We start from the raw sequence: 56,959 nt of genomic DNA on the forward strand, positions 1-56,959 counted from the left end.
TGCCGAAGATAGTTCGCTGGAAACGGCGCGTGAAAATAGGTAGTCGCCGACTTAAACAGAAAGCTCTGAGAGAAATCTCAGGGCTTTTTTGTTGCACAAAAATATGGAGCGGATTTTGGTCGAAATGATAACAGGACAGGACTTGACAAAAATACTACTATGCAATACAATATAGATAAGCTACTATGTATTACATAATAGGCAAAAGGAGGTATCCAGTGGAAAACAACACACAATTGCTCAAGGGCGTTTTGGAATTCTGTGTTCTGAAATTCATTAGCAGAGAGCCGACCTATGGCTATGAGATCGTGATGCATCTAAAACAGGTCGGGTTTTCTGACTTGAGTGAAAGCACGCTTTATCCGCTGCTGCTGCGGCTGGAGCAGCAAGGAAAGGTTACAGTAGAACGCAGACCTTCCCCTAAGGGGCCGAGCCGGAAATATTATATTGTAACTGAAGAAGGTCGAAAGGCACTTCTTGAGTTTCGGCAGGATTGGTATCAGCTCTGCCAGCTGGTGGAGAAAATTTTTAAGGAGGAGCCATATGAATAAGTATTTTGCGTTGCGAAAGGCAAATCGGATGCGTACAAAGCTGCTGAACGAAAAAAGCCAGGAGCAGCTGAAAGAAGTGATCCGGTATCTTCGCCGGGTCAGCTGGGATTTCTGCGGCATTGAACTTGTGTGCAGCGATCTGCTTGATATTTCCATCCAAGCCAATGCAGAAAATCAGGAACTGTTCGATTCGATTTCGGATGCAAAAACCTTTGTAGAGGAGGTCAAGCCATGTTTGAAAACACTGAGAGCTGCGGATTACTTCTGGTTTGTTGCACCGCTGTATTTCTTCTTTGAGTGGGGCGTGGAAGAGCTGCTGCTTTACCCGGTAATTGGTGATTGGGTTTTTGAACTTTCTGTAGGCTATCTGATGCAGCTTGTTGTTGCAGTGACGGTTTTTTGCGCACTGTTCCGCCGGATGATGGAGCAGGTAGGCTTTCCGCCACGAGAGCATTGGCTGAAATATGCTACATGGCTGGTGCTTTATATCGTGACTCTGTATGGAACGGGCTGGTTCTTTACCCAGATCGCGGGTAAGATCGTACTGCTGCGGCTTCCGATCCTTAGCTATTCGATTTTTTGCCTGCTTCTGGGTGCAGGACTGTATGCAATACATTTTTGGAGATATGGAAAAGACCCGCGTCTGAGTGCTCGCATATAAAGTAAAAAGCGCCCCCGCTGCACTGTGCATAACGGTGCAGCGGGGGCGCATACTTTATTGGGTGGTGTACCGGTCAGGATACGAGCTTCCGCTTAGCCCTTGCCTGCGCAGCCGAACAGCTCGATCTTCTCCTTGCACTTGGCCTCGATGGCCTTTGCGCCGGGAGCCAGCAGCTTGCGGGGGTCGAAGCCCTTGCCCTGCTGATCCTTGCCCTCTTCGATGTACTTGCGGGTGGCCTCAGCAAACACCAGCTGGCACTCGGTGTTGATGTTGATCTTGGAAACGCCCAGGCTGATTGCCTTTGCGATCATCTCGTCGGGGATGCCGGTGCCGCCGTGCAGAACCAGAGGAATGTTATTGGTGGCCTTGTGGATGCGGTCCAGAGCCTCGAAGTCCAGACCCTTCCAGTTTGCGGGGTAGACACCATGGATGTTGCCGATGCCGGCAGCCAGGAAGTCAATGCCCAGAGCAGTGATCTTTGCGCACTCTTCGGGGTCTGCAATCTCGCCGGCACCCACGACGCCGTCCTCGACACCGCCGATGGAACCGACCTCGGCCTCGATGCTCAGGCCCTTAGCGTGTGCCAGAGCAACCAGCTCCTTGGTCTTTTCCACATTCTCCTCGATGGAGTAGTGGCTGCCATCGAACATGATGGAAGAGAAGCCGGCCTCGATGCAGGCCTTGCAGCCCTCATAGGTGCCGTGATCCAGATGCAGGGCAACGGGAACGGTGATGCCCATGGAATCGACCATTGCGCTGACCATGGCAGCGACGGTCTTGAAACCGGTCATGTACTTGCCGGCACCCTCGGAAACACCCAGAATCACAGGGCTCTTCATTTCCTCGCAGGCGGTCAGAACGGACTTGGTCCACTCCAGATTGTTGATGTTGAACTGAGGCACACCGTAGTGGCCATCACGTGCTTTGATCAGCATTTCGGTTGCATTTACCAACATTATTCATTACCTCCACAAAATCATTGGGGTCTTGCTCGTTTCATATCCGCTTTGTGCACGGTTTAACGAACCTACAGAATTAGTATACCCCAAACAGCGGCCAAAATCAATCCAAACCGGTGTTTTTCCTGTAACAATGCGGGGATTCTGTTTCTGGCAGGGTGCAGGGGGTTACTGCCAGAAGCGCGTATATTCGATAGAATGCAACAAATTTCCATATAATGTGCAATAAGCGGCCGAAAGACAGAAAGCTTGATGAAGGACGGATTTTCAACACAGATCCACATTCGTCAAAATGATATTGGGCAATTTGGCAAAAGCGGACAGGATGCAGTTCAAAAAATTGTCATATTTCCGACTTGTATTCTACAAATTGTACGCAGGAAATCAAAAAAGGTCGAACCAAAAAGTGGAAAACCTTGTGGAAAGTGTGGAATTCCACAGGCAAAACAGGCTTTAAAGCTGGACTTTTGAACTTTCTCCACAGGGTTTTCAACATGTGGAAAAATAATCGCTCTTCTACGGATTGTATACCGCGTTTTTGTGGAAAACTTTTTTCTCCGGCAAAACAGAGGGATATCTACCCAGCAGCCGGGTAAAGCTGATGCAGGGCGGCAGAACATTTCTGCAAAAAAGCGGAAACGGTCTCCGGCACCACGAACAGAAAAACTTTTGCAGGACGCGGATAAAAAACGGTAATTTGCTGGCAAACAAGGTCGGCTTATGCTATACTTCAAGATGAGTTATCATCTTCAGATTATACCGGTGCGCGGCCCAGAGTGCGGCGCGCCTTTTGGAGGGTGTGCACAGCACCTTCCGGTGATACAACGGAAGGAGAAAATCATCATGGAAGAAAAGAACCAGCCGCGCCGTCCGCGCCGCAGCCCGGAAGAGCCGCTGCAGAAGAACGAGAGCCTTGTTTATGGCAAAAATCCGGTGACCGAACTGCTGAAAAGCGGTTCCGGCGTGGACACCGTGCTCATTGCTGAGGGCATGGCTCCGGCCGTGGCGGCTTACTATACCGCATTGGCAAAGGAAGCGGGTGCCACGGTGAAGCGGGTGCACCCCAACAAGCTGCGCCTGATGACCGGCACCGAGAGCCATCAGGGTGTGGCGGCATTTGCCAGCGAGATCGAATACGTGACGGTAGACGACCTGATGGCAGCAGCCAAGGACAAGGGCGAGGCACCTTTTCTGGTGCTGAGCGATGGCATTGAAGACCCGCACAATCTGGGTGCCGTGATGCGCAGTGCTCTGCTGTGCGGTGCGCATGGCATCGTGATTCCAAAGCGCGGCGGCGCATCGGTCACGCCTACCGTCATCAAGTCCAGCGCAGGTGCCGCAGAACGCCTGCCGGTGGCTCGTGTGGCCAACATCGGCGAGACCATCCGCCGCCTGAAGGAGCAGGGTGTGTTCGTCTACTGCGCCGATATGGACGGCGTGTCTCTGCGCAGGAACAACCTGACCGGCCCCATTGCACTGGTGCTGGGCAGCGAGGGCAGCGGTGTTTCGCAGCTGGTGAAAAAGCTGTGCGACGGCGTGGTGCGGCTGGATATGGCAGCACCGGGCACCGGTGTGGACAGCTACAACGTGTCGGTGGCTGCGGGCATTATTCTGTACGAGATCCAGTCCCAGCGCGCAGCACAGCAGGCATGATCCGGCATTCGGGCCGGAACCTCAATTTGAATTACAGGAGGGACTAGAATGCCGAAAGATAAAAATAATGGCCGGGAAATGACCCCGGATGAAAAGTTCCGCTCCTTTTTCAGCACCACGGCGGTGGATATCCCGGAGGAGATGACCCGGAGGGACGAAAACCAGCCGGAGGAAAAGCCGCAGAAACGGTTTGGCCTGTTTGGCCGTGGTAAGGAAAAGCAGGAGACTGACGAAGCTGCAGCAGAGCAGCCGCAGGAAATGCCCACCGGTGAGGTGCGGCTGGGTGAAGATGCGCAGCCGGAACCGGAAGCGGATCTGGAACTGATGCTGAAGCCGGAGGCAGACCCGGAACAGGAACTGGCCCCGTGGCCTTTTCTGGAAAAGGAAGCAGAGGATGCACAGCCGGAAGCACCCGCCAAAAAGCCGGAGGAAAAATCTGCACCGCAAACGGCGGAACCCCCGGCGGCAGTGAAGCCGGAAACACCCCGGCAGAGCGCTGTCCCGGCGGCAAGACCCGCAGAGCAGCACAGCACGGCAAAGCCTCTCCGGCACCCCAAGAATGCGCCGGAGGTGCTGCTGCCGCAGGAAGAGCAGGAGCAGCAGGAGATGGCACAGCTCAAGGCGATGATCAACGGCCTGAGCGACCAGAAGCCGGAAAAGCCTGCACCGAGAGCCGAAGCAGCCCCGGCAGCAGAAACTGAACCGGCTGAAAGCAAAAAGAAACCGTCCGGTGCACCGCTGCCCGCGGCTGTGTTTGCAGCGGTAAAGGAGACGGCACCGGAGCTGCAGCCGGAACCTGTGCCGCAGCCGGAAAAAACGGAGCAGCCGGAAAAGCAGCCGGTGGCCGATTTCTTTGGCAAGGCGCAGAGCGAGGACGCACCGCAGGCACCTTTGGCCCCGGCAGAGGAGCCTGCCGCAAAAGAGGACACCATGAGCCTGCCGCTGCTGCCGCTGGACGGTGAAGAGCCGCAGCAGGCACCGGAGAAGGCACCCGCTGCGCCACAGCCGGAACTGAAAGCTGAGGCGGAGGACGCGGTGTCTCCGGAGGAACATGCTGAAACGGAGCTGCCCGAGCCGGAGGCCACGGCGGATAAGCTGCACCGCATGAGCGCAGAGCTGACGCTGCGCTGCGTGCTGGGCGGCATTCTGACTGTGGTGCTGCTGCATTTTGGTTTGGTGTCGGATGGGCTGCTGCCCGCCATGGCGGCGCTGGACCCGGATGCTGCCCCGGCGGCATTCTATGCTGCAAACCTGCTGCTGCTGGCAGCAAGCCTGTGCGTGGGCTTCCCGGTGCTGCGCGACGGCCTGAACGGCCTGCGCGGACGGTCTTCTTCCGAGACGATGCCGGCGCTGGCCGCAGTGGCAGCGCTGGTGCAGGCGGTCACAGCCATGCTGAACGCAAATGTTTACCGCGGCACCACCGGCATCTCGCTGCTCAGCGGCATGGCCGCGCTGGGGCTGTTCCTTGCGCTGCTGGGCAGCCGGGTGATGCTGGCTGCTGTCAAGGGCGGCTATGAGCTGGTGACCAATGGTGTGGAGTTCGAGGGCGCTTACCGCGCCAAGGACAAAGACCTACTGCGCGCCCTTGCACGGGATCTGGAACAGAAGGACCCCTGGGTGCTGCTGAGCCGCCCGATGAAGGAAGCTGACGGCTTTGTGGAGCAGAGCTTGAGTGAACGCGCAAGCGAGCGCCGTGCCCGCAAAGTTTCGTACATCCTGCTGGGCGTTGCCCTGCTCAGCGGCGTGCTGTTCCTGCTGGCAGGTGCCGGCTGGAACAAAGCGGCGGCTGCCATGGCCGCTGTGCTGTGCATGGGCGCACCGCTTTCTTCTACCCTGATCGCGGGCGTTGCCTCGCTACGGCTGCAGCGTGCGGCTGCGGCTGTGGGCGCAGTCGTGCCCGGTTGGCAGGCCATTGAGCAGCTGGGCGGCATTGATACGCTGCAGATCGATGCAGACGACCTGTTCACCGCCGACAGCGCACAGCTGGAGGATATCCGCATCTTCAAGGGCGGCCGCATCGACCGCGCCATCCTGTACGCGGCCAGCGTGTTGAACGAGAGCCACGGCACCCTGAAGGGGCTGTTCCGCCAGATCGTTGAGGAACGCACAGACATCCTGTTCCCGGTCAAGGATCTGGAGCAGCACCATGGGCTGGGCTTTTCCGCCTGGTGCGATAACAACCGCATCCACATTGGTACCCGCCGCTATCTGGAGCAGGAGGGCGTGCCACTGCCGGACGAGGAATACGAGATGCAGCACTCGAAGAACGGCGAGCTGCAAATTTTGTATCTGGCTGTGTCCGGCAACCTGCACGCTATGTTCGTGCTGAAATATGTGGGCGGGCGCAATGTGGCCCGCGGCCTTGCCGTGCTGCAAAAGGAGAACATCCGCCTGCTGGTCACATGCCAGGACCCCAGTCTGACTGCACACCACATTACCGAAGCATACCGCCTGCCGGAAGGCATGATCACCGTGCTGGATCAGGAGCAGTGCAACGCCATCAAGGCCGCACCGGAAGACCCGGAGGACACCTGCTGCATGATCCATCTCAAGGCGTTTGCCAGCCTGACCGGCGGCCTGCAGGCTGCGGATCAGGCCCAGAATGCCGAGAGCAGCGCCACCACGGTACAGATGGTCTCGGTGCTATTCTCCATTATCATTGCAGCGCTGCTCACCAGTGCAGGCAGCATCTGGGAGCTTTCGGTGGCAACGGTGCTGATGTATCAGGCAGCGTGGAGCGCCCTGAGCATTGCTGTGTGTGCACTGAAACAGCATAACTGAGAAAAATTCTCATAATAAATAGGAATTATTCTTGATTTCCATCAAATAATATGGTATACTCTGTTCAGAACCTGAGCCGCAGGCGAAAAAATTACCGCCGGGCTGGATGATAGAGCCGGGATCGGTCGATCCTGACAGAAGATCCGTTTTTGAAAGGAGAGCATCATGGAACTGAAGGGTACCAAAACCGAGAAAAATCTGATGGAAGCGTTTGCAGGCGAGAGCCAGGCACGCAACAAGTACACCTTCTTTGCCAGCATGGCAAAAAAAGAAGGCTACGAGCAGCTGGCCGCGATCTTTGAGGAGACCGCCGGCAATGAGAAGGAGCACGCAAAGATCTGGTTCAAGCTGCTGTGCGGCGGCGCGATCCCCGATACCCTGACTTGTCTGGACATGGCAGCAGGCGGTGAGCACGATGAGTGGACCGAGATGTACCCCCGCATGGCCAAGGAGGCCAAAGAAGAGGGCTTCCCTCAGATCGCAGCACTGTTCACCATGGTGGCACAGATCGAGAAGGAGCACGAGGAGCGCTACCGTGCGCTGGCCGAAAACCTGAAAAACAACAAGGTCTTTGCCCGCGAGGAGCAGCAGGTATGGCAGTGCCGGAACTGCGGCTACACCTATATCGGCAAGTCCGCACCGCTCAAGTGCCCGGTGTGCGCACATCCGCAGAGCTACTTTGAGCTGAAAAAGATCAACTACTAAGCTGAAAATTCAAAAGCAGAACAGCGCCGCCGCATCCGGTTTGCCGGGTGCGGCGGCGTTTTGTACAAAATTGAAAAGCGGATTTTATTATTCTCCACAAAATAAGGCTCAGCTGCCCGGCAGAATGGGCAAAAAACTTGACCCGGTTTTGCACTGCGTGTAAAATAATACGGAGACAGGAATATTTAAAGGATCTTGCAGCAAAGCAGGCGGGGAGGGCAAAGCCCATGAAGCAGGGGTTCAAAGCGTGTGTTTGTGCAGTGGTGCTGTGCGCAGAACTGTTTGCAGCCGGGGCCTTGTCGGCCTATGCTGCGCAGGAGCAGCCGCTGCCGGACAGCGGCATGACATTGGACACTGCCGAACTGACGCTGGATATCACCGAAGGAGACCCGGCCCCGGTGGCCTACCTGAATGTGCAGGCACCCAACGACTACTTCTTTCTGATCTGGACTTCCAGTGATCCGGCAGTGGCATCGGTGGACGGCACTGGCAAGGTGACCGGCCATGCCGAGGGCACTGCGGCCGTCACGGCCCGCAATGAGCGCGGCGAAAAGACCACCTGTACCATCACGGTGCGCAAAAGCACAGCCAGCCGCCTGGTGCTGAACACCAGCGATCTGACGCTTACCATTACAGAGCAGGAGCCTGTCCCGACGAAACAGCTGAAGCTGGAACAGAACAAAGGCGGGTTTACCTATGTGCGGCAGTGGGTCAGCAGCAACCCGGCGGTGGCATCGGTAAGCACAAACGGTACCGTAAAGGCGCAGGGGTCCGGCAAGGCCGTCATCAGCGCACTGACCACAGCCGGGCAGGTGCTGCGCTGCACGGTAACGGTCACATCGGAGATCGGACGGGTGCAGATGAGCAAAAACGCCATGCTGCTGCAGGCAGTGGGAGCCAGTCAGAAGCTGACCGCGCAGGCTGCAGGCGCCAAAAACGGAACGATGACATGGATCAGCAGCAATCCGGGCGTGGCAACTGTGAGTGCGGATGGCATGGTAACGGCGGTGGGCGACGGTGAAACGATGATCCTTGCCGTTACACCGGAGGGTCGTGCCGATGCCTGCTATGTGGCCGTGGGAGCGGCGGCGTGGCGGTTCCGCTCGGAGGACGAACTTACCGAAACGCTGACCCTGACCGGCCAGCTGCCCTATTCGGATGGAAAGTAAAAAGAAAAATGGGAGCGTTCTGTGCAGCAGGATGCTCCCATTTTTTCAAAACCCGCTGGGCAGAAAGATCATCGTTCCCCGGGCAGACCACGCCATCCGCTGGGCCATGCAGCCGGGCGCACCGGCCAGCAGAAACAGGGCTAGTGCGGCGAGCAGCAGCACCCATCCAAGGCCGCTGTGCGGCCTGCCGGAAAAAGGATCCCCTTTTTTGCGTCTCATCCCGCTGCCCCCTTTTTGCTGTGCTGGGCCATCCTATGCGCCGCAGGCACTGATTGTGCAACCGGCCCGGCTGTGGTACAATAAAACCTTAAGAGATACATTGTACAGGGAGAACGATCTTTATGCTTACCATCACACTGCTGGGCACCGCTGCTACCATGCCGCTGCCGGACCGGGCACTCTCGGCGGCGTTTGCTGCCTGCGGCGGCCACGGCCTGCTGTGGGACTGCGGCGAGGGCACGCAGGCGGCAGCGCGCCGTGCGGGCGTGAACCTGATGCGGGCAGATGCCATCTGCCTGACCCACTACCATGGCGACCACATCTTTGGTCTGCCGGGCCTTTTGCAGACTCTGGGGGCGCAGGGCCGCACAAGGCCGCTTGCGCTGCTGGGTCCGGAGGGCCTGCCGGATATCTGGGCGGCGGTGCGGGCACTGACCGGCCCGCTGCCCTATCCGGTGAAGCCGCAGGTGCTTATGCCGGGCCAGCCGCTGGCGCTGGATGCGCTGAGCGAGGGCTGGCCTGCCGGTGCGCGGCTGGTGCCGTTTGCCACAAAGCACCGGGTAAAAAGCTTTGGCTACCGGCTGGAGCTGCCCCGTGCAGGCAAATTTTCGCCGGAGCAGGCCCAGGCGTTGGGGGTGCCGGTGCAGCAATGGAAGCTGCTGCAGAAAGGGCAGAGCGTTGCCGTGGAGGGCAGAACGGTGCAGCCTGCGCAGGTGCTGGGCACCCCGCGCAAGGGGTTGAGCGTGGTATTTTCCGGCGATACGGCCCCCTGCCCGTATTATTTGCAGGCGGCGCATGACGCAGACCTGCTGATATGCGATGCCACCTATGCCCTTCCGGAGCAGGAAGACCAGGCCCGTCAGTGGGGGCACAGCACCTTTGGGCAGAGCGCATCCCTTGCCGCGCAGGCGAGGGCAAAGCGGCTTTGGCTGACCCATTATTCCCCCATGATCACCGACCCGGAGGAGTATGCCGCGCAGGCACAGAGCATCTTCCCGGCGGCGGAGTGCGGCTTTGACGGCAAAAGCATCACCCTGCAGTACGAGGAGGCACAGCCATGACCATCCGGATGGACGAGGGTGCGGCAGAGCTGCTGGACACCCTGCACAGGGCGGGCTATGCAGCCTACGTGGTGGGCGGCTGCGTGCGGGACAGTCTGCTGGGCCTTACACCGCACGACTGGGACCTGTGCACCGGTGCTCTGCCGCAGCAGGTGATGGAGCTGTTCGGCGCGCAGCGGTGCATCCCCACCGGCCTGCAGCACGGCACGGTAACGGTGAAGCAGAGCGGTGCCCTTTACGAGATCACCACCTTCCGTACAGAAGGCACCTACACAGATGGCCGCCACCCGGACGAGGTGCACTTTGTACCGGATGTGCGGGAGGATCTGGCCCGGCGGGATCTTACCATCAACGCCATGGCCTACAATGAAAAAGAGGGCCTTGTGGACCCCTTTGGCGGGCAGGCCGACCTGCAAAGCGGCATCGTACGGGCGGTGGGTGTGCCCCGCCAGCGGTTTACCGAGGACGCGCTGCGCATCCTGCGGCTATACCGCTTCGCAGCCCGGTTTGGCTTTGCCATCGACCCGCCCACAGCGCAGGCGGCACAGGAGCTGTGTGCCCATCTGGACTGCGTATCGGTGGAGCGCATCGAGGAAGAGCTTGCAAAACTGCTGAGCGCACCCGCCCCTGCGGCATATCTTGACGAAAAAATACTCGGTGTTGTTTTGCCTGAGCTTTCACCGGAGGCACTGGCGGCGGCAAAGCCGGTGGTGGATGCCTGCCCGGCGGGTGCAGAAAACCTGCCCATCCGGCTGGCGGCGCTGCTGCTGAGCCTTGGCGAGGACGGCACCCGCCGCACCCTCAGGCGCCTGCGCTGCTCCAATGCCTGTATTGAGGAAACGGCGGTGCTGGTGCGGGAAGCCAGAAGGCGTGACGGTAGCTTTCTCTTCGGACACGAGTACGGGTTGCGGCACCCAGCGGATGCTTCGTGCTTTGAGCAGCACTCGCATCCTGCTGGCCGCTGCCCCAACAGCAACTCCTTGTTTCCGCCGCAGGCGGCAGTCGTTGCCGTTGCAGGCCATTCCATCGCCCGCCCTATTGCCTTCGGCAACAGGGTCCCACCCCAGCGGACGGTCCTCAGAGAAACTACCGTCACACCCGACTTTACTATCTACGCCCGCCGACTACTGGGCAAATATAACTTGTGTACCGTGCAGCGTTTGGCAGCACTGGGCACAGCCCTGCAGCCGGAACACGCGGCTGATTTTGCTGCACTTTCCGAATTGGCCGAACAATTGGACGCGGACGGCGTATGCTGCCGCGTCAGCCAGCTGGCTGTGAATGGCCGCGACCTGATGGCGGCAGGCGTCCCGGCGGGGCCGGGCATCCGCAAAGTGCTGGAAGCGCTGCTGGACAGTGTGATCCGGGAAGAATATCCCAACGAGCGGCAAGCCCTGCTGGCCGCAGTGCAGCAGCTCGCTGCGTCTTGACAAGCTCTTTTTTCAGAGTTACTATTATACTACTGTTTTAGTGTGTTGAATGCACCAAAGGAGAACTTATGACCACACAGACCCCTGATTCAAAGCCGCGTGCCCTCATTGCCATGAGCGGCGGCGTGGACAGCTCGGTGGCGGCATGGCTCATGCAGCAGGCAGGCTATGACTGCACCGGCATCACCATGCGGCTCACCCGCAACGAAACGCTGGGACAGTCCGGCTTTCACACCTGCTGCTCGGAAAAGGACATCGAGGACGCGGCAGAGGTGGCGTATGCCATGGATATCCCGTACGAGGTGCTGGATTTCACGTCCGACTTCCGGGAACAGATCATTGAAAAATTCGTCCGCGTGTATGAGGCGGGCGGCACGCCGAACCCCTGCATCGACTGCAATAAATATATGAAGTTCCGCCATCTGCTGGACTGGGCCCGGGCACACGGCATGGAGTATGTGGTCACGGGCCACTATGCCCGGGTGGAGCAGGACGAGGCCACCGGCCGTTTCCTGCTCAAAAAGGGGCTGGACGAGGGCAAGGACCAGAGCTACGTGCTCTACAACCTCACTCAGGAGCAGCTGGCGCATATCCGTCTGCCGCTGGGCGGCCTGCACAAGACTGAGGTGCGCGAGATCGCGGAGCAGCACAAATTCGTCAATGCCCGCAAGCACGACAGTCAGGACATCTGCTTCGTGCCGGATGGCGACTATGCCCGCTTTATGGAGGACTTCACCGGCAAACACTACCCAGCAGGTGATTTTCTGGACGAGAGCGGCAGGGTGGTGGGCACCCACAACGGCGCGGTGCGGTACACCATTGGCCAGCGCAAGGGGCTGGGCCTTGCCATGGGGGCACCTGTGTACGTCTGCGGCAAGGACATGCAGGCAAACACCGTCACGGTAGGGCCGGAGGAGATGCTGTTCGACCGCATCGTGTATGCGGACGAGGTGAACTGGATCGCCATTCCGGAGCTGACCGGACCGCTGCGGGTCACAGCCCGCACCCGGTACCATCAGGTGGAGCAGGCCGCCACCGTCTACCCGGCGGAGTGCGGCTTCCGGCTGGAATTTGACCAGCCCCAGCGCGCCCCTACGCCCGGTCAGGCCGTGGTGCTGTATCAGGGCGACACCGTGCTGGGCGGCGGCACCATTACGAGAGTGGAAAAGTAACAAGGAGAACAAAATGCAAAATCAGTATTCCCGCACGCAGTTGCTGCTGGGCGCGGAAGCTATGGAAAAACTGCACAATTCCCGCGTGGCGGTGTTCGGCATCGGCGGCGTGGGCGGCTACACGGTGGAAGCGCTGGCGCGCAGCGGCGTGGGGGCACTGGATCTGATCGATGACGATAAAGTCTGCCTGACCAATCTCAACCGCCAGATCATTGCCACCCGCAGTACGGTAGGACAATATAAAGTAGATGTGGCTGCGCAGCGCATCCACGACATTGACCCGGATATCAGGGTGACCACCCACCGGTGCTTCTTTGGCCCGGAAACACAGGACCAGTTCGACTTTACCCAGTACGACTATGTGGTGGATGCCATTGACACCGTCACCGGCAAGCTGGCCCTTGTGATGAAGTGCAAGGAGGTGGGCACTCCCATTATCTGCTCCATGGGCGCAGGCAACAAGATGGACCCGACCCGCTTTGAAGTGACCGATATCTACAAGACCTCGGTCTGCCCGCTGGCCAAGGTGATGCGCACCGAGTGCCGCAAGCGCAGGATCAAGCACCTGAAGGTGGTCTACTCCAAGGAGCCTGCCATGACCCCCATCGAGGATGACGACATCAGCTGCAAGTATCACTGCATCTGCCCTCCGGGCACCCAGCGCAAGTGCACCCAGCGCCGTTCGGTGCCGGGCTCCAATGCCTTTGTACCCTCGGTGGCCGGCCTGATCATCGGCGGCGAGGTGGTAAAAGACCTTGTGGGCTTTGTGCCAATGAAGGGGTAAAACAAAAGGCAGACTCCTGCTGTGTGGGACGATTTTGAATGCGCTCCGCGTTGCTTTGCGCATAAGCTAAGGAAATTATATTTTTGATTTTGGGGTCCAGAAACGCCTGCGGGTGTTTCTGGACCCCATTTTCATGGGCGGGGGTCGTGGAGGAAAGGCTTGTGCTTGCGGGCAGAACCCTCTCGGTCACGCCTGCGGCGTGCCAGCTCCTGAGAGGGTTCAGCCCGCTGAAAACAAGCAGAACGTTAACTCCGCCGCGCGAATGTTTCCACAGGAAACCAGCGCGGCAGCTTCCGCTTTCGGTTATGACTCCTCCCGTGAAAAGGCAATTCTGGAAAAGCCGCAGATTTTCCAGAATTGCGAAATAAAATAATAATTCCGCTGAAAATGGTCAGAGCATCAGCGGAGACCATTTGAAATCGTATTTTTTGCGATGCAGCGTTCCATAACATAAATTTGCAACTAATTTGCATTTTGGTATTGCAATTGGAGAGAATATCGTGTATAATCATCCCTGTTCAAAAATGCAACCAATTTGCAATTTACTAAAATGAAGCGACGAACGGTCGTTTTTAGGAGCGTATATGGAACTGTTTCTGGATGTTCTGGGCGAATCTCTGGTGGATACCGCCAAGATGTTGCCCTTCCTGTTTTTGGCTTATCTTCTGATTGAGTATATCGAGACCCGCCACGGTGAGCGCATTGAAGCACTGCTGGCAGGCGGCGGGCGCTGGGGCGCGATTCCGGGCGCGGTGCTGGGCTGTGTGCCGCAGTGCGGCTTCTCGGCCATTGCATCCAACTTCTACTCCTCCCGCGTCATCACGCTGGGCACCCTGATGGCCGTCTACCTTGCCACCAGCGACGAAGCCATCCCGCTGCTGGTATCCATGCCGGCCTACTGGGATAAGCTGGCTGTGCTCATGGTCATCAAGGTGGTATACGCCATTGTGGTGGGCTTTGTGCTGGATTTTGTGCTGCGCGGCGTGCTGCCCAAATCGCTGCGCGGCGGCTACACCGGCCATGCCGACGAGGTGGACTGTCACGAGGAGCACAGCGACGAAGAGGGTAAGCCCGCCCCCATCTGGAAAGCGGCCCTGCGCCACACGCTGGAGATCTTTGTGTTCATTTTTGCGTTCAGTCTGGTGTTCGGCCTGATCGTGGAAGGCGTGGGCGAAGATGTGTTTGCAGACCTTCTGGGCAGCATGGGCTTCTTCCAGCCGGTAGTGGCCGCACTGGTGGGCCTGATCCCCAACTGCGCCGCCAGCGTGCTGCTGACCCAGCTGTATGTGGAGGGTGCTCTGCGCTTTTCCAGTCTGGTGGCGGGCCTTTGCACCGGTGCAGGCGTGGGCCTTGCGGTGCTGTGGCGCACCAATCCTTCGTGGAAGCAGAACCTGTTCATCACCGGCCTGACATGGGGTGCAGGCGCATTCCTCGGCGTGGCAATGCAGGTGGTCGTGGCCGTGTTTGCGTGATCCCGAGAAGAAGCTGCAAAGAAAACGGCATCGTGAAACAAAATAAGGCTATTGCATGGAATTCTGTGCAGTAGCCTTATTTTTATGCCCAAATGCACCCCAATTTTAAAAAAGTATGGTATACTGGTACAAAACTCAGTTCCATAGGGGAGAATAGAATGCAATATAAGATTCTGGCAAGCGATTACGACAACACACTGGTGCCCTTTGGCGAGGGCAAGCCGCGTCAGAAGGTGGTAAAAGCCATCAAAAAGCTGCAGGCCGCAGGCGGCAGATTCGTGCTCAGCACCGGACGTGCGTATCCGTGCGTCAGCCTCAAGGGGCAGCTGGGCGGCATCCGGTTCGATTATGCCATCACCTGCAACGGTGCCTGCGTGGTGGACCGCGAGGGCCGCATCGTGGCCGAGCACCCGCTCACCGCTGAGGAAATGTACGCGCTGGTGGATTTCTGCGAGGATTATAACTATCCGCTGCAGTTCAATTTCAGGGATGCCTGCTACGCCTACTGCGAGTATGAATATCTGCACAGGGGCTATCAGCAGATGAACAGCATCGGGCTGGACTGTATGGACGGCGAAGATCAGGACCGCCACCTGATCGATATGCCCCACGCGGCCTTTGCGGCAGTGCCGCCGGAGCACGTGGCAGATTTTGCGGCAAAGTACGGCCATCTGGGCCTGCACTGGATGCAGGTGGGTGCGCAGAATGCCGACGGCCTGTGCTACTACGACATCGTGCGCGGTGGAATGGACAAAGGCGTGGGCCTTGCCGACCTGTGCGAAAAAATGGGCCTGACACTGGCCGATGCCGTGGCAGCAGGCGATTCTGCCAACGATGTGGCTATGCTGAAGGCAGCGGGCCTTGGCTGCTGCATGGCAAACGGCACGCCGGACGCAAAGGCTGCCGCCGACCGCATCATTGGCGATGTGCGGGAGGACGGCCTTGCCGACCTGATCGATGAGCTGTGGTTCGACGGCCCCAGAGCAGAGCCGTCCGGCCGCGACCTTGGCTCGCCTTGGGATAAAATTGAAAGTGCAGGCGGACAATGAGCTTTGAACCGGTGTATAACGAACACAGCCGGGCGCTGATCCTGGGCACATGGCCCAGCCCCAAAAGCCGCGAGATGGCCTTTTACTACGGCCACCCGCAGAACCGCTTCTGGCCCGTGCTGGCCGCGCTGACCGGTGAGCCGGTGCCTGCCCGTGAGGACATTGAAGCCAAAAAGCAAATCATCCTGCGCCATGGGCTGGCCCTCTGGGACACGCTGGAACGCTGCACCATCACCGGCGCAGCGGACGCTTCCATCAAGGATGCAGTGCCGAATGATATTGCCGCTCTGCTGGCAAAGGCACCCATCGAAGCAGTATTCTGCAACGGAGCCACCGCATACCGGATCTATACAAAGTATCTGCAGCCGGTGTCCGGCATTGCAGCGGTAAAGCTGCCCAGCACCAGCCCGGCAAACGCTGCCTGCCGCCCGGAAAAGCTGCGCGAAATCTGGGGCGCGGCCCTCTTGCCGTGGATCAATAAATGATGGCCAGGTTGTAAATTATCCGTGAAAGCCTTGCGTTTTTCGCGGGGTGCGGTATTATGGATGACATAAGGGGCAATGCCCCGGACAAGGAGAAGAAACATGAGCAAGATCATCCGCACCAGAAAGCCCAGCGTTCTGCCATTTTATGCAATGGCACTGGTCTTTTTGGTATTGTGCGCGGTACTGCCGGTGTATAAGCTGTGGGCGCTGCTGGCGGCGCTGGGCGGTGCATTTGTGGCCTTTGGTGCGGCACAGAAGGTCTGCCCGCCCCGGGTGGTGGAGCACGAAGTGCCTTTCCACACCGGTGTGGAGGATGTGGACGCGATGCTGACCGACATTCAGCAGAAACTGGATACCCTGCACACCCTCAACGAGCAGCTGCCGGACCCGCAGCTCTCTGCCGCCATGACCCGCATGGAAAAGGCGGGCCGCTCCATTGTGGAAGCGGTGGAAGCAAACCCGGAAAAGGCAAAGCAGGTGCGCAGGTTTGCAAACTATTACCTGCCGGATGCGGTGAACGTTCTGCAGCAGTATGCAAAGCTGGCAAAGCAGGGCGTGCGCGGCGAGAATGCCGCAGCCATCCGTACCGAGGTGGAGCACAATGCTGCTTCCATTGCCACGGCGTTTGAAAACCAGCTGGATGCCCTGTACGCCGCCGAGAGCATGGACCTTTCTGCAGATATCACGGTGCTGCAGAACATGCTCAAAGGGCAGGGCCTGAGCTAAAAAAGGTAAACGGTATTTGGAAAGGAAGGAATCTCTTATGGCTGATAATACATTCAACTTTGACCTCGATGCACCCGCAGTACCCACCCTGACGCTGGACCCCACCCCGGCAGAAGAGGAAAAGGCAGCACCCGCCCAGCAGGAAGCTGCCGCACCGGAGCAGCCGCAGGTGAACCTGACCCCGGAAGAACAGGCCATGGTGGATCAGTTTGCTGAAAAGATCGATATTACCAACAGCCAGCAGGTGCTGCAGTACGGTTCCGCCTGTCAGAAGAAGATTGGCGATTTCTCCGAGGCCGCCCTTTCCAAGGTGGCCACCAAGGATCTGGGCGAAGTGGGCGATATGATCACCAGCCTGATCGGTGAGCTGAAGAGCTTTGATGCAGGCGAGGAAGAAAAAAAGGGCATCCTCGGCTTCTTCAAGAAGAAGGGCGACCAGCTGGATGCCATGAAGATGAAGTACAACAAGGCCGAGACCAACGTGGAAAAGATCCAGTCCATGCTGGAGGGCCATCAGGTGCAGCTGCTCAAGGACATCGCCATGCTGGATAAGATGTATGATCTGAACATGGCCTACTTCAAGGAGCTGAGCATGTATATCCTTGCCGGCAAAAAGAAGCTGGCCGATGTGCGCGCAAACGAGCTGCAGCAGGCCATGGATAAGGCCAAGGTTTCCGGCCTGCCGGAGGATGCACAGGCGGCTCGTGATCTGGCCGACCAGTGCGAACGCTTTGAGAAGAAGCTCTATGATCTGGAGCTGACCCGCAACATCAGCCTGCAGATGGGGCCGCAGATCCGTCTGCTGCAGAACAACGACACCATGATGGCAGAGAAGATCCAGTCCACCATCGTCAACACCATCCCCCTGTGGAAGAACCAGATGGTGCTGGCACTGGGTCTGGCCCACAGCCAGCAGGCCATGCAGGCCGAGCGTGCCGTGACCGACATGACCAACGACCTGCTCAAGAAGAACGCCGAGGCCCTCAAGATGGGTACCATCGAGACCGCAAAGGAATCTCAGCGCGGTGTGGTGGACATCGAGACCCTGCAGCAGACCAACAAGAGCCTGATCGAGACGCTGGACGAGCTGAACAAGATCCAGAGCGAGGGCCGCGCAAAGCGCGCTGCCGCCGAGCAGGAGCTGAACCGCATCGAGGACGAACTGAAAGCAAAAATGATGGAGATCCGGAGCTGAGATGGCAAACGCAGATTTTTCGCAAAAACAGAACAGCACTTCCGGCGGTTTTGACGCGGGCAGCTACCGCGAACAAAAGCAGCCGGAGCAGGCCGTGCCGCTGACACCTCTGCAGCAGAAGCTGGCAGGGCTGGAAGCAAAGCTGCCCGCAGCCCTTTCCACCCGCGCAGCTGCACTGGCGCTGAGCGTGGTGGTGATGCTGGCGGCCTTTTTGGGCTTTGGCAGCGCCAAGCTGCGCAGCCGGTACAACGAAGTCCGCAAATGGTACACGGTGGGTGTGGCGGCAGACAACGGCTATAACCTCAACGAGGAGCTGACCACCCGCATGAACACGGCGGCAAACATCATCACCACCGCCAGCAGCACACTGGGAGCGGACAGTGCCGAGGTACAGGCCGCACAGAGCGCGCTGAGCGATTTTACCGCCTGTCTGGAAGCCGTGCAGAACGGCGGCAAAAGTCAGGCACTCACCTCGCTGCCCTATTATCAGGGCAGCACGATGCATGCGCTGTATCAGGCCAACGAGGTGCTGGGGTCGCGGATCGACCAGCTCTACGCAAAGCTGCAGGAGCAGGCCGCAGACCCCATGAAGATGGGCGCGGTGCAGGGCCAGTACGGCCAGTTCAACAGTGCGGCTACCATTATCGGCACCCTGAAATACAACGATGCCGTTTACGACTACCAGAAAGAGACCGGCGGCTTCCCGGCCAGCGTGCTGGGAGCCATTGCCGGTGTAAAGGAGGTTGAACCCTTCGCATGAAAAATTTTGCAAAACGCGTAAGCGCTCTGGTGCTGGCCCTTGTGGTGGGCGCAGCGGCCCTGTGCCCGGCGGCCCTTGCCGCCGCCAGCCTGCCGGACCTGCCCAAAGACGAATGTGTGGTGGATGATGCCAACATCCTGAGCGACAGCACTACCCAGACCATCGTTGATCTGAACAACCAGCTGCAGTCCAGCTGCAACGGAGCACAGATCGGCGTACTGACTGTAGATTATACGGGTAATTATTCCACTGAGGATTATGCAACACAGGCCTTCAACGCCTGGGGCATCGGCTCGGCTTCCGAGAACAACGGTGTGCTGATCCTGCTGGTGATGGAATCGCCCATCTACGAGGACGGCGATTACTACGTGACCTACGGCGACGGCTTCCGCAACACCACGCTGGAAAGTCAGGCCAGTGCCCTTGCTCAGACCATGGAAGGTGATTTTGTTAACCGCGATTACAGCGATGCAGTAATCACCTGTGCCAACAATGTGGCCGACACCATTGCAGACATCTACGGCGTCAGCCTTTCGGGCAATAATGGCAGCTATGCCCAGCCGGACGACGGCCCCACCACCTTTGAGGATGTCGTTCTGGGTATCGTGATCCTGTTCATGTCCCTGATGGTGATGCTGATCATCGTACTGTTCGTGTTCCGGGTGTTCATTGCACCCATCGGCCACGCAGCAGGCTGGAACTGGGGTCCCTTCGCATGGGGCTACATGGCAGGTTCGGCCCGTCGGCACCGTCCCGGCCCGCCGCCCCCTCCGGGCCCCGGCTTCGGCCCCGGATACGGCCCGGGCTATGGCCCCGGCCCCCGCAATGACCGGCCCCGCCCACCCCGGAACAATAACCGCCGTCCGCCCCGGCCTCCCATGGGCGGCAGCTTTGGCGGCGGGTCCTTCGGTGGCGGCAGCTTTGGCGGAGGCTCCTTTGGCGGCGGCTCGTTCGGTGGAATGGGCGGCGGCGGCAGCCACGGCGGCGGCGGTGGCCGCGGCCGTTAAAAACACAAAAACACGGAGAACTGCTGTGGGCGGTATGCCTGCGGCAGTTCTCTTTTTAGGTTTCAGGTGTGAAGGGAATTCATTTGACAAATCAACTTTATTAACCTATACTGAGAAACATGCATAATAAGCCAGAAATAAAGGCTCTGAGGGCGGAAAAGCCGCAGAGCAGGGAACGATAAAAATAGAGGGAGAAAACCATGCTGACTCTGGATAAGATCTACCATGCAGCCTTTGTGCTCAAGGATGTTGCCCGCAAGACCGACCTCATCGAGGCACCCAAGCTCTCCAAGGACTGCCAGCTGTACCTGAAAACCGAAAACCTGCAGGCCACCGGCAGCTTTAAGGTGCGCGGTGCTTACTATAAGATCAGCCAGCTTTCCGAGGAGGAGAGCGCCAAGGGCGTGATCGCCTGCTCTGCCGGCAACCACGCACAGGGCGTGGCGCTGGCTGCTACCCGTCGCGGCATCAAGAGCATCGTCTGTATGCCGGACGGTGCCCCCATCATGAAGGTGGAGAATACCAAGAATCTGGGCGCAGAGGTGTGTCTGGTGCCCGGCACCTACGATGATGCCCACGACAAGGCTGTGGAGCTGCAGGAAGAGACCGGCATGACCTTTATCCACCCCTATGACGATGAGCAGGTCATCGCGGGGCAGGGAACCATTGGTCTGGAAATTCTGGATCAGCTGCCGGATGTGGATGCGGTCGTTGTGCCGGTGGGCGGCGGCGGCCTGATCTCCGGCGTGGCCTTTGCCATCAAGAGTCTGCGCCCGGAGGTGAAGGTCTATGGCGTACAGGCCGAGGGTGCACCCAGCATGTACCGCAGCCTGCACGAGCATAAGTACCAGACCCTGAAAGCCGTTTCTACCTTTGCAGACGGCATTCAGGTCAAGACTCCCGGTGAGCTGACCTACCAGATCTGTGAGCAGTATGTGGACGACATCGTGACCGTGAGCGAGGATGAGACCGCTGCCGCCATCCTCTCGCTGATGGAGAACCAGAAGCTGGTTGCCGAGGGTGCCGGAGCCGTGCCGGTGGCTGCAGTGCTGTTCCACAAGCTGCCGGTCGAGGGCAAAAAGGTGGCCTGCGTCGTCTCCGGCGGCAACATCGATGTGAACATCCTCAACCGCGTGATCACCCGTGGTCTGGTCATGAGCGGCCGCAAGGCGAACATGACCATTGCGCTGGAGGACAAGCCCGGCCAGCTCAAGAAGGTGGCGGAGATCGTTTCCCGCTGCGGCAGCAATGTGGTGTCGGTGCAGCACGATGGCTCCGATCCCAACATGCCCATTTCCAGCTGCTTCCTCAAGCTCACTCTTGAGACCCGCGATGCCGAGCAGATCGAGCAGATCCGCGCAGAGCTTGCAAAAGAGGGTTTCCAGCTTGTGAGCGAAAGAGTATAATAGAAGAAAAAAGAAAGGAACGTTTTATCATGAAAGTCGTTTCCACTTCCAACGCACCCGCAGCCATCGGCCCTTACAGCCAGGCGATCGATCTGGGCAATATGGTGTTTGTTTCCGGCCAGATCCCGGTAGACCCTGCTACCGGCAAGATGGCCGATACGGTTGAAGAGCAGGCTGCACAGAGCCTTGCAAACCTCAAGGCCATTCTGGCCGAGGCTGGCCTTTCCATGGCAAATGTGGTCAAGACTGTCATTTTTCTGGCCGATATCAACGATTTTGCCGCTGTGAATGCCGTGTATGCCAAGGCCTTTGCTGAGCCATTCCCTGCCCGCAGCTGCGTGCAGGTGGCCGCCATCCCCAAGGGCGCAAAGCTGGAGATCGAGTGCATCGCCGTGCGCGAATGATCAGGCCTAAACACAAAAGGGGCTGTGCCGCTGGCACAGCCCCTTTTGCATGTATGAGGAAGAATGAGAAGAGCAATTACGGGCGCAGACCCATGCCGCCCTCCAGCGTGAGGGTCTCGCCGGACAGATACTTGAAGTCCGGCATGGCCAGCTGCACGCATACCCGGCCGATCTCGGTCTCGGGGTTGGCATAGTGGCCCATGGGCGGCATCTTGACGTTGGCTTTGAACGCATCCGGGTATGCCTGCTGGAACTGCTCCAGCTTGGCGGTCCAGGCCAGTGGGCAGATCACGTTGACATTGATGCCATCCTTGCCCCACTCAGTAGCGGCCACGCGGGACAGGCCGCGGATGCCCTCCTTGGCGGCAGCGTAGGAGCACTGGCCAAAGTTGCCAAACAAGCCTGCACCGGATGCAAAGTTGATCACGCTGCCCTTGGACTTGGCCAGATAGGGATAGCAGGCTTTCATATAGTAAAATGCAGCGTACAGGCCGGAATAAAGGGCAAGATCAAACTGCTCGGTGGTGTGCTCTGCCAGCGGCACGCCGGAAGCGGATGCCTGTGCGTTGTTCACCAGCACTTGAATGCTACCAAAGATATCCACAGCCTGATTGACGACATTTTGCACGGTGGCTTCGTTGTCGGTGCCTGCACACACATCTGCCTGCACCGGCAGAACGCGGATGCCATACTTGGCTTCCAGCTCGTTTTTTGCCTCTTCCAGTTTTTTTACATTACGGCCAGTGATGACCAGATTTGCGCCCTCTTTTGCAAAGGCGGTGGCAATGCCATAGCCGATGGAGCCGCAGCTGCCATCGGAAAGTACGGCGCGGCCTGCGCCGGTGATGATAGCGGTCTTACCCGTTAAAAAGCCCATAGTTGCCCTCCAGAAGCGCTCAGTTGATATATCAATTGGCTGATGTTGGCCATATTATAGCCTGAATTTCAATAGAATGCAAGGCTTTTTACCGATAAATAAAAAATAGACAAAGAATGCCGAGAAGGTGAAAAAATTCACGACTTCTCGGCATTTTGTGAAAGATTTGTCAGAGACTTTGATGTTAAAATAAAGACAAACTAATTACTTCTGCACGCCCGCCTCGCACTGCTCAATAAACTGCTTTGCCACGCGGGGGCTGCGGCCGCCGGCGCGGATGGCAAAGGCTTCGGCTTTGACCAGCAGCTGATCCATCGGCATGTCGATGCCGTGCTGCTTTGCCAGTTCGGCCAGAATGGTCTCAAACCGGGCCTTCTCCGGCCGCTGGAAAGTGACCGTCAGGCCGAATCGGGCGGAAAGGCTCATCAGCTCCTGCCGGGTATCGGCTTCGTGGATGTCGTCGCCGGTGCGGTCGGTCAGTGTTTCTTTAATAAGGTGGCGGCGGTTGGAGGTGGCGTATACCGCAATGTTCTTGGCTCTGCCGCCCACGCTGCCCTCCAGAATGGCCTTCAGGGCGGCAAAGTTGTCGTCGTTGGCGGTAAAGCTCAGGTCGTCGATAAACAGGATGAATTTGAGCGGGTTCGCGGCCAGCTTGTCCATCAGATCCGGGATCTGGTAGAGCTGGTTCTTCTTCACTTCCACCAGCCGCAGGCCTTCAGGTGCAAACTCATTGGCAATGGCTTTCACCGCACTGGACTTGCCGGTGCCTGCATCGCCGTACAGCAGCACATTGTTGGCGGGCATCCCGGCCAGCAGGGCCTTTGTGTTGGCAATGACCTTTTCGCGCTCCTTCTCGTAGCCGGGCAGCTCGGAAAGGCGCTGGGGGTCCGGGTATTTCACCGGCACCAGATGGCCGCTCTCTACCGTGAACACATGGTGCTTGGCAAACATGCCGTAGCCCTTTTTTCCCACTTCGCTCATTCGCTGGGCGTAGGCGGCAGGCAGGTCGATGCCGGAGGTCTCCCACCGGGGCAGGAAAGCCAGCTCCTGCGCCTGCCCTGTGGCAGAACCGGCAGCGACCAGCAGTTCGTCCAGCGTCAGGCCGCACAGAGCCTGCAGAAAAGTCAGTTCACTGTCCAGCGCGGTCTGCAGTGCAGGGGCAAGGGTGCCCGATGCAGCCTGACGCACGCAGACGGTCTCGGCTTCCAGCACAGCGGCGCTGAGGTAGCTGCCCCAGTTGGTGGTGTGCTCGAACAGTGCGGCTTCAAATTGGGCCACAGCGTCGCACACCGGGCCATAGCCGGGCGCACCGGCTTCCATGCGGTCGGTCAGGTCCACAAGCTTTGCCACAACGGGGTCGTCCAGCAGGCTGCGGAAAACAACAAGCCCGTGCAGCCGGGCATTCCATTCTCTCAATTTCATATTCCTGTCCTCTAGTTGGTCTTAAATTAAACGCGCAGGCGCGCATATCAGAAGTATACAGCGCATTGTGCTATGGCGCAAGAGGTGTTCAATTAACTTCATGTTTGGGGTGATTCAGGTTACAAATTGTCGATTGACAAAAGGCCGATTTATAGTATAATTTACATCAACAAATGCGCAGATGGGAAAAAGTACCACACGATCCCCACTGTTCAGAGAGCTGCCGTCTGGTGCAAGGCAGTCAGTGCTTCGTGCGGAAAATCATCCCGGAGCAGCCTGCCCAACGGGTGCAAAACCCTTGTAAGCAGCGCCGGTTGCAGCCGTTACCGTGCAGGGCTTTGTTGGAAGCCCGTGAGAGGGTGTGCACAGCACGCCAACGAGAGTGGTACCGCAGAGAGCTTGATGATCACAAGGTCTTTGTCTCTTGATAACAGGGGACAAAGGCCTTTTCTTTTAAAAAGAAGCTCCCCGGGAACGTGTAAAAAGTGGAAAAAGGTTAGGAAAACAGGAGAAACTCACCATGCAGTTGAATGGTTCTCAGATTTTTGTGGAGGTCCTCTGCGAGCAGGGCGTGGACACCCTTTTTGGTTATCCCGGCGGCGCAGTGCTGAACCTTTACGATGAGCTGTACAAAAATTCGGACCGCATCACCCATGTGCTCACCGCCCACGAGCAGGGTGCGGCGCATGCGGCAGACGGCTATGCCCGCGCGACCGGCCGCACCGGCGTGGTGCTGGCTACCAGCGGCCCGGGTGCCACCAATCTGGTCACCGGCATTGCCACGGCCTATATGGACTCGGTGCCCATGGTAGCCTTTACCGGCAACGTGACCACGGACGGGATCGGGAGGGACAGCTTTCAGGAAGCCTACATTGAGGGCATCACAATGCCCATCACCAAGCACAATTTCACGGTGCGCCGGGTGGAAGAGCTGGCCGATACCATGCGCTCTGCCTTCCGTATTGCACAGAGCGGCCGCAAGGGCCCGGTGCTGGTGGATATCCCCAAGGACGTGACGGCGGCGGTATGCGAGTTCACCCCCAAAAAGCCGGAGCCCATCCGCACCGTGACCACCTTCAACGCGGAGCAGGTCAAGTGGGCAGCGGATCTTATCAATGCGGCCCAGCGCCCGCTGGTCTACTTTGGCGGCGGCGTGCGCAGCGCAGCTTCCTGCCAGCCCCTGCGCGACCTGCTGAAGAAGGCCGAGATCCCTGCGACTTATACCCTGATGGCCGCAGGCGTCGTGCCCTACGGCGACCCGATGAACATCGGGATGGTGGGCATGCACGGCTGCTACACCTCCAACCGCGCTGTGGCCGACTGCGATGTGCTCATTGCAGTGGGCACCCGCTTCTCGGACCGTGTGGCCCTGAACCCCAAGACCTTTGCAAAGAACGCCACCATCATCCAGATCGACATCGACCCTAGTGAGCTGGGCAAGAATGTGGAGGTCGATCTTTCCATCGTGGGCGATGCGGCCTATGTGCTGAACGCCATGCTGCCCCAGATCAAGGAGAAAAAGCATCCGGAGTGGATGGCCATGATCCACGAGTGGCAGGCACAGGATTACCACCCGGTGTCCGACCCCACCCGCCTGATGCCCCATCAGGTCATCGGAGAGGTGTGCAATCAGTGTGGCCCGGAGGCCGTGTATGTGACCGATGTGGGCCAGCACCAGATGTGGGCAGCGCAGTATCTGCGCCACGCCAAGAGCCGCGGCTTCATCACCAGCGGCGGTCTGGGTACCATGGGCTTTGGCTACGGTGCTGCCATCGGCGCACAGATGGCCCTTGGCCGGGATCAGCGGGTGGTCATGTTCACCGGTGACGGCTCCTTCCACATGAACCTGAACGAGGCCTGCACCGCTGTGAGCTACGAGCTGCCCATCATCACCGTGATCTTCAACAACTCGGTGCTGGGCATGGTGCGCCAGTGGCAGACCACCTTCTACGGCAGGCGCTACAGCCAGACCGACCCCCACCGCAAGACGGATTTCGTCAAGCTGGCAGACGGCTTTGGCCTGAAGGGCTACCGCTGCACCAACCTTCCGGAGTTTCAGGCTGCTTTTGCGGATGCGCTCAAGCAGAAGGGCCCCACATGGATCGAGTGCATCATCGATAAGGACGAAAAGGTGCTGCCCATGATCCCCGGCGGCGGCGACATCAACGATATCATCATGGAATAAGGAGGGCACAGCAATATGGAATCCAACAAGCGCAGGGTCATCAGCCTGCTGGTGGACAACCAGAGCGGTGTTCTGGCCCGTGTGTCCAACCTGTTCTGCCGCCGCGGCTTCAACATCGACAGCCTGACGGTCTCGGCCACCAACGACCCGGCAGTCAGCCGCATCACGGTCACCATCACCAGCGACGAAAAGGCACTCAGCCAGCTGATCCTGCAGACCGAACGGCTGGAAGTTACCCGTCAGGTGTTCGTGCTGGACGGCGAAAAATCTCTGGAACGGGAACTGCTGCTGCTGAAGGTAGCATCCGATGTGCACAACCGCAGCGAGCTGCGGGAGATCGCCAGTATCTACAAGGCCAAGATCATCGACCTTTCGCCGGACAGCATGGTGTTCGAGCTGATCGGCAAGCCGGATAAGATCGATGCCTTCCTGAAAATGTTTACAGATTACAAAATTTTGGAGCAGTGCCGCACCGGCGTTACCGCACTGGAGCGCGGCGGGATGCATCAGCATATGCAGAAGCCTCCGCAGGAGGTGCGCGAAGCACAGCTGCCTCTGCCGGGGACCCACTGCCCGGAACGGACCTGAGCTTTTCCGCTCCACAGTGAGCGAAAATATAAGATCGTTTACAATCAGCCACTGAATAAACACAAAACAAAAAGGAGAACAACTACCATGGCTATCAAGAAATACTACGATTCCGACTGCAACCTCGGCGTGCTGGACGGCAAGACCATCGCTGTCATCGGCTTCGGCAGCCAGGGCCACGCCCATTCCGAGAACCTGGCCGAGAGCGGCGTGAACGTCGTCGTCGGCCTGCGCAAGGGCTCTGCTCACTGGGAGAAGGCTTCTGAGTTCGCAGCAACTCACGAGAACTTCAAGGTCATGGAAGTGGAAGAAGCTGCCAAGGCCGGCGACGTTGTCATGATGCTGGTGCCCGACGAGCTGTGCGCCGACATCTATAACAAGCAGGTGGCTCCCTACATGACCGAGGGCAAGGCACTGGCCTTTGCACACGGCTTCAACATCCACTTCAAGACCATCACCGCTCCCAAGAATGTGGACGTTATCATGATCGCTCCCAAGGGCCCCGGCCACATCGTCCGCCGCCTGTACACCGAGGGTGAGGGCTGCCCCTCTCTGATCTGCGTGGAGCAGGACTACACCGGCAAGGCTAAGGATATTGCTCTGGCATACGCTTCCGGCATCGGCGCTGGCCGTGCAGGCATCCTGCAGACCACCTTCAAGGAGGAGACCGAGACCGACCTGTTCGGCGAGCAGGCAGTGCTGTGCGGCGGCGTTTCCGAGCTGATCCACGCCGGTTTCGATACGCTGGTGGAAGCTGGCTACGAGCCCGAGATGGCATACTTTGAGACCTGCCACGAGATGAAGCTGATCGTTGACCTGATCAACGAGGGCGGCTTCTCCAAGATGCGTTACTCCATCTCCAACACCGCTGAGTACGGCGACTACCGCACCGGCAAGCGCCTGATCACCGCCGAGACCCGCAAGGAGATGAAGAAGGTTCTGACCGAGATCCAGGACGGCACCTTCGCTTCCGAGTTCCTGACCGAGATGAGCCCCAACGGCGGCCGCAAGGTGCACTTCCTGGCAAAGCGCCGCATGGAAGCAGAGCTGCCCATCGAGAAGGTCGGCGCAGAGCTGCGCGGCATGATGAGCTGGCTGAAGAAGTAATCAACTCCCCCAGTCGCCTGCGGCGACAGCCCCCTCAAAGAGGGAGCCTTTTGCCTGATCGCAGCGTGAAGCCTCCCTCCGTGAGGGAGGTGGCATCGCGCAAGCGATGACGGAAGGAGTTCAGCCAAAACTTGTGATAAAATCAGGAAAGATTCCCTCCTTTGGGAGGGAGTCTTTTGCTATAAGAAAAAGAGGAATAAACAATGAGAAGCGACAATGTGACCAAGGGTTCGGAGCGCGCCCCGAACCGAAGCCTGTTCTACGCACTGGGCTACACCAAGGAAGAGCTGGAGCGCCCGCTGATCGGCGTGGTGAGCGCCTACAGCGAGATCGTGCCCGGCCATATGAATCTGGACAAGATCGCCGATGCCGTCAAGGCCGGCGTTGAGATGGCAGGCGGCACCCCCATCCTGATCCCCGCCATTGGCGTGTGCGACGGCATCGCCATGGGCCATGTGGGCATGAAGTACAGCCTTGCATCCCGTGAGCTGATCTGCGACAGTGTGGAGACCATGCTCATGGCCCACCAGCTGGACGGTCTGGTGCTGGTGCCCAACTGCGATAAGATCGTGCCCGGCATGGTGATGGCAGCGGTGCGCATGGATGTGCCCGCTGTGGTCTGCTCCGGCGGCCCCATGCTGGCCGGTACCTACGGCGGCGAAGAGGTCAGCCTTTCCAAGATGTTCGAGGCTGTGGGTGCCTACAAGGCCGGTATGATCACCGAGGATCAGCTGGAAGACTGCACCTGCAACTGCTGCCCCAGCTGCGGCAGCTGCTCCGGCATGTACACCGCCAACAGCATGAACTGCCTGTGCGAGGCCATCGGCATCGCACTGCCCGGCAACGGCACCATTCCTGCCGTCTACTCCAAGCGTCTGCAGCTGGCAAAGCACGCCGGTATGGCCATTATGGATATGGTCAAGAAGGGCATCACCGCACGCCAGATCATCAACGAGCGCTCCATCCGCAATGCTCTGACCTGCGATATGGCTCTGGGCTGCTCCACCAACACCGTGCTGCACCTGCTGGCCATCGCTTATGAGGCTGGTGTGCCCATCGACCTGAAGCTGTTCAATGAGATCAGCGCCAAGACCCCGAACCTGTGCCATTTGGCACCGGCCGGCCCCACCCACATGCCGGACCTGTACGCCGCAGGCGGCATCCCCGCCGTGCAGGTAGAGCTGGCCAAGAAGGGCCTGCTGGATCTGGATGTGCCCACCGTTACCGGCAAGACGCTGGGCGAGAACATCAAGGGCGCACACATCCTGAACGACAAGGCCATCCGTCCCATCGACAACCCCTACTCCCAGACCGGCGGTCTGCAGATCCTGTGGGGCAACATTGCACCGGACGGCTGTGTGGTCAAGCGCAGCGCCGTGGCCCCCGAGATGCAGCAGCATTCCGGCCCGGCCCGCGTGTTCAACAGCGAGGACGAGGCCATTGCTTCCATCTACGCGGGTAAGATCGTCCCGGGCGATGTGGTGGTCATCCGCTACGAAGGCCCCAAGGGCGGCCCCGGTATGCGTGAGATGCTGAACCCCACCTCCGCACTGGCCGGCATGAAGCTGGACAAGACCGTGGCCCTCATCACCGACGGCCGCTTCTCCGGCGCAAGCCGCGGCGCAGCCATCGGCCATGTCAGCCCGGAGGCTGCTTCCGGTGGTCCCATCGGCCTGATCGAGGAGGGAGATACCATCAACATTGATATCCCCAATGCCTCCATCACGCTGGAGGTCAGCGACGAAGTCCTGGCCCAGCGCAAGGCAAAGTATGTTGCACCCGAACCCAACATCAAGACAGGCTGGCTGAGCCGCTACGCACGCATGGTCACCAGTGCAAATCTGGGCGCTGTGCTGAAGTAATTTGATGATCTAAGCAAAAACAGAGGGACGACCCCGCGTCGTTCCTCTGTTTTTTTCCTGCAGGCCTATAGATAAAAAAGAAAGCGGCAAAGCAGACAGGCTTTGTCACTTCTCAGGCAAAAATTTATTCTCCGTGGCCGAACAGCACCGCACGGAAGGTTGCAAAGATGATCTTCCAGTCCACCAGGAAGCTGCGCTCCTTGACATACTTCACATCCAACGCCATCCACTCCTCAAAGCTCAGCTGGTTGCGGTGCGGGGCGATCTGCCAGTAGCAGGAAAGGCCCGGTGTCACGTACAGCCGCTGCCATTCATAGGGCGTGTACTGGGCCACCTCACGGGGCAGCGCCGGGCGCGGGCCCACAATGCTCATATCGCCCATGAGGATGTTCACCAGCTGAGGCAGCTCGTCGATGCTGGTCTTGCGGATGAAATGGCCCACCCGGGTGATGCGGGGATCGTCCTTCATCTTGAACACCGGGCCGTCCATCTCGTTGTCCTGCAGCAGATCGTTGAGCTTGCTCTCAGCGTTCGGGCACATGGAACGGAACTTGTACAGCCGGAACAGCTTGCCGTTGCGGCCCACCCGCAGCTAGCTGAACACCGGGCTTGCACCCGGGCTGTCGATCCAGACTGCAATGCAGGTGAGGAGCATCAGCGGGGAAAGTGCGATCAGCGCCAGCAGAGAAAAGAAGATATCCTGTGCACGGCGCACACACCAGTAGGCGCGGTGCTCGTGAAGATTCGTCTTACGATCGATCGTAATCGGCTTGCGGATGCCAAGCTCTGCGCCGGGTTCCTCCATCCAACCGGTCTGCAGCCAGTATTCCGCTTCTGGCGCAGTGGTTACAGTTGTCATACTTAGATTCACTCCATTGATCCTATAACATGAAAACAGGAGAGCCCCAAACTCTCCCACACAGTTATTGCACCTATTGCACAATAAAACTGCAAACTTCTGTACAATTTTACCATGTGTACAGGCGGATTGCAAGAGAGTTGAACCATTTTTTGTCTGGTATATCAGAAAAAACCGGATCACAGAGGTGGAAAACGATGAACAGACAGACCGGTGCGCCAGAGCCTTACCCGAACAGGCTCTTTGTGTTGTGCATATAGACCGACAGCACAAGCCCCACGCAGATATACAGCATCAGCACCGAGCTGCCGCCCGCAGAATAGAAGGGCAGGGTGACGCCGATGACCGGCAGCACCCGCAGGTTCATGCCCACATTCACTGCGATCTGCGCCATCAGAGCACCGCCGATGCCGGTGCAGATATAGCTGCCCAGCAGGTCCTCGCTGCGCGCACCGGTGGCAAAGGTCTTGATCACCAGTGCCAGCAGTGCCCCCAGCACGATGCACAGGCCCACAAAGCCAATGGCATTGCCCAGCCAGCTGAGAATAAAGTCGTTGTGGGCATTGGGCACGCTGTAGTACCGGCCGCTGAACAGGCCGTTGCCGAAGATGCCGCCGGAGCCGATGGCAATCTCGCCGCGCTGCTGCTGGTAGATGATGTTTTTCCAGGTGGCTTCGTTGGGTGCCCAGCCGGTGGAATTCTCCGGGTCGATAACGGCCAGAATGCGGTACCACTGGTAGCCCTTGCCGATCTTATCGCTGAAAAAGGCAAACGCCGCCGCCACGGCCACAGCTGCTGCCGAAATGGCACCGATGATATACTTCCAGCTCAGGCCCGCTGCAAACATCATGCAGCAGCCGATGATGGCGTAGATGATGGCGGTGCCGTCGTCGCCCTGAATGTGGATGATAAGGATGGGCACGGCCAGATGCAGCAGAAGCTTTACCAGCTCCTTTGGCTCGTTGATGCGACTGCGCACATTGTTCAGGTGCATGGCAAAGGTAAGGATAAAGCTGATCTTTGCCAGCTCCGTGGGCTGGAAGGTAAAGCCGCCCAGCTTGTACCAGGAATAGTTGTCGGTGTCACCGGCGTTGAAGCCGATGGTCAGCGGGCCGATGGCCACATTGCGGATGAACAGCGTGGGCAGCACCAGACCCCATGTCAGGGCTACATGCACCGGCCACACCTTGACAAGGCTGCGGTAGTCGATGCAGGAGAGCAGCAGCGCGATCACGATGCCAAGCCCGGCTGCTGCCGCCTGCACCAGCGCGCGGCGGTAATCGCCGATGCCGGTAATGGCACCAGTGATCTCGTCCGTGGCAAAGCCGTTGCCCTGCTTTGCGGCCCAGGAGGCAAGAGCCACCACCGCCATGGTGCTGCTGAAGATGCACAGCAGCAGATAGATCTTATCCGTTCGTTTAAAATATTGTCGAATGCTTTCCAAGAAAGCACCACCTTTCGTTCCCAGATGCACACCGGGTTTTGCCGCTGCAGCGGGCAATACCAACCCAGTTTATCCTATTATACACAGCCTGCACACCGTTTGCAATCCACCGGGTGTGACAGCTTTGCAAAATCCGCACGAATGCTTGACAAAGCAGACCGCACCATCTACAATGAAGGTGCAGCAGAAAGCTCCTTTGCAGAGCGCCTGCCGCGCAAAGAAAATGGCAGGAAGATGCCTGCTGGAAAAGGGCGGCGTGCCGCATTGGGCGGCAGATATGCCCGGAGGAAATGGGAATGGAACACGATATGCTCCGCCGTTTTGGGTGTGCACTGTGCGCTTTGGCTTTCGCGCTCACAGCGCTGCCCACAGCGGCTTTTGCACAGCAGCCGGAAGAACAGGCGGCTGTGCAGCAGAGCCTTTCGGCCACAGATGTGCGCGAGATGCAGCAGGCAGATGCTGCTGTGACCGCACTGACCGGAGGCAGCGACTATGCACAGATGACCGAGGACGAGCGCACAGATGCTGCTTTGCAGCAGCTGGATGCGCTGACCGCACAGGGCCTTGTGAAGCAGGGATCTGTCTACACCGATGCCGAAAACGGCATGATCAGCTTTACCTACAGCTGCGGCGCGCTGGGCGGCATCTTGCTTACCGACCCGGAGGAGGAGAACACCGCAGCCCTGCCGGAGCTGGACGAGAGCCAGCTGCAGGAGCTGGCAGAGAACAAGCGGGTGGGCACGGCGGCGATCTATTATGCGTTTGACAACACGATCAACAGCACCCGCTACCCGTATTATGCCTACATGCAGACCTATTGGGATTCGGTGGGCCTGCAGACGGATCTGGATACCACCGTTACCGTATCCGACCTGCTCAGGATGGGCCGTTACGACCTGTGCATCCTGAGCACCCACGGCGCGTACTACACCTATGAATACGGCTGGCTGTTCAAAAAGACCGCCACGGAACCGCTGATCCTGCTGACCGAGAGATCGGATTTCTGGAGCGATCTGCGCTATGGCTTTGACCTGCTGGCCCACCGCGTGGTCAAGGTGAACGGTATGTATGCCGTCAACGGCGATTTCTTCCGCAGTGCCTACCGCGGCAATGGCATCGTGCTCAGCGAGACCTGCGAGTTCTACGGCAAGAACGGCCATGTGGACACCTCTATGGCAGACGGCCTGCTGGCAGGCGGTGCCAAGGCGGTGATGGGCTATGTGAACAATGTCTACTCGGTGTATTCCCGCAGTATGCTGTGGGCCGCTGTGAACCGGATGATCGAGGGCGAAACGCTGGAACAGGCCGTGGACTATGCCAAGAGCATCTACGGCACCGATGATATCATCTGGTACAACGAGCAGGGCGGCAGACGGCCCCATGCGGCGGCATCCTATGCGATGCTCAGCGGAGACCGAAGCGCTGCACTGCCTAACCCCTACACGGCAGCGGATGTGGATGCGGCGGCGTAAGCAACACACGGCATTGCACTTTTGCACAAAGTATATTATACTAAAGGACGGCAGAGCATTCTGCCGTCCCTTTTGCTTTATAAAATGAGGTAAGCTTCATGTCAGAATATATCACCCACTCCCGCGCCGAGACGGTGGCGCTGGGTGCCCGTATGGCTGCAGTGCTGACACCGGGTTCGCTGGTTGCGTTCACCGGCGGGCTGGGCGCGGGCAAGACCGCCTTTACCGAGGGCCTTGCCGAGGGCCTTGGCTGCACCGACCCGGTGTCCAGCCCAACCTTTGCCATTGTGAACTACTACCGCGGCCCAAAGCCGCTGGCGCACTTTGACCTGTACCGTATTTCCACTGAGAACGACCTGTGTGCTGCAGGCTTTTACGATTATTTGGATCAGGGGGCCATTGTGGCAGCAGAGTGGAGCGAGAACTTTGCAGACCTGCTGGCACTGGAAAACCCCATCCGGGTGGATATCCAGCGCGTGGACGAAAATACCCGCAGGATCACCATTGAGGGGGTAACGCTATGAACATCTTAGCTGTGGATACAGCGGGCAAAACGGCTGGTGTGGCTCTTTTGCAGGATGACCGCCTGCTGTACGAGGTGTATCTGGACGCAGGCATGACCCACAGCGAAACGCTGATGCCCATGATCGACACCTGCCTGAAGATGTGCGGCATGACCTGTGCAGATATTGACTTGTACGGTGTCAACGCAGGCCCCGGCAGTTTTACCGGGCTGCGCATCGGTCTGGCGGCGGTCAAGGGTCTGGCCTTCCCGCGGGAAACGCTGTGCGCACCGGTCTCCACGCTGGAAGCACTGGCCGCAGCCCACACGGGCGAGGGCACCGTGCTGTGCGCACTGGATGCCCGCCGTGCGCAGGTATACAGTGCCGCGTTCGACCTTGCCACCCACAGCCGCCTGCTGGAAGACGATGCCCGGGCGGTGGCAGATCTGGCCGATTTTGTAGAAAATTGCAAAAAGCCCCTGTTTTTTGTTGGTGATGGCGCATCTCTGTGCTATAATAAATACGGCAGTGTACCGGGCGTGCTGCAGGCACCTGCGGCCCTGCGCGGCGGGCGTGCTGCTGCAGTGGCCCTTGTGGCAAAGCAGATGGCCGAAGCCGGAAAGGCTGTGCTGCCGGAGGCTGTGCTGCCGGACTACCACCGCCTGAGTCAGGCCGAGCGGGAGCGCGCAGAGCGCCTTGCAGCAGAAGCTGCAGCCAATGCCGCCCAAAACAAGGAGCAGGCATAAAACCCTGCGTGACTGAGAGAAAGGAACATTTCCATGGCAAAACCCATTGCACTGGCCGCTGACCACGGCGGATTTGAACTGAAAGAAGCTGTCAAGGCGCATCTGAAGGAGCTGGGGCTGGAATACATCGATTTTGGCACCCATAGCACCGACAGCGTGGATTACCCCGATATGGCCGTGCCCGCCTGCGATGCAGTTGTGAGCGGCGAGTGCAGCAAGGCACTGCTGTTCTGCGGCACCGGCGTGGGCATCAGCATGGCAGCAAACAAGATCAAGGGCATTCGTGCCTGCTGCTGCTCTGACAGCTTCAGCTGCGAGTATACCCGCCGCCACAACGACGCCAATGCTCTGTGCATGGGCGGCCGCGTGGTCGGCCCCGGCCTTGCCTGCCAGCTGGTGGATCTCTTCCTGAACACCGAGTTTGAAGGCGGCCGCCATCAGCGCCGCATCGACAAGCTGACCGCACTGGAGAACCGCTGATCATGGCGAAGCGTATGCGGAGCTGTTTTAAATCGTAATCTTGGACCCGATAGAGTTATCTATTTAAAATAAGGAGCGTGTTTTTATGACCCCGATGATCGTTGAGCATCCGCTGCTGCAGCACAAGCTGAGCATTCTGCGCAACAAGCAGACCGGCACCAAGGAGTTCCGTGACCTTGTTGGCGAGATCGCAACCCTGCTGTGCTACGAAGCGACCCGTGACCTGCCTCTGGAAGAGGTGGAGATCGAAACACCCATCACCATGGCAAAGACCAAGGTGCTGGCTGGCCGCAAGCTGGCTCTGGTGCCCATCCTGCGCGCAGGCATGGGTATGCTGGACGGTATGCTGACCCTGCTGCCCGCTGCAAAGGTGGGCTTCATCGGCCTGTACCGCGACGAGGAGACCCTGCAGCCTGTGGAGTACTTCTGCAAGCTGCCGCAGGATATTGCAGAGCGTGACGTTCTGGTTCTGGACCCGATGCTGGCTACCGGCGGCAGCGCCATTGATGCCATCACCCAGATCAAGAAGCATGGCGCAAAGCGCATCAAGTTCATCGGCCTGATCGCCGCTCCCGAAGGCATCAAGGCCCTGCACGAGGCACACCCTGATGTGGATATCTACCTCGGTGCAGAGGATGACCACCTGAACGAGAACGGCTATATCGTTCCCGGTCTGGGCGACGCAGGCGACCGCATCTACGGCACCAAGTAAATTTGATTGCACACATAACATAAAAGGAGCGGCTCCGCGCGGAGCCGCTCCTTTTGTGTTGTATGAAACCCTCTCAGTCAAAGCCTGATGGCTTTGCCAGCTCTCCCGAAAGGGAGAGCTTTTTGCATCTGACGGAAAGCACCGATAAAGCTCCCCCTTCGGGGGAGCTGTCACCGAAGGTGACTGAGAGGGTTCGTCTTTTTCAGATCTCGGCCAGAATGGCATCGCCCATGGCGGTGCAGCCAAGGCAGATGCAGCCCTCGCTCATGTTGTCGGCGGTGCGCAGGCCCTTGTCCAGCACCTTGTTCACGGCGGTCTCAATGGCATCGGCCTCCTCGGCCATACCGAAGGAGTAGCGCAGCATCATGGCGGCAGACAGAATGCAGGCGGTGGGGTTCACGATGTCTTTGCCCGCAATATCTGGGGCCGAGCCGTGGATGGGCTCATACAGGCCGCGGGTGCCGTCGCCCAGAGAGGAGGACGGGATCATGCCGATGGAGCCGGTGATCATGGAAGCCTCGTCCGACAGGATGTCGCCGAACATGTTCTCGGTAACGATCACGTCGAACTGGGCGGGGTTCTTGACGATCTGCATGGCGCAGTTGTCCACGAACATCTCGCTGTATTCCACATCCGGGTATTCGGCCTGCAGGCGGTGCATCACGCTTCTCCACAGGCGGCTGGTGTCCAAAACGTTTGCCTTGTCCACGCAGCACAGCTTTTTGCGGCGCTTGCGTGCGGTCTCGAAGCCGATGCGGCCGATGCGCTCGATCTCGTGCTCCGAGTAGGGCATGGAGTCGATGGCCTGCTTCTCACCGCTGGCGAGGGTGTGGGTCTCGTGATTGCCAAAGTATACGCCGCCGATCAGCTCACGCACGATGATGAAATCGATGCCCTGTGCCACGATCTCGGGCTTCAGGGGACTGGCAGGAGCCAGCTGCGGCCAGATCTTGGCCGGACGGTTGTTGGAGTACAGGCCCATGCCTGCACGCAGGCGCAGCAGGCCCTTCTCCGGGCGCTGCTCACCGGGCAGGCCCTCCCACTTGGGGCCGCCCACGGCACCCAGCAGGACGCTGTCCGCAGCAAGGCACTTGTCCAGCTCGTGCTGGGGCAGCGGGTCACCGTATTTGTCAATGGCTTCGCCGCCCATGGCAGCGTCGGTGTAGTGGAAGGTGTGGCCGTACTTTTCGGCCACCTTGTCAAGCACGCGGATGGTCTGCTTGACGATCTCCGGGCTGGAGCAGTCGCCCCAGATGACAGCAATGTTTTTTTCCATTGGGAAACTCCTTCTATCGGTTTGAACCCTCTCAGTCAATGCCTGCGGCATTGCCAGCTCCCCCGAAGGGGGAGCTTTTCAGGCGGGTAAGATATTGTTCGTTGTTTATCCTAGAAGAAAATACATTCGGGAAGATGGCAAAAAGTTCGCCCTTTGGGAGAGCTGGCGCGAAGCGCCTGAGAGGGTTACTGCTGCTTCGCCTTGATGGACTTCATCAGTCCACCGGCAGAGATGATCTCCTGGATGAACGGCGGGAAGGGCTCGGCGTGAAACACCTTGCCGTTGGTCTCGTCGGTAATGACACCGGTGTCAAAGTCTACGCTCACGGTGTCGCCCGCATTGATGGCATCCACAGCCTCCGGGCACTCCATGATGGGCAGACCGATGTTGATGCTGTTGCGGTAGAAGATGCGGGCAAAGCTCTTGGCAATGACCACCGAGATGCCGGCGGTCTTGATGCACAGCGGTGCGTGCTCACGGGAGGAGCCGCAGCCGAAGTTCCAGCCGCCCACCATGATGTCGCCGTCCTTCACCTTCTTGACGAAGTCCTTGTCGATGTCCTCCATGCAGTGGCTGGCCAGCTCTTTGGCATCCTGCGTGTTCAGGTGGCGGGCCGGGATGATGACATCGGTATCCACGTTGTCCGGGTATTTGAAAACAGAACCTTTTGCGTTCATTGTTGTGCTCCTTTCCGATCAGACCGTGCGGGGGTCGGTGATGCAGCCGGTCAGTGCGCTGGCGGCGGCGGTGGCGGGAGAAGCAAGGTAGACCTCGCTCTTCACATGGCCCATGCGGCCCACAAAGTTGCGGTTTGTGGTGGAAACGCAGCGCTCGCCCTCGGCCAGAATGCCCATGTAGCCGCCCAGACAGGGGCCGCAGGTGGGGGTGGACACGATGCAGCCTGCATCAATAAAGGCAGTGGTCCAGCCGCGCAGGATGCATTCCTTGTAAACGGCCATGGTGGCGGGGATGATGATGCCGCGCACGCCCTTGGCAATGTGCTTGCCCTTGAGCACGTTGTAGGCGGCTTCCATGTCCTCCAGACGGCCGTTGGTGCAGCTGCCGATCACAACCTGATCGATCTTGATGTCCTTGCCCTCGCTGGCAAGGTGGGTGTTCTCGGGCAGGTGGGGGTAGCTGACGGTGGGTTCCAGCTTGTCCAGATCGATCTCAATGGTCTTTTCGTACTCGGCATCCGGGTCGGCCTCAAAGAACACCGGCTCACGCTGGCTGCGGCCCTTGAGGTAGCTGCGGGTCACATCGTCCACAGGGAAGATGCCGTTCTTGGCACCGGCCTCGATGGCCATGTTGCAGATGCACAGGCGGTCGTCCATCGTCAGGCTGGCAACGCCCGGGCCGGTGAACTCCATGGATTTGTACAGCGCGCCGTCCACACCGATCATGCCGATGATGTGCAGGATCAGGTCCTTGCCGGAGACGCGGGGGCCGAACTTGCCCTTGAGCACGAACTTGATGGCAGAGGGCACCTTGAACCATGCCATGCCGGTGGCCATACCGGCGGCCATGTCGGTGGAGCCTACGCCGGTGGAGAAGGCACCCAGTGCACCATAGGTGCAGGTGTGGCTGTCCGCACCGATGACGCAGTCGCCTGCGGTCACGATGCCTTTTTCCGGCAGCAGGGCGTGCTCAATGCCCATCTGGCCCACATCGTAGAAGTTGAGGATATCGTATTTGTTGGCAAACTCGCGGCACTGCTTGGACTGGGTTGCGCTCTTGATGTCCTTGTTGGGCACAAAGTGGTCCAGCACGATGGCAATGTGTTCTTTGTCGAACACACCGTCAAAACCGGCCTTTTCAAACTCGTTGATGGCAACCGGGGTGGTGATATCGTTGCCCAGCACGATGTCCAGCTTTGCATTGATGAGCTGGCCTGCCTTGACCTCGGCAAGACCGGCATGTGCGGCAAGAATTTTCTGCGTCAGGGTCATTCCCATGATGGTACTCTCCTTTTATCTGTTGGTAGAACTCCTTCCGTCACGGCTTGCGCCGTGCCAGCTCCCTCAAGGAGGGAGCCTCTGGCGAAACGGGAAGCTTTTCCGCACTGCCAGGGGCCCCATCTCCGAGGGGGCTGTCTGCGAAGCAGACTGGGGGAGTTTCTTTATTTATTATTGATGGCGCTCACCAGTGCCTTGATGCCAGCCACGATGATATCGGTATCCGTACCGGCACCCCATGTGACGGTGTTATCGCCCCAGACAAGGCCGACGTAGGAGGCAGCGCGGGAGGTGGAGCCTTCGTCCAGACTGTGCTCGGAGTAGGTCTCGAGGTGGAACTCCATGCCGGTGGCGCTCTGGATGGCGTTTGCCACAGCGTCCAGACGGCCATTGCCCACCGAGGTGACCACCTTGCGCTGACCGTTCAGCTCCAGCGTGACGGTGGCGGTGATGCCGCCCACCTGTGCAAAGTGGGCTTCCAGAACGTTGAGCGGCTTGCAGCGGTTGAGGAAGGCATCCTCGAAGATGTGCAGCACCTCGTTTGCGCTCAGCTCCTTGTGGCTGTGGTCGGAAACGCTCTTGACCTTGTAGCCCAGAGCCTCGCGCATCTTGGGCGGCAGATTGTAGCCGAAGTTCTGTTCCAGCACAAAGCCGATGCCACCCTTGCCGCTCTGGCTGTTGATGCGGATAACATCGGCATCGTAGGTGCGGCCGATGTCGTGGGGGTCAACGGGGATGTAGGGGCAGGTCCAGCGGTGTTCGCCATGCTCCTTGCGGTAGGCCATGCCCTTTGCAATGGCATCCTGATGGCTGCCGGAGAAGGCGGCAAACACCAGCTGACCGGCGTAGGGGGTGCGCTCGTAAATGTGCATCCGGGTCACACGCTCATAGGTGGCGCAGATGTCCGGCATATCGGAGAAGTCCAGCTTGGGGTCCACGCCGTGGCTGTACATGTTCATGGCCAGCGTCACCGCGTCCACGTTGCCGGTGCGCTCGCCGTTGCCGAACAGGCAGCACTCCACCCGCTGTGCACCCGCCAGCACGGCCAGCTCTGCGCAGGCCACGCCGGTGCCGCGGTCGTTGTGGGGATGGGTGGAGATGATCACGCTGTCGCGGTATTTCAGGTGCTTGTCGCAGTACTCGATCTGGTTTGCGTAGACATGCGGCATGCTCATTTCCACGGTAACGGGCAGGTTGATGATCATGGGACGGTCCGGGGTGGGCTGCATGATGTCCAGCACGGCGTTGCACACATCCACGGCATAGTCCACCTCGGTGCCGGTAAAGCTCTCAGGGCTGTACTCGAACAGGAAGTTGCCCTCATACTCCTGACTGAGCTGCTTGACCAGCTTTGCGCCGTCGGTGGCGATCTGCTTGATCTCCTCCTTGCTCTTGTGGAACACCTGCTCGCGCTGGGCCACAGAGGTGGAATTATAGAAGTGGATCACCGCGCGGGGTGCGCCCTTGACGGCCTCGAAGGTCTTGCGGATGATGTGGTCGCGGCACTGGGTCAGCACCTGCACGGTGACATCCTCGGGGATCATGTTCTTCTCGATCAGGGTGCGCAGGAACTCGTACTCGGTGTCGCTGGCGGCAGGGAAGCCCACCTCGATCTCCTTGAAGCCGATCTTGACCAGCATCTGGAAGAACTCCAGCTTTTCCTCAAGGCTCATGGGCACGATCAGGGCCTGATTGCCGTCGCGCAGGTCCACACTGCACCATGCGGGGGCTTTTTCAATGTGATCCTTTTTTACCCAGCTGTCATAGCCTGCGGGTACCGGGTAGTAACCCGGAGCGTACTTGGTTGCGTCCATCATAATGTGCGTCCTCCCAAACGATTTACACTTCTTGCTCCATGCTCTTTGTGAGCGTCCTTGCCCTCTCAGTCTCACATTCGTTCGACAGCTCTCCCAAAGGGGGAGCCCTTGGCAAAACCGAAAACTTTGCCGTACTGCCAAGGCCTCTCACTTTGGGAGAGGTGGCACGGCGTAAGCCGTGACGGAGAGGGCAAGCCTGCTTCCAAAAGGCAGATATACGAAAAGGCTCTCGTCTTTCAAGGCGAAAACCTTGAGAGACGAGAGCCTGTAAAGTTCAAACTACAGGGCACCCGTGGTACCACTCTCTTTGCTGCGCCTTTGGGCACAGCCGCTTTGCACGATCGGCTTTTTGCGGCGAATCGCTGTCCTTGTAACGGTGGACATCCGTCAGAGCCTACTTGTGTGTTCAGCCCTGCCGCTCAGGGGCCAGTAACCGAAACCCTCTGCACCCGCCTTGCACCACCCGGCGGCTCTCTGTACGCAGAAGAAAATCGTTTTTTCCCCGTCAACGCATTTGTGCTTTTTTCAAAGTGGACTAAGTTTAGCATGATTCGCGGGCAGTGTCAAGCAATCTGACTCATTCTCAAAATGAAACAATTTCACAAAATAAGGGGCAGAATTTCCCAAAATTGTGCACGAGGCGTTAATGTTAACAATTTGCTAAGTTTTTGGAAAGTTCTGCTCGAATTGCTGTTGCGCCCGGTTTTACTGTGCTATACTACTTGCATCAGGAACCAAAGGAGGAATTGCCACATGAAAGAAGTCAAACCTTCCAAAAAGCCGCTGGCGATCTACTACGCCATCGTGCTGGCGGTCCTGCTGCTGCTCAACCTTGTGCTGCTGCCGTGGATGAGCGAGCGTCAGGTGGAGGAAGTGGACTACGGTACCTTTATGACCATGACCGAGGAAAAGAACATCGGCCGTGTGGATATCGAATCCAATCAGATCATTTTTACCGATAAAGAGGAAAAGCAGGTCTACAAGACCGGCCTGATGAACGACCCGGAGCTTACCCAGCGCCTGTATGATGCCGGAGCACAGTTTTCCAGCGAGATCGTGGAGCAGGGGTCGCCGATGCTCAATTTCCTGATCTGGTTCCTGCTGCCCATCCTGTTGTTCAGCTTCATCGGCAACCAGATGAACAAAAAGCTGATGGAAAAGGCCGGCGGCGGCCCGGGATCCATGATGTTCGGCGGCGTGGGCAAGTCCAACGTCAAGGTCTATGTGCAGTCCACCCACGGCATCCGCTTTGCGGATGTGGCCGGTGAGGATGAAGCAAAGGAAAACCTGCAGGAGATCGTGGATTACCTGCACGACCCCGGCAAGTACGAGAGCATTGGCGCATCCATGCCCAAGGGCATCCTGCTGGTGGGCCCGCCGGGCACCGGCAAGACCATGCTGGCCAAGGCCGTGGCAGGCGAATCCAACGTGCCGTTCTTCTCCATTTCCGGCTCTGAATTCGTGGAGATGTTCGTGGGCATGGGCGCGTCCAAGGTGCGCGACCTGTTCCGGCAGGCCAAGGAAAAGGCCCCCTGCATCGTGTTCATCGATGAGATCGATGCCATCGGTCAGAAGCGCAACAGCGGCAATCTCGGCGGCAACGACGAGCGTGAGCAGACTTTGAACCAGCTGCTCACCGAGATGGACGGCTTTGAGGGCAACACCGGCGTCATCATTCTGGCGGCTACCAACCGCCCGGATTCGTTGGACCCGGCGCTGACCCGTCCCGGACGCTTTGACCGCCGTGTTCCGGTGGAGCTGCCCGACCTCAAGGGCCGCGAAGAGATTTTGAAAGTGCACGCCAAAAAGGTGGCGCTGGCCCCGGGCATCGACTTCAACACCGTGGCCCGCATGGCTTCCGGTGCATCCGGTGCGGAACTTGCCAACATCGTCAACGAAGCAGCCCTGCGCGCCGTGCGTGCAGGCCGCAAGAGCGTGACCCAGGCCGATCTGGAGGAGAGCATCGAGGTGGTCATTGCAGGCTACCAGAAGAAGAACTCCATCCTTACCGACAAGGAAAAGTGCATCGTGGCCTACCACGAGATCGGCCATGCACTGGTGGCGGCCAAGCAATCCAACTCTGCCCCTGTGCAGAAGATCACCATTATCCCCCGCACCTCCGGCGCACTGGGCTACACCATGCAGGTGGACGAGGGCAACCACTACCTGATGAGCAAGGAAGAGCTGGAAAACAAGATCGCCACCCTTACCGGCGGACGCGCCGCCGAGGAAGTGGTGTTCCGATCCATCACCACCGGTGCCTCCAACGATATTGAGCAGGCCACCAAGCTTGCCCGCGCCATGCTTACCCGCTACGGCATGAGCAAGGAATTTGACATGGTGGCGCTGGAGACCGTGAACAACCAGTATCTGGGCGGCGACACCTCGCTGGCCTGCTCGGCCCAGACCCAGCGCGAAATCGACCAGAAGGTGGTGGAGCTGGTCAAGGCCCAGCACGAAAAGGCTGTCCGCATCCTGACCGACAACCGCGCCAAGCTGGACGAGCTGGCACAGTATCTGTACCAGAAGGAGACCATCACCGGCGAGGAGTTCATGGAGATCCTGAACCGGGAACCGGCACAGGCCCAGTGACCCCGGCGGCAGAGCTGCCAAAAATTTTTTTTAGCCTGCTGCAATAATCCCGCCGCCGCATCCGTTTATAAGACAGATGCGGCGGTTTTGTATTACACCGCATGGCAGACCATGGTTTTCCACAAAACAAAAATGTGCGGTGTAAAACCGCCGTCAACGGAGGTATTCCAAATGAAACTGAACCATAAATTTGTCCGTACCGTCACCACCACCGCTGCAGTGCTGGGTGCTGCCGCCATGCTGAGCGTGGGCGCATTTGCCGCAGAGGCAGACATCAACGACCCTGCTGCCGCAGGCTATCTGCCCCCGCAGGAGCAGATGGTGCAGGGGGATATCGCCCTGCACAGCGCCGATGTGGCGATCGGCGAAAAGGACCCCACCTACGGCGGCTACGGCGCACCGGAGGGAAACCCCATTCAGGGCAATATCATGCTGATCTCCGGCGATGAGCTGGCTGCCCCGTCCGCAGATGCAGCGGCAAAAAAGAGCGAGGCCCGCTACACCGTCAAGGGCCTGTTCGGCAGAGAAGTGCTGTACACTGCCCGCCAGAAGGACAGCGTGCTGACGCTGGATGTGCCCGCTGGTTCTGCTACCTTCCGCACCACCGTGCAGGACATGCAGACCCTGCTGAACGAGGGTGTGAGCACGCTGGTGGTCCAGACCGAGAAGGGCTCCACCACCCTGAACCTGTCTCTGCTGGTGGAGGGTCAGAAGGGCACCGACCGCGTGGTGCTGCGCCGACTGGGCGAAAACACCTTCCTCACCGTGGGCCTGCGCTGCCGCCGCGATTTGATCGTGGGGCGCTGACCGCTGAGATCAAATGATGAAAGGGCTGCTGCACGCAGGGATGTGCAGCGGCCCTTTTTGCGCTTTTCTGTTAAGTTTTTGAAAATTTGCGCAGATGTCTTTGCAAAGTCTGCCGGGAGATGTTATAGTTAAATTGAAACAGTATGCATTCCCGATAGAAAGGAAAAAACGCCATGGAGCATTTTGTGGAGTTTGAGGACGTTTGCAAATACTATCAGACCGGCAGTGTGAAGATCGCCGCCGCAGACCACCTGAATTTCTATGTGGATAAGGGGGAGTTCTGCATCATCGTGGGGCCCTCCGGCGCAGGCAAGACCACCCTGCTGAATATCCTTGGCGGCATGGACAGCTGCGACGAGGGCAACGTCTGGCTGGACGGCCAGAACGTGAGCCACTTTACCGCCAGAGAGCTCACCACCTACCGCCGGTACGATGTGGGCTTTGTGTTCCAGTTCTACAACCTTGTGCAGAACCTGACCGCACTGGAGAATGTGGAGCTGGCCAGCGAGATCTGCCGCGACCCGCTGGACCCCAAAGAGACCCTGCGCAGTGTGGGTCTGGGAGAGCGGCTGAACAACTTCCCGGCCCAGCTTTCCGGCGGCGAGCAGCAGCGGGTGTCCATTGCCCGCGCACTGGCCAAAAACCCCAAGCTTCTGCTCTGCGACGAGCCCACCGGTGCACTGGACTACAAGACCGGCAAGCAGGTGCTGGCCCTTTTGCAGGATACCTGCCGCCGCACCGGCCGCACGGTGATCGTTATTACCCACAACACCGCCCTGACGGCGATGGCAGACCGCATCATTCAGGTGCGCAGCGGCAAGATCGTCTCCAATCAGGTCAACGAGCACCCTGTGCCGGTGCAGGAGATTGAGTGGTGAGAGCTGTGCTGAAAAGTTATCGTAAAAACATCCTGCGGGAAATGAAGGACAACCTGAGCCGCATGGTCTCGCTGTTCGGCATCGTAGCGCTGGGCGTGATGATGCTGACCGGCCTGATGAGTTTTGCGCCCAGCATGCGCATCGCCGGGCAGAAATACTACGTGCAGCAGAACGTGTTCGACCTGCGGGTGCTGTCCACGCTGGGCCTTTCGGAGGAGGACATTGCCGCCATTGCCGCCGTGGACGGCGTGGAGGCTGTGCAGCCGGTGAAATATCAGGACATGGAGGCCCAGTGGCAGGGCCAGAGCGAGACGGCGGTGGTGCGCCTGCAGCAGCTGCCCGCCGACCCCGGGGCCGACACGGCAGAAAATATGAACCGTCTGGTGCTGCTGTCGGGCCGGATGCCTGAGGCCCCGGATGAGTGCGTGGTGCATGTGATGGGCTACGGCGACCCGGTGGAACCGGGTACTGTGCTCACCCTGCCGGAGGACACCGAACATGTGAGCCGGAAGCAGTTCACGGTAGTGGGCACCGTGCAGGACCCGCAGCATTTTTCCACGGACAAGGAGAGCAGCACCGCCGGTGACGGCCAGCTGGATGATATTGTGTTCCTGCCGGAGGGCAGCCTGACCATGGATTATTATACGGCGTGCTATCTCAAAGTAAAAAATGCCGGCCTGTATGATAATTACTCGGACGCGTATCAGGCAGCAGTGGATGACACAGCCGCAAGGGTAAAGGCCATCAGCGGCGCACAGTGCACGGCCCGGCGGGCGGAGCTGATCGAGGATGCCAGTGCAGAGCTGGCCGATGCCCGGGCCGAGTACAACGACAAAAAAGCCGAAGCAGACCGTCAGTTTGCGGAGGCAGAACAGCAGCTGGCCGATGCACAGGCACAGCTGGACAGCGCCAAAGCCCAGCTGGACGCGGGCGAAGCGGAGCTTGCCGCCAACAAAAAGGCCCTGCCGGACACCATGCAGGGCGGTGCGGACGAGCTGGTGAGCGGCGAGGAACAACTGCTGGAATTTGAGGATCAGCTGCAGCAGATCGAGATGCTGGTGAACCTGAAAAAGGTGGCCGACCCGCTGCTGGGCTATGCAGAAACGGCTCTGCACAACGCGCAGAAGGCGCTGGACGAGGCCGAGCCCGCCGACGAGGAATACACCGACCTGCGGGATGCCCTGCAGAAGGCGCAGGATGCTTACGACAACATCAGCGGCCAGCTGAACGGCTATCAGGCCCAGCTGGACGAGGGCAAGCGCCAGATGTATGCACAGGGGCTGATCTCTTCGCCCAGCCTTTCCAACGAGCAGCTGGTGACTGAGGCAAAGGCAGCACTGCGCCAGATGAAGGTAAAGCTTCTGCAGGGGCAGCTGCAGCTCACCACCGGCACGGCCACAGCCTACACCCAGTTTGATGCGGCTCGCACCCGGCTGGACGAAGGCTGGCAGCAGTACAACGACGGCGTGCAGCAGCTGGCCGATTCCCGCGCGGAGTACGAGAGCCGGAAGGCCGATGCCGAACAGCAGCTGGCCGACGGCCTTGCCCAGCTGAACGATGCCGAGGAGCAGGTGAGCCAGATCAAGAGCGGCGAGTGGTATGTGCTGGACCGCAGCTCCACCGTGAGCTTTGTCACCTTTGAGCAGTATGCCGACCGCATGGATGCCATTGCACGGGTGTTCCCGGTGTTCTTCTTCCTGGTGGCGGCGCTGGTGGCCACTACTACTATGACCCGCATGGTGGACGAGAACCGCCTGCAGTTGGGCACTCTGAAAGCGTTGGGCTACTCCAACGCAAAGATCGCAGGCAAGTATCTGTTCTATGCCCTCAGCGCCAGTGTGCTGGGCAGCATCGTGGGCATGGTCATCGGTTTTGTGGTGTTCCCGCTCATCATCTGGTATGCTTACCAGATGATCTTCAGCATGTCCACCTTTACGCTGCACTTTTACCCCGGCATGGCGGCAGCCAGCGTAGCCATCAGCGCGGCCGTCATCGGTTTTGCTACATGGAACGCCTGCCGTGCCAGCCTGAAGGAAAAGACTGCAGCTTTGCTGCTGCCCCGGGCCCCGGTGGCAGGCAAGCGCATCTTTTTGGAGTACATCACCCCGCTGTGGCAGCACATGAGCTTCTCCCAAAAGACCACTGCCCGCAACCTGTTCCGCTACAAAAAGCGCTTCTTCATGACAGTGCTGGGCGTGGCGGGCTGCACGGCGCTGCTGCTGATCGGCTTTGGCATTCAGGATTCCATCCTGCCCATCGTGGACAAGCAGTCCGGGCAGCTGACCCACAACGATCTCACCATCTCGCTCAGCGATGAAAAGGCGCTGACCATGGAGCAGGGCCTTGCCGACACGCTGGACAGCAGCAGTGCGGTCCGCAGCTGGGGCGCGTTCTACACAAAGTCCACCACCCTTTATAATGAAGAGGGCGGGAGCGCCGACGTCAGCATCGTAGGCGCGGAGGACGATGCCCGGATGACCGAATACTTCACCTTCCGCACTCGGGTGGGCCACGACCCCATTCCCTTTGAAGAGGACAGCGTGATCCTGACCGAAAAAACGGCCCTGAATCTGGAGCTGAGCGTGGGCGATACGTTCTATGTGGAGGCTGCAGACGGGAGCCGCGTGCCGCTGACCCTGACCGGCATTACCGAGAACTACATGTTCACCCGGCTGTATCTCTCCAATGCGCAGCTGCAGGCCCTGCTGGGCAGCACGCCGGAGTGGAATACTGTGTACGGCCTGACCGGCTGTACCACCGAGGCGGAGTACAACGCCCTGCGCACAAAGCTGCTGGACTGCAACTATGTGAGCAGCGTCAGCTTCACCGAGGACACCACCTCCATGTTCGGCAGCCTGATCGGCAGCCTGAACTACGTGGTGGTGCTGATCATCGTGTGCGCGGCGGCGCTGGCGGCGGTGGTGCTGTACAACCTGATCAGCGTCAACCTTGCCGAGCGCAAAAAGGAGCTTGCCACTATCAAGGTTCTGGGCTTCTATGACAAAGAAGTGTACCGCTACATCTTCCGCGAGATCGAGCTTTTGTCCCTCATCGGCTCCGGCGTGGGCCTGCTGCTGGGCGTGCCGCTGCACCGGTTCATCGTCCTGACCGTGGAAATGGATCAGCTGATGTTTATTCGCACCATTGCACCCCACAGTTATCTGCTGGCAGTGGCATTGACGATGCTGTTCACCTTTGTGGTGTGCTTTGCCATGCGGCGGCATGTGCGGCATATCAGCATGGTGGAAAGCATGAAAGCGCCGGAGTGAGTTTACAAAATCTTCATAAAAAGAACATGGTTTCGCAGAAATTCTTTGGTATGATAATGCTACCGACAGGCGGGGCCGCAACCGCCTGAACGGGTAACATGATTCCTCCTTTACCAAATCAAATACCGCAAAACAAAACACCGCGCCTTGTCTGATCCGCAGCAGACAGGGCGCGGTGTTTTGTTTAAACCGTTAAGTTTTCAGCATCTGCGGCAATGGCATCGGCCTGCTGCTTGGTGAGCACGCGGCATTTGACCATCCGCTTGAGCACCACCTGCATCCGCTTGAAGGCAAGCTCCGGGCTGCTGGCGTAGGTGGAAGGCGCGTTGGGCATACCCGCCAGATAGATCGCTTCGGCATCGGTCAGCTGGGCCGGTTCCTTGCCAAAGTAGCCCTCGGCAGCTTCTGCAATGCCATAATACCCGCTGCCAAAATAGATGGTGTTGGCGTACATCTCAAAGATCTGCTGCTTGGAGTAGGTCTTTTCAATATCAAAAGCAGCAAGCATCTCGGCAGCCTTGCGGGCCAGATGCTTGTCCTGCGTGAACAGCTCGTTCTTGGCAAGCTGCTGGGTCAGGGTGCTGCCACCCTCAGCCAGCGAGTGGGTGCGCAGGTCGGCCAGCAGGGCGCGGGCAATGGCCCCCGGGTCGATGCCCTTGTGGGTCATAAAATGCTCGTCCTCGGTGCAGATGACTGCGTTAATATAGATCTGCGGCAGCGCATCGTAGGAAGTATAGCTCCCGCGGGCACAGATGGTGTCGTACATGGAAGCCACTGGGTAACTGCTGGCGGCACTGCGGTACAGCTGCCTGCCCTGATAAAAGAACCAGCCGCCTGCCAGCAGCCCGCCAAGCAGCAGGATGCAAAGAACAACGAGCAGGCTCTGCTTTAAAAAATGAAAGAAACGATGCAGCATCGAAAAAACTCCTTTGATGATAAAAAAGAACGCTACCATAATAAACGATTTGCAGGGCGTTTGCAAGGAACAGCTTTAGTATAACAATAAAATTTTAAGGTTTTATCAATGGAAAAATAAAAATTTTCGAAGAAGCAGAAGTGTTACTCCTGTTGGAACTGCACAACGGGATGCTGCAAATGCGGGCTGCCCATCGTGCAGAAAACTCAATTTGAAAAAAACTGGAATTAACCTATTGACAAACTGGGTAAGAGAGAATATAATGCAAACAACAAATCCACAAACCTAGTGGGAAAAAGAAAGCAAAGGTTTTGCTTCCCGGTACAGAGCAGATAGAGGTGCCGGTTTGTAGATGAGTGGGAAAGAGTTTTACGGGAAAGGAGGGCACGGATATGAAGCTGATTTGGAACGACCTGCTGCATGCAAACTTCCGCTGTGGGCGAATGTGCGGTGACCGGGCAGAACATCTTGCTGTGAACTGTACGATGCCCTCTTGCTGTGCACGAATGTGTACCCGAATGTGACGTTGACAGAATCGCTTTGAATTGTGTTTGCCCGGTGCGCTTATGTATCACGCATCGGGATTTTTTTGTATCAGAAAATTATACTAAAAGTACAAATGGAGAGGTAAAATACTATGTCTAACTATAAATTTGAGACCCTGCAGCTTCACGTTGGCCAGGAGCAGGCCGATCCCGCAACCGATTCCCGCGCAGTGCCTATCTATCAGACCACTTCCTATGTGTTCCGCAACAGCCAGCACGCAGCAGACCGCTTTGGTCTGGCAGATGCCGGCAACATCTACGGCCGCCTGACCAACTCCACGCAGGACGTGTTCGAGAAGCGCATCGCTGCTCTGGAGGGCGGCGTGGCTGCTCTGGCAACCGCCTCCGGTGCCGCTGCCATCACCTACACCATCGAAGCACTGGCACAGGCCGGTGACCACATCGTGGCTCAGAAGACCATCTACGGCGGCAGCTACAACCTGCTGGAGCACACCCTGACCCAGTTCGGTGTCACCACTACCTTTGTCAATGCACACGATCTGGCTGAGGTGGAGAATGCCATCCAGCCCAACACCAAGGCCGTCTATCTGGAAACTCTGGGCAACCCCAACAGCGATATCCCCGATATCGATGCCATTGCAGCCATCGCGCACAAGCACGGCCTGCCGCTGGTCATCGATAACACCTTCGGCACCCCGTACCTGATCCGTCCCATTGAGCACGGCGCAGATATCGTCGTCCATTCCGCCACCAAGTTCATCGGCGGCCACGGCACCACGCTGGGCGGCATCATCGTGGACAGCGGCAAGTTCGACTGGAAGGCAAGCGGTAAGTTCGGCAACATTGCTGACCCCAACCCCAGCTACCACGGCGTTTCCTTTGCCGATGCAGCAGGCCCCGCAGCTTTTGTCACCTACATCCGTGCGATCCTGCTGCGTGATACCGGTGCCACCATTTCTCCGTTCAACGCCTTCCTGCTGCTGCAGGGTACCGAGACCCTGAGCCTGCGTATCGAGCGCCATGTGGAGAACACCAAGAAGGTAGTCGAGTTTCTGGCAAACCACCCGCAGGTGGAGAAGGTCAACCACCCCTCCCTGCCGGATCACCCGGATCACGCCCTGTACGAGAAGTACTTCCCCAATGGCGGTGCTTCCATCTTTACCTTCAACATCAAAGGCGGCCGCGAGGAAGCATTCAAGTTCATCGATAACCTGAAGGTCTTCTCCCTGCTGGCAAACGTTGCTGATGTGAAGAGTCTGGTCATCCACCCGGCTTCCACCACCCACAGCCAGCTGAACGACGAAGAGCTGGCCGAGCAGCAGATCTATCAGAACACCATCCGCCTGTCCATCGGCACTGAGCACATCGACGATATCATTGCTGATCTGGAAGCAGGTTTCGCAGCCGTCCGCGGCGAGTAAATCTTATCCCCTTAAAACCTCCGACAGAATGTGTATGCCTTGTTTTTTCTCCTGATCTCTTCCAAAAATTCCTTATATCCTAAACACAGCAAAAGGGTCCCGGAATTTTCTCCGGGACCCTCTTGTTGTTTGCGGCAAAATGCCGTCAGCCTTTCACGCCGCCCAAAGCAACACCGCGGACGATGAACTTGGAAAGCAGCAGGTACACGATGATGACGGGCAGAATGGCGATAGCCACCATCATGTAAACCTTGCCCATATCAAACTTGAGGAAGTCTGCACTGCGCAGCTGTGCGATCAGGATGGGCAGGGTCTTTTTGTCGGCGCTGTCCAGCACCAGAGCGGGAATGAAGTAGTTGTTCCAGCTGGCCACGAAGGAGAAAATGGCCTGCACTGCCAGAGCGGGCTTCATAATGGGCAGCACGATCTTGTTGAAGGTGTAGAACTCGCCTGCACCGTCGATGCGGGCAGCCTCTACGATCTCCATGGGAAGGGAAGCGTCCAGATACTGCTTCATGAAGAAGAACACGGTGGGCGCTGCAATGCTGGGCAGGATCAGCGGGATAAAGCTGTTCTTCAGGCCCATCTTGGTGATGAGCTGCAAAAAGCCCAGAGCGGACACCTGCGTGGGCATGGTCATGATCAGCAGGATAATGGCGAACGCGGCCTTTTTGAATTTGAAGTTATAGGCGTAGATGCCGTAGGCCGTCAAGGCCGAGAAATACACGCTGAACGCCGCCGAGCAGGCGGAGACGATCAGGCTGTTGCGGATGCCGGTGATGACAGGGATGTTAGCATCGGCCAGCACGTTCTGGAAGTTGGTGATGAGCGATTTGCCCGGCAGCATCGAGAAGCCTTTCTGGATCTCGAAGTGGGTGCGGGTGGAGTTGATCACCAGCACATAGAAGAAGAACAGGCACAAAAAGCTGATGAGCACCAGCACCAGATAACACCATGCGCGGCGTGCAGCCAGTGTTGCTTTTTCCGATTGATTTCTAGGAGTGTGTGCCATAATCATTTCCCTCCTTTTGCTGCCTTTTTGGCGGCGTTCAGTTCTTTGCGCTGGGCGCGGGTCAGGCCGTCATCCTCCTTGGTAAGGGAGAAGTAGACCACAACGCACAGCACTGCACACACGAGGAACAGCACCACCGAGACTGCACCGGCCATGCCGTAGTTCTTGCTGAACAGGTGGTTGTTCAGGTACATGATCATGGTGGTGGAGGTGCGGTCCGGGCCGCCCTTGCCGTTGGTCAAAATCTGCGGCACATCGAACATCTGCAGGCCGCCGATCATGGAGGTGATCATGACGTAAACAAGGATGGGACGGATCAGCGGAATGGTGATCTTCCAGAACATCTGGTTCGGAGTGCAGCCGTCTAGTTCAGCCGCTTCGTACAGGGTGGGATCCACGCCCATGATCGCAGCCATCAGCATGATGGTAGTGTTGCCGAACCACATCAGGAAGTTCATCAGGCCGATCAGCCCGCGGTTGCCCCACACGGTGTTCAAAAAGCTGATGGGTTCTTTGATCCAGCCCATGCTCTGCAGCACGGCGTTCACCGGGCCGTTGTCCGAGAACAGTGCGAAGAACAGCATTGCAAAGGCGGAGGCCATGATCAGGTTGGGCATGTAGATGACCGTCTTGAAGAAGGTCTGGCCCTTCAACTTCAGGCGCAGATCGGTGAACCATGTTGCCAGCAACAGGGAAATGGCGATCTGCGGGATAAAGCCGATGATCCACAGGATCAGCGTGTTGCCAAAGTACTTGGGCAGATCGGTTGCGAACAGGGTAATGTAGTTTTTCAGGCCCACAAAGTTCGGGCCAATGATCTTCAGGCCGCTGCGGTAATATTCAAAAAAGCTGTAGTAAATGGTGGATGCCAGAGGGATCAGCTGGAATACCGCGAAGATGATGAAGAACGGCGCAATGAAGATGTAGCCCCATTTCGCGTAGCTGATCGACCCTTTCTTTTTCTTTTCTCCCATAGGATCGCCTCCTGATAAATTTGCGGAAAGAACAGGGGCGGGCGGGAACAGCGTCCGGCCCGCCCCTGCGTATTCACTTTTCCGTTTTAGGGTCGGCTGCTATTATGCGGGCCACACCACGTCGGTCAGCTCAGGATACTTCTCCTTGATAGCGGTCTCGAAGTTTGCCTTTGCGGTATCTTCGTCCACGTTGCCGGTAAAGTAATCCTTGAATGCATTCTGGAAGCTCTCATTCAGGCCCTGATCGTACGGACCGGCGTTGGACATATCGATCTTGGCTGCAGCCTCTGCAAACAGAGCGATGTGGTTCTGGCCGCCCAGGAAAGCGGAGCTGTAATCGCTGTTTGCGATCTCGTTCATAGCCTTCTCGTTGTTGGTGTAGTCTTGCGTATCCATGGTGATCTGCTTCATGATGGCTTCATCGCAGGTCAGCTTCTGCATAACATCCTTAATGGTCTCGATGTTGTCGCTGCCGGCTGCGCCGCAGATCCAGGTGCCGCCCCAGTAGTAGGGCTGAGGGCCTTCGCACACAGCGTAATCGCCGTAGATACCGTTGCCAACTTCTTCCTTGCCGCCCTCAGCGACAGGAGTCTCCAGAGAGTTGCCCAGCAGGGTGAAGTTGATGCCCCAAGTGGAGTAGAAGAAGCCGAACACCTTACCGGTGGGACCCTGATCGGCTGCCCACTGGCTGTCCCACAGGCTGGACTTGTTGTTATAGCCCTTATCGGTGTACTCCTTGGTCTGATCGACCCACTTCATAATGTTCTCATCAACGGTAACGGTAGTGCCGGTGACCCACGGAGCTGCCACGTTGTTGGAGAAGGTGCGGTATGCATCATCAAAGCCGGACAGCATCTTGTAGCCCTTGGCAGCTGCCTGTGCAGCTACATCATTGAACTTATCCCAGTCGGACAGGTAGGTCTGCACTTCGGCGGGATCATCGGTGCCCAGAACATCCTTGGCAATGCTGCGGCGGTATGCAAACAGACCGGGAGTTGCCTGCCAGGTGGTGCCGCGCTGGCTGCCGTCCACACTAACGATGTCCTTGGTGTACTGGTACTGGCCAGCCAGATCGTCGTCGGTCAGGCCGATGTCTGCCTTGACATCCAGAACGTAATCGGAATCCACATACTTCAGAGCATAGTCAGCCTCGATCAGGAAGATGTCGATCTTGTCGTCATCAGCAACGCTGTCCTGACTCAGCAGGGCTTCGTCCAGCTTGTTCTGATAGTTGTTGTTCTCGTTGGCATTGATGGTCCACTTCACAACGGTGCCATCCTTCAGGGTGGTGGTGGACTTGTCGGCTGCGATCTCGGAAACTTCCGGATAGTAGTCGTTGAAGCGGCTCTGGAACTCATCATTCCAGCACCAGATGTTCAGCACCTTGCCCTGTGCTGCGGGAGCAGCGGAAGCAGCAGAGGAAGCCGGAGCAGAAGAAGCGGTGCTGGTGGAAGAAGAACCACCACAGGCAGCCAGAGCTGCACCAATGGTCACGGCACCGGAAGCGAGCAGGAAATTACGGCGAGAGATCTTTTTCATAAGGGTAAACCTCCTTCATGGTTTTCCATTATTTACAAAAGTGTTCTTCATAAAAGGTTCCGTAGCAAGAGCCTTTAGAGACATATTAAAGAATGCTGACCGACCCGCCGTCCAGCAATTTGCCGGAAACGCGGATCTGTTCGGGCAGGGTCACTCTTGGATGCTCGATCAGCTCAATGAGCTTGTCGGCAGCCGTGCGGCCCAGCGCGGCGGTGTTCTGCTGGTAAGTCACCAGCTGAGGCTTGACCACCCGGGAAAGGTAGATGCCGTCGTAGCCCATCACCGAGATGTCCTCGGGGATCGAAAGGCCCGCTTCGCTGATGGCGTTGTAGCCGCCCAGCGCGGAGAAATCGTCCGGGAAGATGATGCAGGTGGGCGGCTGCGGAAGCTCCAGCAGCGCTTTGGTCTCGGCGGCACAGCGGTCAGCATCATGGTAGATGCCCTCCCGCACATAAGCTTCCGGGATCTTCAGGCCCAGCTCTTCGCAGGCCTGATAGAAACCTGCAACGCGGTTCTCGGTAACGGCGGTTTTTTCGCCGTGGATAAAGGCGATGCGGCGGTGGCCGCAGGCCCATGCCTGCCGCACCAGTGCCTTCAGGCCGAAAACGTTATCCGAGAGGATCGCCATGCGGTTATTGAACACATGATCGATCGTGACCACCGGCACCTCGCTGTTCACCAGCTCCACCACCTGCGGCTCGTAGAAGTTCACGCAGGCGATCACCACGCCGTCCACATTGCGATAGCGGCAGTGCTCAAGGTAGCTCATGCTTTTGCCGCTGATATTGTGGTTGATAAAGGTGATGTCGTAGCCGTGTTTCTCGGCTTCCACCTTGAAGCTGTCCAGTACGGCGGAAAAGTATTCGTGGGTCAGACCGCTCTGCCGTTCATCCACGAACAGAACGCCCAGATTGTAAGTACGGTTTGTTTTCAAGGAACGGGCGGCAGCATTGGGCAGGTAGCCCATACGGTGCGCTGCGGCCCGCACCCGTTCTCGTGTGGCAGGCGAGATATCCGGCTGGTCGTTCAGCGCCTTGCTGACCGTTGCCACCGATACGCCGCATTCCTTTGCCAGATCTTTCAGGGACGGCATCGCTCGTTTGCCTCCTTCCGAAGAACGTTTTACGGGGGATGTTCTCCGTCAAGTCCTTAATCGTTTTCGCAATTTCATGATAGCGTATTTTGTACGAAAAATCAAGCTCAAAAGAATAACTTTCATTGCTTTTGGCTCAATTTTGGCGTTTTGTTCGTTTCTGAAGAACCGAAATTGTGCACCTTGGATGGATTTCGTTACATTTCGGTTAAAATCAAAAGATTTTCGTTGCGGTTTCGTTACGATTTTCGCCGTATATAATATTACCTATAAATTGTGTTTCAGCGTTTTCGCTTACAGGAAGCACAAAAAGCGTGCTTGAAATAAATTTTCTGAAAATCATGGAAACATACGTATTTATGAAAGATACTTTCAGAATTTTTTTAGAAAATCCTCTTGCTTTTTTGGCCTGCTTGGGCTATGCTAGAAGCAAAGAGAATGCTTTGATCGTCTGCCTTAATCGTTTTCGCAAAAGCGATGCCGCCGGGGCTACCGGCAGCTGATAAGGAGGAAGCATTTATGAAATTCGGCCATTTTGATGACGCACGCAAAGAATATGTCATCACCACCCCGCGCACGCCTCTGCCCTGGATCAACTACCTTGGCAGCGAGGATTTCTTCAGTCTTGTCTCCAACACGGCGGGCGGCTACAGCTTTTACCGCGACGCCCGGATGCGCCGCCTGACCCGCTACCGCTACAACAGCTCCCCGCTGGATATGGACGGCCACCACATTTACATCAAGGATGGCGATACCGTCTGGAACCCCGGCTGGCAGCCCACCAAGACAGAGCTGGACAGCTACGCCTGCCGCCACGGTCTGGGCTATACCATTCTGGAGGGTGAGAAGAACGGTGTTTCCGCTGCGCAGGAGCTGTTCGTGCCCACCGGCGATGCCTGTGAGCTGGACCGCCTGACTTTGAAAAATAAGACGGATGCCATAAAAGAGCTGGATGTGTTCAGCTATGTGGAGTTCTGCCTGTGGGATGCCATTGACGA

52 protein-coding genes, 1 pseudogene and 2 other annotated features (1 of these 55 cut by a window edge) are annotated in these 56,959 nt (G+C 58.2%); of the genes and pseudogenes, 38 read left to right on the forward strand and 15 right to left on the reverse strand.

Annotation, left to right across the window (positions count from 1 at the left end; translation table 11 throughout):
* Positions 1 to 218 precede the first annotated feature (218 nt).
* Positions 219 to 551, forward strand: coding sequence for a PadR family transcriptional regulator (locus DWY76_RS10965; protein WP_120081349.1), 333 nt, complete (start codon positions 219 to 221; stop codon positions 549 to 551).
* Positions 544 to 1,212 carry a hypothetical protein gene (locus DWY76_RS10970; RefSeq protein WP_120081350.1) on the forward strand — a complete coding sequence of 223 codons (669 nt, stop codon included), beginning with the start codon at positions 544 to 546 and terminating at the stop codon, positions 1,210 to 1,212. The genes DWY76_RS10965 and DWY76_RS10970 overlap by 8 nt, the downstream gene beginning before the upstream one ends.
* A 92-nt stretch (positions 1,213 to 1,304) precedes the next feature.
* On the opposite strand, the gene fba is transcribed toward DWY76_RS10970, so the two are convergent.
* Complete coding sequence (gene fba / locus DWY76_RS10975; RefSeq protein ID WP_005941384.1) at positions 1,305 to 2,168, reverse strand: class II fructose-1,6-bisphosphate aldolase; 864 nt, start codon at positions 2,166 to 2,168, stop codon at positions 1,305 to 1,307.
* Positions 2,169 to 2,423: 255 nt separating this feature from the next.
* On the opposite strand from fba, the gene DWY76_RS14085 reads away from it, so the two are divergent.
* From DWY76_RS14085 to DWY76_RS10995, 5 genes are all read left to right on the forward strand, one after another.
* A complete protein-coding gene (locus DWY76_RS14085; protein WP_143405472.1) occupies positions 2,424 to 2,642 on the forward strand; it encodes a hypothetical protein in 219 nt (72 codons plus the stop codon).
* A 249-nt stretch (positions 2,643 to 2,891) separates the two neighbouring features.
* Positions 2,892 to 3,824, forward strand: a complete 933-nt coding sequence (gene rlmB / locus DWY76_RS10980) for a 23S rRNA (guanosine(2251)-2'-O)-methyltransferase RlmB (protein ID WP_120081351.1) — start codon at positions 2,892 to 2,894, stop codon at positions 3,822 to 3,824.
* Positions 3,825 to 3,872: 48 nt separating this feature from the next.
* Entirely contained in the window at positions 3,873 to 6,605 is a 2,733-nt protein-coding gene (locus tag DWY76_RS10985; RefSeq protein WP_120081352.1) for a cell envelope biogenesis protein OmpA, read from the forward strand.
* A 165-nt stretch (positions 6,606 to 6,770) separates the two neighbouring features.
* A complete protein-coding gene (gene rbr / locus DWY76_RS10990; RefSeq protein WP_005941401.1) occupies positions 6,771 to 7,310 on the forward strand; it encodes a rubrerythrin in 540 nt (179 codons plus the stop codon).
* Positions 7,311 to 7,537: 227 nt separating this feature from the next.
* The gene (locus tag DWY76_RS10995) at positions 7,538 to 8,479 is read left to right on the forward strand and encodes an Ig-like domain-containing protein (RefSeq protein ID WP_120081353.1); all 942 of its coding nucleotides are present in this window, start codon (positions 7,538 to 7,540) and stop codon (positions 8,477 to 8,479) included.
* Positions 8,480 to 8,524: 45 nt separating this feature from the next.
* Here DWY76_RS10995 and DWY76_RS14090 read toward each other — a convergent pair whose 3' ends face one another.
* On the reverse strand, positions 8,525 to 8,698 hold the full coding sequence (locus DWY76_RS14090) for a hypothetical protein (RefSeq protein ID WP_154255902.1): 174 nt from the start codon (positions 8,696 to 8,698) through the stop codon (positions 8,525 to 8,527).
* 122 nt (positions 8,699 to 8,820) lie between these two features.
* Here DWY76_RS14090 and DWY76_RS11000 point away from each other — a divergent pair, with 122 nt between their 5' ends.
* From DWY76_RS11000 to DWY76_RS11060, 14 genes are all read left to right on the forward strand, one after another.
* The gene (locus tag DWY76_RS11000; protein ID WP_120081354.1) at positions 8,821 to 9,759 is read left to right on the forward strand and encodes a ribonuclease Z; all 939 of its coding nucleotides are present in this window, start codon (positions 8,821 to 8,823) and stop codon (positions 9,757 to 9,759) included.
* Positions 9,756 to 11,189 carry a tRNA nucleotidyltransferase gene (locus DWY76_RS11005; RefSeq protein WP_120081355.1) on the forward strand — a complete coding sequence of 478 codons (1,434 nt, stop codon included), beginning with the start codon at positions 9,756 to 9,758 and terminating at the stop codon, positions 11,187 to 11,189. The genes DWY76_RS11000 and DWY76_RS11005 overlap by 4 nt, the downstream gene beginning before the upstream one ends.
* 68 nt (positions 11,190 to 11,257) lie before the next feature.
* A complete protein-coding gene (gene mnmA / locus DWY76_RS11010; protein WP_120081356.1) occupies positions 11,258 to 12,361 on the forward strand; it encodes a tRNA 2-thiouridine(34) synthase MnmA in 1,104 nt (367 codons plus the stop codon).
* Positions 12,362 to 12,374: 13 nt separating this feature from the next.
* Positions 12,375 to 13,145 (forward strand): tRNA threonylcarbamoyladenosine dehydratase, encoded by a 771-nt coding sequence (locus DWY76_RS11015; protein WP_097774042.1) that lies wholly within the window; start codon positions 12,375 to 12,377, stop codon positions 13,143 to 13,145.
* A 112-nt stretch (positions 13,146 to 13,257) separates the two neighbouring features.
* A complete protein-coding gene (locus DWY76_RS14245; RefSeq protein WP_207665850.1) occupies positions 13,258 to 13,518 on the forward strand; it encodes a hypothetical protein in 261 nt (86 codons plus the stop codon).
* 211 nt (positions 13,519 to 13,729) lie between these two features.
* The gene (locus DWY76_RS11020) at positions 13,730 to 14,617 is read left to right on the forward strand and encodes a putative manganese transporter (protein WP_005941425.1); all 888 of its coding nucleotides are present in this window, start codon (positions 13,730 to 13,732) and stop codon (positions 14,615 to 14,617) included.
* Between the two features lie 158 nt (positions 14,618 to 14,775).
* Positions 14,776 to 15,666, forward strand: a complete 891-nt coding sequence (locus DWY76_RS11025; RefSeq protein WP_165852629.1) for an HAD family hydrolase — start codon at positions 14,776 to 14,778, stop codon at positions 15,664 to 15,666.
* Positions 15,663 to 16,151, forward strand: a complete 489-nt coding sequence (locus DWY76_RS11030; RefSeq protein ID WP_120020958.1) for a DNA-deoxyinosine glycosylase — start codon at positions 15,663 to 15,665, stop codon at positions 16,149 to 16,151. The genes DWY76_RS11025 and DWY76_RS11030 overlap by 4 nt, the downstream gene beginning before the upstream one ends.
* Positions 16,152 to 16,250: 99 nt before the next feature.
* Complete coding sequence (locus DWY76_RS11035) at positions 16,251 to 16,877, forward strand: 5-bromo-4-chloroindolyl phosphate hydrolysis family protein (protein WP_005941432.1); 627 nt, start codon at positions 16,251 to 16,253, stop codon at positions 16,875 to 16,877.
* Between the two features lie 37 nt (positions 16,878 to 16,914).
* Positions 16,915 to 18,072, forward strand: coding sequence for a toxic anion resistance protein (locus DWY76_RS11040; protein WP_097776719.1), 1,158 nt, complete (start codon positions 16,915 to 16,917; stop codon positions 18,070 to 18,072).
* Between the two features lies 1 nt (position 18,073).
* Positions 18,074 to 18,832 carry a LemA gene (locus DWY76_RS11045; protein ID WP_120020960.1) on the forward strand — a complete coding sequence of 253 codons (759 nt, stop codon included), beginning with the start codon at positions 18,074 to 18,076 and terminating at the stop codon, positions 18,830 to 18,832.
* A complete protein-coding gene (locus DWY76_RS11050; RefSeq protein ID WP_120081358.1) occupies positions 18,829 to 19,839 on the forward strand; it encodes a TPM domain-containing protein in 1,011 nt (336 codons plus the stop codon). The genes DWY76_RS11045 and DWY76_RS11050 overlap by 4 nt, the downstream gene beginning before the upstream one ends.
* A 200-nt stretch (positions 19,840 to 20,039) precedes the next feature.
* Entirely contained in the window at positions 20,040 to 21,245 is a 1,206-nt protein-coding gene (ilvA, locus tag DWY76_RS11055; RefSeq protein WP_005942203.1) for a threonine ammonia-lyase, read from the forward strand.
* Between the two features lie 29 nt (positions 21,246 to 21,274).
* On the forward strand, positions 21,275 to 21,649 hold the full coding sequence (locus DWY76_RS11060) for a RidA family protein (RefSeq protein ID WP_097774035.1): 375 nt from the start codon (positions 21,275 to 21,277) through the stop codon (positions 21,647 to 21,649).
* Positions 21,650 to 21,725: 76 nt separating this feature from the next.
* Here the strand turns inward: DWY76_RS11060 and DWY76_RS11065 are convergent, their stop codons facing one another.
* Together DWY76_RS11065 and DWY76_RS11070 are read right to left on the reverse strand one after the other, a co-directional pair.
* Entirely contained in the window at positions 21,726 to 22,526 is an 801-nt protein-coding gene (locus DWY76_RS11065; protein WP_120081359.1) for an SDR family oxidoreductase, read from the reverse strand.
* A gap of 204 nt (positions 22,527 to 22,730) precedes the next feature.
* Positions 22,731 to 23,948: an ATP-binding protein gene (locus tag DWY76_RS11070; protein WP_120081360.1), complete on the reverse strand. Its 1,218-nt coding sequence runs from the start codon at positions 23,946 to 23,948 to the stop codon at positions 22,731 to 22,733.
* 169 nt (positions 23,949 to 24,117) lie between these two features.
* Positions 24,118 to 24,376, forward strand: a binding site (T-box leader).
* A 92-nt stretch (positions 24,377 to 24,468) separates the two neighbouring features.
* Here DWY76_RS11070 and ilvB point away from each other — a divergent pair.
* The 4 genes from ilvB (at position 24,469) to ilvD (ending at position 29,690) form a co-directional block, all read left to right on the forward strand.
* Positions 24,469 to 26,133 carry a biosynthetic-type acetolactate synthase large subunit gene (ilvB, locus tag DWY76_RS11075; RefSeq protein ID WP_097780944.1) on the forward strand — a complete coding sequence of 555 codons (1,665 nt, stop codon included), beginning with the start codon at positions 24,469 to 24,471 and terminating at the stop codon, positions 26,131 to 26,133.
* Positions 26,134 to 26,148: 15 nt separating this feature from the next.
* The gene (ilvN, locus tag DWY76_RS11080; protein WP_097780943.1) at positions 26,149 to 26,721 is read left to right on the forward strand and encodes an acetolactate synthase small subunit; all 573 of its coding nucleotides are present in this window, start codon (positions 26,149 to 26,151) and stop codon (positions 26,719 to 26,721) included.
* An 87-nt stretch (positions 26,722 to 26,808) separates the two neighbouring features.
* Complete coding sequence (gene ilvC / locus DWY76_RS11085) at positions 26,809 to 27,828, forward strand: ketol-acid reductoisomerase (RefSeq protein WP_120081361.1); 1,020 nt, start codon at positions 26,809 to 26,811, stop codon at positions 27,826 to 27,828.
* A gap of 203 nt (positions 27,829 to 28,031) precedes the next feature.
* Positions 28,032 to 29,690 carry a dihydroxy-acid dehydratase gene (gene ilvD / locus DWY76_RS11090; RefSeq protein WP_120081362.1) on the forward strand — a complete coding sequence of 553 codons (1,659 nt, stop codon included), beginning with the start codon at positions 28,032 to 28,034 and terminating at the stop codon, positions 29,688 to 29,690.
* Between the two features lie 124 nt (positions 29,691 to 29,814).
* On the opposite strand, the pseudogene DWY76_RS11095 reads toward ilvD, so the two are convergent.
* Both DWY76_RS11095 and DWY76_RS11100 read right to left on the reverse strand, forming a co-directional pair.
* Positions 29,815 to 30,495 (reverse strand): annotated as a pseudogene (locus DWY76_RS11095) (sugar transferase).
* 280 nt (positions 30,496 to 30,775) lie between these two features.
* Entirely contained in the window at positions 30,776 to 31,993 is a 1,218-nt protein-coding gene (locus DWY76_RS11100) for an FtsW/RodA/SpoVE family cell cycle protein (protein WP_242702995.1), read from the reverse strand.
* Positions 31,994 to 32,289: 296 nt separating this feature from the next.
* On the opposite strand from DWY76_RS11100, the gene DWY76_RS11105 reads away from it, so the two are divergent.
* The 5 genes from DWY76_RS11105 (at position 32,290) to upp (ending at position 35,906) form a co-directional block, all read left to right on the forward strand.
* Entirely contained in the window at positions 32,290 to 33,465 is a 1,176-nt protein-coding gene (locus tag DWY76_RS11105) for a hypothetical protein (protein ID WP_120081363.1), read from the forward strand.
* Positions 33,466 to 33,563: 98 nt separating this feature from the next.
* Positions 33,564 to 33,989 carry a tRNA (adenosine(37)-N6)-threonylcarbamoyltransferase complex ATPase subunit type 1 TsaE gene (gene tsaE / locus DWY76_RS11110; protein ID WP_120081364.1) on the forward strand — a complete coding sequence of 142 codons (426 nt, stop codon included), beginning with the start codon at positions 33,564 to 33,566 and terminating at the stop codon, positions 33,987 to 33,989.
* Positions 33,986 to 34,714 (forward strand): tRNA (adenosine(37)-N6)-threonylcarbamoyltransferase complex dimerization subunit type 1 TsaB, encoded by a 729-nt coding sequence (gene tsaB / locus DWY76_RS11115; protein ID WP_120081365.1) that lies wholly within the window; start codon positions 33,986 to 33,988, stop codon positions 34,712 to 34,714. Before tsaE ends, tsaB begins: the two co-directional genes overlap by 4 nt.
* 33 nt (positions 34,715 to 34,747) lie before the next feature.
* Positions 34,748 to 35,194, forward strand: a complete 447-nt coding sequence (rpiB, locus tag DWY76_RS11120) for a ribose 5-phosphate isomerase B (protein WP_005942243.1) — start codon at positions 34,748 to 34,750, stop codon at positions 35,192 to 35,194.
* An 85-nt stretch (positions 35,195 to 35,279) separates the two neighbouring features.
* On the forward strand, positions 35,280 to 35,906 hold the full coding sequence (upp, locus tag DWY76_RS11125) for a uracil phosphoribosyltransferase (protein WP_097774028.1): 627 nt from the start codon (positions 35,280 to 35,282) through the stop codon (positions 35,904 to 35,906).
* Positions 35,907 to 36,108: 202 nt separating this feature from the next.
* Here the strand turns inward: upp and leuB are convergent, their stop codons facing one another.
* The 4 genes from leuB to DWY76_RS11145 all read right to left on the reverse strand — a co-directional run bounded on the left by leuB (position 36,109) and on the right by DWY76_RS11145 (position 40,954).
* Positions 36,109 to 37,182 (reverse strand): 3-isopropylmalate dehydrogenase, encoded by a 1,074-nt coding sequence (gene leuB / locus DWY76_RS11130; RefSeq protein WP_120081366.1) that lies wholly within the window; start codon positions 37,180 to 37,182, stop codon positions 36,109 to 36,111.
* A 185-nt stretch (positions 37,183 to 37,367) separates the two neighbouring features.
* The gene (gene leuD, locus DWY76_RS11135; protein ID WP_005942253.1) at positions 37,368 to 37,859 is read right to left on the reverse strand and encodes a 3-isopropylmalate dehydratase small subunit; all 492 of its coding nucleotides are present in this window, start codon (positions 37,857 to 37,859) and stop codon (positions 37,368 to 37,370) included.
* Between the two features lie 18 nt (positions 37,860 to 37,877).
* Positions 37,878 to 39,137 (reverse strand): 3-isopropylmalate dehydratase large subunit, encoded by a 1,260-nt coding sequence (gene leuC / locus DWY76_RS11140; protein WP_005942255.1) that lies wholly within the window; start codon positions 39,135 to 39,137, stop codon positions 37,878 to 37,880.
* A 164-nt stretch (positions 39,138 to 39,301) separates the two neighbouring features.
* Positions 39,302 to 40,954: a 2-isopropylmalate synthase gene (locus DWY76_RS11145; protein WP_120081367.1), complete on the reverse strand. Its 1,653-nt coding sequence runs from the start codon at positions 40,952 to 40,954 to the stop codon at positions 39,302 to 39,304.
* 250 nt (positions 40,955 to 41,204) lie between these two features.
* Positions 41,205 to 41,472: a binding site (T-box leader), on the reverse strand.
* Between the two features lie 235 nt (positions 41,473 to 41,707).
* Here DWY76_RS11145 and ftsH point away from each other — a divergent pair.
* From ftsH to DWY76_RS11165, 4 genes are all read left to right on the forward strand, one after another.
* Positions 41,708 to 43,546, forward strand: a complete 1,839-nt coding sequence (gene ftsH, locus DWY76_RS11150; RefSeq protein ID WP_097780940.1) for an ATP-dependent zinc metalloprotease FtsH — start codon at positions 41,708 to 41,710, stop codon at positions 43,544 to 43,546.
* Positions 43,547 to 43,717: 171 nt separating this feature from the next.
* A complete protein-coding gene (locus DWY76_RS11155) occupies positions 43,718 to 44,353 on the forward strand; it encodes a hypothetical protein (RefSeq protein ID WP_044953740.1) in 636 nt (211 codons plus the stop codon).
* A 173-nt stretch (positions 44,354 to 44,526) separates the two neighbouring features.
* Positions 44,527 to 45,231, forward strand: coding sequence for an ABC transporter ATP-binding protein (locus tag DWY76_RS11160; protein WP_005942271.1), 705 nt, complete (start codon positions 44,527 to 44,529; stop codon positions 45,229 to 45,231).
* Between the two features lie 5 nt (positions 45,232 to 45,236).
* Positions 45,237 to 48,500, forward strand: a complete 3,264-nt coding sequence (locus DWY76_RS11165; protein WP_243112019.1) for an ABC transporter permease — start codon at positions 45,237 to 45,239, stop codon at positions 48,498 to 48,500.
* Between the two features lie 184 nt (positions 48,501 to 48,684).
* On the opposite strand, the gene DWY76_RS11170 is transcribed toward DWY76_RS11165, so the two are convergent.
* Positions 48,685 to 49,416, reverse strand: coding sequence for a biosynthetic peptidoglycan transglycosylase (locus DWY76_RS11170; RefSeq protein ID WP_243112021.1), 732 nt, complete (start codon positions 49,414 to 49,416; stop codon positions 48,685 to 48,687).
* A gap of 392 nt (positions 49,417 to 49,808) precedes the next feature.
* On the opposite strand from DWY76_RS11170, the gene DWY76_RS14520 reads away from it, so the two are divergent.
* Positions 49,809 to 49,940 (forward strand): hypothetical protein, encoded by a 132-nt coding sequence (locus DWY76_RS14520; protein WP_005942280.1) that lies wholly within the window; start codon positions 49,809 to 49,811, stop codon positions 49,938 to 49,940.
* 113 nt (positions 49,941 to 50,053) lie between these two features.
* Entirely contained in the window at positions 50,054 to 51,343 is a 1,290-nt protein-coding gene (locus DWY76_RS11175) for an O-acetylhomoserine aminocarboxypropyltransferase/cysteine synthase family protein (protein ID WP_120081370.1), read from the forward strand.
* 145 nt (positions 51,344 to 51,488) lie between these two features.
* Here the strand turns inward: DWY76_RS11175 and DWY76_RS11180 are convergent, their stop codons facing one another.
* The 4 genes from DWY76_RS11180 to DWY76_RS11195 form a co-directional block, all read right to left on the reverse strand.
* Positions 51,489 to 52,355, reverse strand: coding sequence for a carbohydrate ABC transporter permease (locus DWY76_RS11180; RefSeq protein WP_044953743.1), 867 nt, complete (start codon positions 52,353 to 52,355; stop codon positions 51,489 to 51,491).
* Between the two features lie 2 nt (positions 52,356 to 52,357).
* A complete protein-coding gene (locus DWY76_RS11185) occupies positions 52,358 to 53,329 on the reverse strand; it encodes a sugar ABC transporter permease (protein ID WP_120081371.1) in 972 nt (323 codons plus the stop codon).
* 102 nt (positions 53,330 to 53,431) lie between these two features.
* Positions 53,432 to 54,868, reverse strand: a complete 1,437-nt coding sequence (locus DWY76_RS11190) for a twin-arginine translocation signal domain-containing protein (protein ID WP_207665852.1) — start codon at positions 54,866 to 54,868, stop codon at positions 53,432 to 53,434.
* 85 nt (positions 54,869 to 54,953) lie between these two features.
* Positions 54,954 to 55,961: a LacI family DNA-binding transcriptional regulator gene (locus DWY76_RS11195; RefSeq protein WP_120081372.1), complete on the reverse strand. Its 1,008-nt coding sequence runs from the start codon at positions 55,959 to 55,961 to the stop codon at positions 54,954 to 54,956.
* A 341-nt stretch (positions 55,962 to 56,302) separates the two neighbouring features.
* Between DWY76_RS11195 and DWY76_RS11200 the strand changes: the two genes are divergently transcribed.
* Both DWY76_RS11200 and DWY76_RS11205 read left to right on the forward strand, forming a co-directional pair.
* Positions 56,303 to 56,464, forward strand: coding sequence for a hypothetical protein (locus tag DWY76_RS11200; RefSeq protein ID WP_165852630.1), 162 nt, complete (start codon positions 56,303 to 56,305; stop codon positions 56,462 to 56,464).
* Positions 56,465 to 56,480: 16 nt separating this feature from the next.
* Positions 56,481 to 56,959, forward strand: the beginning of a protein-coding gene (locus DWY76_RS11205; RefSeq protein ID WP_120081373.1) for a glycosyl transferase. 1,957 nt of this gene lie beyond the right edge of the window; 479 of the gene's 2,436 nt are visible here — the first part of the coding sequence; its start codon is at positions 56,481 to 56,483; its stop codon lies beyond the right edge, outside the window.

The organism is Faecalibacterium sp. AF27-11BH (assembly GCF_003603005.1).
GTDB classification, from domain to species: domain Bacteria; phylum Bacillota; class Clostridia; order Oscillospirales; family Ruminococcaceae; genus Faecalibacterium; species Faecalibacterium taiwanense.

Excerpts from the sequence above, each read along its gene's own strand:
- DWY76_RS10970 (WP_120081350.1), top strand. The coding sequence starts at position 544 with ATGAATAAGTATTTTGCGTTGCGAAAGGCAAATCGGATGCGTACAAAG.
- fba (WP_005941384.1), bottom strand. The coding sequence starts at position 2,168 with ATGTTGGTAAATGCAACCGAAATGCTGATCAAAGCACGTGATGGCCAC.
- DWY76_RS14085 (WP_143405472.1), top strand. The coding sequence starts at position 2,424 with ATGAAGGACGGATTTTCAACACAGATCCACATTCGTCAAAATGATATT.
- rlmB (WP_120081351.1), top strand. The coding sequence starts at position 2,892 with ATGCTATACTTCAAGATGAGTTATCATCTTCAGATTATACCGGTGCGC.
- DWY76_RS10985 (WP_120081352.1), top strand. The coding sequence starts at position 3,873 with ATGCCGAAAGATAAAAATAATGGCCGGGAAATGACCCCGGATGAAAAG.
- rbr (WP_005941401.1), top strand. The coding sequence starts at position 6,771 with ATGGAACTGAAGGGTACCAAAACCGAGAAAAATCTGATGGAAGCGTTT.
- DWY76_RS10995 (WP_120081353.1), top strand. The coding sequence starts at position 7,538 with ATGAAGCAGGGGTTCAAAGCGTGTGTTTGTGCAGTGGTGCTGTGCGCA.
- DWY76_RS14090 (WP_154255902.1), bottom strand. The coding sequence starts at position 8,698 with ATGAGACGCAAAAAAGGGGATCCTTTTTCCGGCAGGCCGCACAGCGGC.
- DWY76_RS11000 (WP_120081354.1), top strand. The coding sequence starts at position 8,821 with ATGCTTACCATCACACTGCTGGGCACCGCTGCTACCATGCCGCTGCCG.
- DWY76_RS11005 (WP_120081355.1), top strand. The coding sequence starts at position 9,756 with ATGACCATCCGGATGGACGAGGGTGCGGCAGAGCTGCTGGACACCCTG.
- mnmA (WP_120081356.1), top strand. The coding sequence starts at position 11,258 with ATGACCACACAGACCCCTGATTCAAAGCCGCGTGCCCTCATTGCCATG.
- DWY76_RS11015 (WP_097774042.1), top strand. The coding sequence starts at position 12,375 with ATGCAAAATCAGTATTCCCGCACGCAGTTGCTGCTGGGCGCGGAAGCT.
- DWY76_RS11020 (WP_005941425.1), top strand. The coding sequence starts at position 13,730 with ATGGAACTGTTTCTGGATGTTCTGGGCGAATCTCTGGTGGATACCGCC.
- DWY76_RS11025 (WP_165852629.1), top strand. The coding sequence starts at position 14,776 with ATGCAATATAAGATTCTGGCAAGCGATTACGACAACACACTGGTGCCC.
- DWY76_RS11030 (WP_120020958.1), top strand. The coding sequence starts at position 15,663 with ATGAGCTTTGAACCGGTGTATAACGAACACAGCCGGGCGCTGATCCTG.
- DWY76_RS11035 (WP_005941432.1), top strand. The coding sequence starts at position 16,251 with ATGAGCAAGATCATCCGCACCAGAAAGCCCAGCGTTCTGCCATTTTAT.
- DWY76_RS11040 (WP_097776719.1), top strand. The coding sequence starts at position 16,915 with ATGGCTGATAATACATTCAACTTTGACCTCGATGCACCCGCAGTACCC.
- DWY76_RS11045 (WP_120020960.1), top strand. The coding sequence starts at position 18,074 with ATGGCAAACGCAGATTTTTCGCAAAAACAGAACAGCACTTCCGGCGGT.
- DWY76_RS11050 (WP_120081358.1), top strand. The coding sequence starts at position 18,829 with ATGAAAAATTTTGCAAAACGCGTAAGCGCTCTGGTGCTGGCCCTTGTG.
- ilvA (WP_005942203.1), top strand. The coding sequence starts at position 20,040 with ATGCTGACTCTGGATAAGATCTACCATGCAGCCTTTGTGCTCAAGGAT.
- DWY76_RS11060 (WP_097774035.1), top strand. The coding sequence starts at position 21,275 with ATGAAAGTCGTTTCCACTTCCAACGCACCCGCAGCCATCGGCCCTTAC.
- DWY76_RS11065 (WP_120081359.1), bottom strand. The coding sequence starts at position 22,526 with ATGGGCTTTTTAACGGGTAAGACCGCTATCATCACCGGCGCAGGCCGC.
- DWY76_RS11070 (WP_120081360.1), bottom strand. The coding sequence starts at position 23,948 with ATGAAATTGAGAGAATGGAATGCCCGGCTGCACGGGCTTGTTGTTTTC.
- ilvB (WP_097780944.1), top strand. The coding sequence starts at position 24,469 with ATGCAGTTGAATGGTTCTCAGATTTTTGTGGAGGTCCTCTGCGAGCAG.
- ilvN (WP_097780943.1), top strand. The coding sequence starts at position 26,149 with ATGGAATCCAACAAGCGCAGGGTCATCAGCCTGCTGGTGGACAACCAG.
- ilvC (WP_120081361.1), top strand. The coding sequence starts at position 26,809 with ATGGCTATCAAGAAATACTACGATTCCGACTGCAACCTCGGCGTGCTG.
- ilvD (WP_120081362.1), top strand. The coding sequence starts at position 28,032 with ATGAGAAGCGACAATGTGACCAAGGGTTCGGAGCGCGCCCCGAACCGA.
- DWY76_RS11105 (WP_120081363.1), top strand. The coding sequence starts at position 32,290 with ATGGAACACGATATGCTCCGCCGTTTTGGGTGTGCACTGTGCGCTTTG.
- tsaE (WP_120081364.1), top strand. The coding sequence starts at position 33,564 with ATGTCAGAATATATCACCCACTCCCGCGCCGAGACGGTGGCGCTGGGT.
- tsaB (WP_120081365.1), top strand. The coding sequence starts at position 33,986 with ATGAACATCTTAGCTGTGGATACAGCGGGCAAAACGGCTGGTGTGGCT.
- rpiB (WP_005942243.1), top strand. The coding sequence starts at position 34,748 with ATGGCAAAACCCATTGCACTGGCCGCTGACCACGGCGGATTTGAACTG.
- upp (WP_097774028.1), top strand. The coding sequence starts at position 35,280 with ATGACCCCGATGATCGTTGAGCATCCGCTGCTGCAGCACAAGCTGAGC.
- leuB (WP_120081366.1), bottom strand. The coding sequence starts at position 37,182 with ATGGAAAAAAACATTGCTGTCATCTGGGGCGACTGCTCCAGCCCGGAG.
- leuD (WP_005942253.1), bottom strand. The coding sequence starts at position 37,859 with ATGAACGCAAAAGGTTCTGTTTTCAAATACCCGGACAACGTGGATACC.
- leuC (WP_005942255.1), bottom strand. The coding sequence starts at position 39,137 with ATGGGAATGACCCTGACGCAGAAAATTCTTGCCGCACATGCCGGTCTT.
- DWY76_RS11145 (WP_120081367.1), bottom strand. The coding sequence starts at position 40,954 with ATGATGGACGCAACCAAGTACGCTCCGGGTTACTACCCGGTACCCGCA.
- ftsH (WP_097780940.1), top strand. The coding sequence starts at position 41,708 with ATGAAAGAAGTCAAACCTTCCAAAAAGCCGCTGGCGATCTACTACGCC.
- DWY76_RS11155 (WP_044953740.1), top strand. The coding sequence starts at position 43,718 with ATGAAACTGAACCATAAATTTGTCCGTACCGTCACCACCACCGCTGCA.
- DWY76_RS11160 (WP_005942271.1), top strand. The coding sequence starts at position 44,527 with ATGGAGCATTTTGTGGAGTTTGAGGACGTTTGCAAATACTATCAGACC.
- DWY76_RS11170 (WP_243112021.1), bottom strand. The coding sequence starts at position 49,416 with ATGCTGCATCGTTTCTTTCATTTTTTAAAGCAGAGCCTGCTCGTTGTT.
- DWY76_RS14520 (WP_005942280.1), top strand. The coding sequence starts at position 49,809 with ATGAAGCTGATTTGGAACGACCTGCTGCATGCAAACTTCCGCTGTGGG.
- DWY76_RS11175 (WP_120081370.1), top strand. The coding sequence starts at position 50,054 with ATGTCTAACTATAAATTTGAGACCCTGCAGCTTCACGTTGGCCAGGAG.
- DWY76_RS11180 (WP_044953743.1), bottom strand. The coding sequence starts at position 52,355 with ATGGCACACACTCCTAGAAATCAATCGGAAAAAGCAACACTGGCTGCA.
- DWY76_RS11185 (WP_120081371.1), bottom strand. The coding sequence starts at position 53,329 with ATGGGAGAAAAGAAAAAGAAAGGGTCGATCAGCTACGCGAAATGGGGC.
- DWY76_RS11190 (WP_207665852.1), bottom strand. The coding sequence starts at position 54,868 with ATGAAAAAGATCTCTCGCCGTAATTTCCTGCTCGCTTCCGGTGCCGTG.
- DWY76_RS11195 (WP_120081372.1), bottom strand. The coding sequence starts at position 55,961 with ATGCCGTCCCTGAAAGATCTGGCAAAGGAATGCGGCGTATCGGTGGCA.
- DWY76_RS11200 (WP_165852630.1), top strand. The coding sequence starts at position 56,303 with ATGGAAACATACGTATTTATGAAAGATACTTTCAGAATTTTTTTAGAA.